The organism is Mycobacterium pinniadriaticum, from assembly GCF_026242045.1.
Classification (GTDB): domain Bacteria; phylum Actinomycetota; class Actinomycetes; order Mycobacteriales; family Mycobacteriaceae; genus Mycobacterium; species Mycobacterium pinniadriaticum.
The window spans coordinates 1-41,960 of record NZ_JAPJDO010000046.1 but is presented as its reverse complement, the minus strand read 5'-3'; the positions used below and the strand labels follow the sequence as shown (position 1 = coordinate 41,960).

Annotated in this window: 37 protein-coding genes, 1 other RNA gene and 2 pseudogenes; 17 read left to right on the top strand and 23 right to left on the bottom strand. The window is 65.1% G+C overall.

The features are described from left to right. The 9 genes and pseudogenes from ORI27_RS29090 to ORI27_RS29050 form a co-directional block, all read right to left on the bottom strand. Positions 1-483 (bottom strand): annotated as a pseudogene (locus ORI27_RS29090) (VOC family protein); the annotation flags it as partial. Positions 484-503: 20 nt separating this feature from the next. Then, a complete protein-coding gene (locus ORI27_RS29085; protein WP_266000610.1) occupies positions 504-1,748 on the bottom strand; it encodes an acetyl-CoA hydrolase/transferase family protein in 1,245 nt (414 codons plus the stop codon). Positions 1,749-1,768: 20 nt separating this feature from the next. After that, entirely contained in the window at positions 1,769-3,010 is a 1,242-nt protein-coding gene (locus tag ORI27_RS29080; protein ID WP_266000609.1) for an alpha/beta hydrolase, read from the bottom strand. Continuing rightward, positions 3,007-3,252 (bottom strand): hypothetical protein, encoded by a 246-nt coding sequence (locus ORI27_RS29075; protein WP_266000608.1) that lies wholly within the window; start codon positions 3,250-3,252, stop codon positions 3,007-3,009. The genes ORI27_RS29080 and ORI27_RS29075 overlap by 4 nt, the downstream gene beginning before the upstream one ends. Then, entirely contained in the window at positions 3,245-3,829 is a 585-nt protein-coding gene (locus tag ORI27_RS29070) for a VOC family protein (RefSeq protein ID WP_266000607.1), read from the bottom strand. Before ORI27_RS29070 ends, ORI27_RS29075 begins: the two co-directional genes overlap by 8 nt. Positions 3,830-3,854: 25 nt before the next feature. Beyond that, positions 3,855-5,525, bottom strand: a complete 1,671-nt coding sequence (locus ORI27_RS29065; protein ID WP_266000606.1) for an AMP-binding protein — start codon at positions 5,523-5,525, stop codon at positions 3,855-3,857. After that, entirely contained in the window at positions 5,522-6,322 is an 801-nt protein-coding gene (locus tag ORI27_RS29060; protein WP_266000605.1) for an MBL fold metallo-hydrolase, read from the bottom strand. Before ORI27_RS29060 ends, ORI27_RS29065 begins: the two co-directional genes overlap by 4 nt. Positions 6,323-6,333: 11 nt before the next feature. Beyond that, a complete protein-coding gene (locus tag ORI27_RS29055) occupies positions 6,334-7,491 on the bottom strand; it encodes an LLM class flavin-dependent oxidoreductase (RefSeq protein ID WP_266000604.1) in 1,158 nt (385 codons plus the stop codon). Positions 7,492-7,493: 2 nt separating this feature from the next. Further along, positions 7,494-8,228, bottom strand: coding sequence for an alpha/beta fold hydrolase (locus ORI27_RS29050; protein WP_266000603.1), 735 nt, complete (start codon positions 8,226-8,228; stop codon positions 7,494-7,496). Between the two features lie 224 nt (positions 8,229-8,452). Here ORI27_RS29050 and ORI27_RS29045 point away from each other — a divergent pair, with 224 nt between their 5' ends. Then, positions 8,453-9,892 (top strand): aldehyde dehydrogenase family protein, encoded by a 1,440-nt coding sequence (locus ORI27_RS29045; RefSeq protein ID WP_266000602.1) that lies wholly within the window; start codon positions 8,453-8,455, stop codon positions 9,890-9,892. Positions 9,893-9,922: 30 nt separating this feature from the next. Beyond that, positions 9,923-11,374 (top strand): aldehyde dehydrogenase family protein, encoded by a 1,452-nt coding sequence (locus ORI27_RS29040; RefSeq protein WP_266000601.1) that lies wholly within the window; start codon positions 9,923-9,925, stop codon positions 11,372-11,374. A 68-nt stretch (positions 11,375-11,442) separates the two neighbouring features. Here the strand turns inward: ORI27_RS29040 and ORI27_RS29035 are convergent, their stop codons facing one another. The 3 genes from ORI27_RS29035 to ORI27_RS29025 form a co-directional block, all read right to left on the bottom strand. Then, positions 11,443-12,477, bottom strand: coding sequence for an amidohydrolase family protein (locus ORI27_RS29035; protein ID WP_266000600.1), 1,035 nt, complete (start codon positions 12,475-12,477; stop codon positions 11,443-11,445). Positions 12,478-12,676: 199 nt separating this feature from the next. Then, positions 12,677-13,093: a DUF6632 domain-containing protein gene (locus tag ORI27_RS29030; RefSeq protein WP_266000599.1), complete on the bottom strand. Its 417-nt coding sequence runs from the start codon at positions 13,091-13,093 to the stop codon at positions 12,677-12,679. 20 nt (positions 13,094-13,113) lie between these two features. After that, positions 13,114-14,673, bottom strand: coding sequence for a B12-binding domain-containing radical SAM protein (locus tag ORI27_RS29025; RefSeq protein WP_266000598.1), 1,560 nt, complete (start codon positions 14,671-14,673; stop codon positions 13,114-13,116). A gap of 238 nt (positions 14,674-14,911) precedes the next feature. Between ORI27_RS29025 and ORI27_RS29020 the strand changes: the two genes are divergently transcribed. The 4 genes from ORI27_RS29020 to ORI27_RS29005 all read left to right on the top strand — a co-directional run bounded on the left by ORI27_RS29020 (position 14,912) and on the right by ORI27_RS29005 (position 18,521). After that, positions 14,912-15,208 (top strand): hypothetical protein, encoded by a 297-nt coding sequence (locus ORI27_RS29020; RefSeq protein ID WP_266000597.1) that lies wholly within the window; start codon positions 14,912-14,914, stop codon positions 15,206-15,208. A gap of 146 nt (positions 15,209-15,354) precedes the next feature. Then, the gene (locus tag ORI27_RS29015; RefSeq protein WP_266000596.1) at positions 15,355-17,019 is read left to right on the top strand and encodes a PEP-utilizing enzyme; all 1,665 of its coding nucleotides are present in this window, start codon (positions 15,355-15,357) and stop codon (positions 17,017-17,019) included. Further along, positions 17,016-17,906, top strand: coding sequence for a DUF7065 domain-containing protein (locus ORI27_RS29010; RefSeq protein ID WP_266000595.1), 891 nt, complete (start codon positions 17,016-17,018; stop codon positions 17,904-17,906). The genes ORI27_RS29015 and ORI27_RS29010 overlap by 4 nt, the downstream gene beginning before the upstream one ends. A gap of 3 nt (positions 17,907-17,909) precedes the next feature. Continuing rightward, entirely contained in the window at positions 17,910-18,521 is a 612-nt protein-coding gene (locus tag ORI27_RS29005; RefSeq protein WP_266000594.1) for a MarR family transcriptional regulator, read from the top strand. Here the strand turns inward: ORI27_RS29005 and ORI27_RS29000 are convergent. Further along, complete coding sequence (locus ORI27_RS29000; protein ID WP_266000593.1) at positions 18,484-19,128, bottom strand: TetR/AcrR family transcriptional regulator; 645 nt, start codon at positions 19,126-19,128, stop codon at positions 18,484-18,486. The two genes, ORI27_RS29005 and ORI27_RS29000, sit on opposite strands and share 38 nt — an antisense overlap. On the opposite strand from ORI27_RS29000, the gene ORI27_RS28995 reads away from it, so the two are divergent. The 5 genes and pseudogenes from ORI27_RS28995 to ORI27_RS28975 all read left to right on the top strand — a co-directional run bounded on the left by ORI27_RS28995 (position 19,122) and on the right by ORI27_RS28975 (position 27,825). Further along, positions 19,122-20,693 carry a putative PEP-binding protein gene (locus ORI27_RS28995; protein ID WP_266000592.1) on the top strand — a complete coding sequence of 524 codons (1,572 nt, stop codon included), beginning with the start codon at positions 19,122-19,124 and terminating at the stop codon, positions 20,691-20,693. The genes ORI27_RS29000 and ORI27_RS28995 overlap by 7 nt on opposite strands. A 114-nt stretch (positions 20,694-20,807) precedes the next feature. Then, positions 20,808-20,933 (top strand): annotated as a pseudogene (locus tag ORI27_RS28990) (hypothetical protein); the annotation flags it as partial. Positions 20,934-21,094: 161 nt separating this feature from the next. Then, a complete protein-coding gene (locus ORI27_RS28985; protein WP_266000591.1) occupies positions 21,095-22,057 on the top strand; it encodes a TIGR03560 family F420-dependent LLM class oxidoreductase in 963 nt (320 codons plus the stop codon). A 514-nt stretch (positions 22,058-22,571) separates the two neighbouring features. Continuing rightward, positions 22,572-26,087 (top strand): beta-propeller fold lactonase family protein, encoded by a 3,516-nt coding sequence (locus ORI27_RS28980; RefSeq protein WP_266000590.1) that lies wholly within the window; start codon positions 22,572-22,574, stop codon positions 26,085-26,087. Between the two features lie 142 nt (positions 26,088-26,229). Next, a complete protein-coding gene (locus ORI27_RS28975; protein ID WP_266000589.1) occupies positions 26,230-27,825 on the top strand; it encodes a methyltransferase domain-containing protein in 1,596 nt (531 codons plus the stop codon). 163 nt (positions 27,826-27,988) lie between these two features. Here ORI27_RS28975 and ssrA read toward each other — a convergent pair. Then, positions 27,989-28,357: a transfer-messenger RNA gene (gene ssrA, locus ORI27_RS28970) on the bottom strand. A gap of 174 nt (positions 28,358-28,531) precedes the next feature. On the opposite strand from ssrA, the gene ORI27_RS28965 reads away from it, so the two are divergent. The 3 genes from ORI27_RS28965 to ORI27_RS28955 are packed head-to-tail and all read left to right on the top strand — an operon-like array spanning position 28,532 to position 31,390. Continuing rightward, positions 28,532-29,122, top strand: a complete 591-nt coding sequence (locus tag ORI27_RS28965) for a TetR family transcriptional regulator (protein WP_266000588.1) — start codon at positions 28,532-28,534, stop codon at positions 29,120-29,122. Between the two features lie 7 nt (positions 29,123-29,129). Further along, positions 29,130-30,212, top strand: a complete 1,083-nt coding sequence (locus tag ORI27_RS28960) for a DUF1214 domain-containing protein (RefSeq protein ID WP_266000587.1) — start codon at positions 29,130-29,132, stop codon at positions 30,210-30,212. Then, complete coding sequence (locus tag ORI27_RS28955) at positions 30,209-31,390, top strand: sulfotransferase family protein (RefSeq protein ID WP_266000586.1); 1,182 nt, start codon at positions 30,209-30,211, stop codon at positions 31,388-31,390. Before ORI27_RS28960 ends, ORI27_RS28955 begins: the two co-directional genes overlap by 4 nt. A gap of 25 nt (positions 31,391-31,415) precedes the next feature. Here the strand turns inward: ORI27_RS28955 and ORI27_RS28950 are convergent, their stop codons facing one another. From ORI27_RS28950 to prfB, 7 genes are read right to left on the bottom strand one after another with little or no spacing between them, the layout of a single operon-like run. After that, positions 31,416-32,261 carry an EamA family transporter gene (locus ORI27_RS28950; protein ID WP_407666461.1) on the bottom strand — a complete coding sequence of 282 codons (846 nt, stop codon included), beginning with the start codon at positions 32,259-32,261 and terminating at the stop codon, positions 31,416-31,418. Beyond that, entirely contained in the window at positions 32,258-32,746 is a 489-nt protein-coding gene (smpB, locus tag ORI27_RS28945) for an SsrA-binding protein SmpB (RefSeq protein WP_266000585.1), read from the bottom strand. Before smpB ends, ORI27_RS28950 begins: the two co-directional genes overlap by 4 nt. Positions 32,747-32,748: 2 nt before the next feature. Continuing rightward, positions 32,749-33,642, bottom strand: coding sequence for a permease-like cell division protein FtsX (gene ftsX, locus ORI27_RS28940; protein WP_266000584.1), 894 nt, complete (start codon positions 33,640-33,642; stop codon positions 32,749-32,751). Next, positions 33,643-34,332, bottom strand: a complete 690-nt coding sequence (ftsE, locus tag ORI27_RS28935; protein ID WP_266000611.1) for a cell division ATP-binding protein FtsE — start codon at positions 34,330-34,332, stop codon at positions 33,643-33,645. A 35-nt stretch (positions 34,333-34,367) separates the two neighbouring features. Beyond that, on the bottom strand, positions 34,368-34,847 hold the full coding sequence (locus ORI27_RS28930) for a hypothetical protein (protein ID WP_266000583.1): 480 nt from the start codon (positions 34,845-34,847) through the stop codon (positions 34,368-34,370). Beyond that, positions 34,844-35,815, bottom strand: a complete 972-nt coding sequence (locus ORI27_RS28925) for a mechanosensitive ion channel family protein (RefSeq protein WP_266000582.1) — start codon at positions 35,813-35,815, stop codon at positions 34,844-34,846. Before ORI27_RS28925 ends, ORI27_RS28930 begins: the two co-directional genes overlap by 4 nt. After that, positions 35,805-36,911, bottom strand: coding sequence for a peptide chain release factor 2 (gene prfB, locus ORI27_RS28920; RefSeq protein ID WP_266000581.1), 1,107 nt, complete (start codon positions 36,909-36,911; stop codon positions 35,805-35,807). The genes ORI27_RS28925 and prfB overlap by 11 nt, the downstream gene beginning before the upstream one ends. A gap of 196 nt (positions 36,912-37,107) precedes the next feature. Here prfB and ORI27_RS28915 point away from each other — a divergent pair, with 196 nt between their 5' ends. Then, positions 37,108-38,475, top strand: coding sequence for an FAD-dependent oxidoreductase (locus tag ORI27_RS28915; RefSeq protein ID WP_266000580.1), 1,368 nt, complete (start codon positions 37,108-37,110; stop codon positions 38,473-38,475). 3 nt (positions 38,476-38,478) lie between these two features. Here the strand turns inward: ORI27_RS28915 and ORI27_RS28910 are convergent, their stop codons facing one another. After that, positions 38,479-39,669 (bottom strand): MFS transporter, encoded by a 1,191-nt coding sequence (locus ORI27_RS28910; RefSeq protein WP_266000579.1) that lies wholly within the window; start codon positions 39,667-39,669, stop codon positions 38,479-38,481. An 81-nt stretch (positions 39,670-39,750) separates the two neighbouring features. Here ORI27_RS28910 and ORI27_RS28905 point away from each other — a divergent pair, with 81 nt between their 5' ends. Next, on the top strand, positions 39,751-40,299 hold the full coding sequence (locus ORI27_RS28905; protein WP_266000578.1) for a TetR/AcrR family transcriptional regulator: 549 nt from the start codon (positions 39,751-39,753) through the stop codon (positions 40,297-40,299). Between the two features lie 219 nt (positions 40,300-40,518). Here the strand turns inward: ORI27_RS28905 and ORI27_RS28900 are convergent, their stop codons facing one another. Then, positions 40,519-40,842, bottom strand: a complete 324-nt coding sequence (locus tag ORI27_RS28900) for a hypothetical protein (protein WP_266000577.1) — start codon at positions 40,840-40,842, stop codon at positions 40,519-40,521. 218 nt (positions 40,843-41,060) lie between these two features. On the opposite strand from ORI27_RS28900, the gene hisN reads away from it, so the two are divergent. Continuing rightward, positions 41,061-41,855, top strand: coding sequence for a histidinol-phosphatase (hisN, locus tag ORI27_RS28895; protein ID WP_266000576.1), 795 nt, complete (start codon positions 41,061-41,063; stop codon positions 41,853-41,855). Positions 41,856-41,960: the final 105 nt, after the last annotated feature.

Genomic DNA, 41,960 nt, shown 5'->3' with positions numbered 1-41,960 from the left:
GGCCTGCACATCGGGCACATAGGTGACGAAATGACCCAGCCCCTGCTCACCGGTGACGAACCCCGAGATCGGCCGCCCCGGCCGGTAGGCCGGCGCATAGGTCAGCTGTGGGCCGTAGGACACCTCCATGCGCACCCGCGAGTGCGGATCGGTGAAGTGCACGAACCCCAGCACCCGGCGCACCGCGGCCTCCTCGGGCGTGCCCGCGATGACCGCGACCCCCGCGGCATCGAGCTGACCGGCGATCACATCCATCGCCGCAGCATCACGCACCTGCCAGCCCACAAATGACACATCCTCGGGCTCATCACCAGCCGGATGCACGATGAACCGATGATGCCGCTCATCCATGCGCAAGTACAGATGGTGACCATCACTATCGGCAGCCACCTCAAGGCCCAACACCTGCTGGGCATACCCCGACCACGCATCGAGATCCTTCGCACCAACCCCGATATACGACAACTCATCAACCTTCTGCATGGTGCCCGCTCCTTGACTGTTCATGTCCGCACCGGTCGGCACATCGCCTCGCCGAGCGCCCTTCTGTGCTGCGGCGCCGCAACCTCGATGAGCGCCTCAGCTCGCTGCCGTATCGTCTTGCCCGCCAGCCGGGCGACGCCGTGTTCGGTGACGACGACGTCGACCATCGCACGGGGAATGGTCACTGCCGCATTCGAGCCCAGAAGCGGCACGATCCTTGAATGCGAACCGTCCCTGGTCGTCGAAGGCAACGCGACGATTCGCATTCCACCAACGGAAACCGTTGCAGCCTCCACGAAATCGAGTGAGCCGCCGATACCCGAGACTTGCCGGCCACCAACGACTTCGCTGTTCACCTGGCCAGACAAGTCGATCTCTATCGCCGAGTTCACCGAAACCAACCGCTCGTGTCTGGCGAGCAGCCGTGGCGAATGCGCCACGCTGGACGGGAATACACCCACAACCGAATTCTCGTGGGCGAAGCGCAGCAACTTCTGTGTACCCATGAGGTCGGGAGATTCGATCGCCGGGCGCCGATCATCGAGAAGACCGCACTCGAAGAGATCGACCATCGCGTCGGTGCCCATGCCGACGAACCGCAGCCCGTCGACGCGTTCATCAACCAGAACACCAACGATTGCTTCGGGTACCGCACCGATGCCCAGCTGGAGCACCGGACGATTCGGTAGGAGCGCCACGACGTGTCGAGCGATCACCGTATTGACGTGATCAGCTAGCGAGGCGCTGTACATCGGTGTCGGAGTCGTCGAGGCCACCAGTGCGTCGAAAGCTGAGGCGTGGACGCTGGTTTGACCACAGGTCCGCGGCAGTGTTTCGTCGACCTCACCGATGCACAACCTGGCCGACTTGATCGCCGTGCTGGCGTAGCCAGCCGAAGGCCCGAGGCTGCACCACCCATCGGAGTCCGGTGGAGTGACTCGCACAATCGCGGCGTCGACGTCCCACGCCGCGATCAGCTTCTCCAGCTGAGATGCCCGCACCGGCAAGTAGTCGACGAGACCCTCTTCCACCAGATCGCGGCAGCCCCCGGTGACATGCCAGGTGCTCAGATTCAGTTCGCCCGAACGGACAGCCTCGTACACCCCGCCGTCGTCGAGCAGCAGTCCGGTGCACAACAGCCACCCCCGACCCGAACTGCGTTGCGCCACTTCACGGAGCAACGATGTCGGTCCGCCGCATTGTGCGCCGGCGATGATGCGGCCTTCGGCCGGGATCCTGTCGAGAACGTCGACGAGCGAGGTCACTGTTTGTTGACTCCCGCCGATCAGGTCTGCGGAAATCGCTGCCGCAGCCACCCCACGATGGCCTCGCCCGCGACCGCCCCGCCGGGCGGCCCATCGGGGGTCGGCGAACCGCCGAAGTGGGTGCCGATGATGCGTTGGTGGGTCTTGTCGGAGGCCCCGATCGCACCGAACATCTCGCGGGCGACCGACGGGAAAGTGGCTTGGTCGCCGGTGTATTCGATGAACAGGCTCGGAATGGTCACTCCGGGCGCGCATGTCACGAACCGGGCGTTGGAAGACAGCCCCGACCACGTAGACAGCCACGCATCGGCGGTAGTGAGCCGGCCGAAGCCGGTGATCCCGAAGTTGATGAGATCCGGGCGCCGGCCGTGGATGGACCCGTAGGGTCGGTTTGACGGATCGAGGGACAAATCCACTGTCCGCGGGTCGGCATCGGTGCGATACACGGTAATGACCTTCGACATGAGACTCGCGCGGCGGTCGAAAACCCGCTTGCTGTCCTTGAACCGCTCCTTGGCGTCCATCCGCTCGGCGATCAGGAAGCGGGCGTGGGCGTCGATGCGTGCGATTCGGGCCCGCTGCGCCTCCCGGTAGCCTGCCAGGAAGTCCGGCGCGTACTCGGAGCTGGTCGGCGGCTCACGAAAGCCGTTGGCCTCACTGAAGATATCTAGATCAGGCACCGTCGACAACGGGTCGGCTTCGTCGGCCACCGCCCCGTCGATGCAGCCCAGCAGCAGCTCGCCCTGACCAGGGTGGGGGGCGAGGAAGATCACCCCGTCCGGCACCGGGATGGTTGCTTCGCCCAGAGGAATCGGCTTGCCGCCGGGGGTGAGCCGGATGCGGTCCTCGGGTGCTCGGCTGGCCTGCTGGGTGTAGAACGCATACAGCGTCGCTCCCCCGGAGGGTCCGCAGGCGATGATGTGCTCGAAACCACGGTCGCGCAGGTGGGCGAAGCCCGCGGCGGCGTCCAGGACTGCTTCCTCGTGAATGAGGGTCAAGTCATTGTTGACACTCCGTGAGCCCTGCGCCCACACAGCGAAGCCAGCCTCGAGCAGAATCGGGATCAGGTGGTGGCGCGACAAGTCCTGACGGGGGTGCATCAAGGTGACCGCGGTCGTGGCACCAGCCACGGTGTAGAGAATGCCCGGGGCCGATGCGGCGTCGGCGGTCTTGACGGTGGTGACCGTCGTGGTGACACCGTCGGGCATCGGCCCGGGCTCCATCCGTGGCCGATAACCCAGACGCTTGGTGGGCGCACTCACGAGGCGACGATGCGCAGTGCGTGCTTGTCGAACTGCACGACGCGCGCATGCTCGAGAGCACCAATGCAGCTGTACCAGACGGCATGTCGGACGCCTGTGCCCACCCGGTCGATGGTGATCGCGTCGGGGAACCGCAGTTCGACATAGGTGCCGACATGGCGGGTGTCGAGCTCGCTGTCGCCGACTGCACGCGTCCAGATCTGCTCGGTCTCGGGAATGGCGGGGAAAAACACACTAGGCATTGGGGACTCCCAGTTTCTCCGAGATCAGCGCGGCCTTGCGTTCCCACACCTTGGCCAGCGTCGGATCAGGTTGTTTGGTGACGTCGATGAGCGCCTGGATGCTCAGTTCGGTGTCGACGGTGTCGGCTTCCTGCAGGGGCCGCAGCGGCCGGGTGATCTCGATGGCGTAGTCGTTGGGATCCCACACATAGATCGACTCGATGAGCTCGTGCTTGATGCGGAACCGCAGCGGATAGCCGCCCTCCTCGAGGCGGCGCTGATAGCCGTCGAGTTCTTCCTCAGTGTCGACCGCCAGGGCCAGGTGGCGCGACCTGTTGATGCGGTCGGGGACGTTGGGGTCGCGGTACTCCGGCATCCCGAAGTAGTAGAAGAACGCGATGGTGCCACGCGCGCCGATGTCGAAGAAGAAGTGCGCGAAGTCCGGCATCGGCTGATCACCCCAACCCGGCGCCAGGATGCAGTGCTTGAGCGGAAAGCCCAGCACATCGCGATAGAAATGAACGGTTTCTTCCAGCTTCCAAGTCGGGTACGCGACGTGATCGACACCTCGCATCCCGCCCGGGAGTTTCTCAATCATGTCAGTTCCTCACTTTCGTCGTCGCTTAGGTGGATTCGACCCTGCTGCGTAGAACATCCTTTTGGACTTTGCCCACCCCTGTCTTCGGCAGCTGCTCGACGAGCACGAGATGCTCGGGCCACTTGAACTTGGCTACATCGCGTTTGTCGAGATCCTCGACGAGGCGCTTGCGCAGTTCCTCGGGATCGACGCCGGGATCCTCGGGCACCACGACTACGCAAATGCGTTCGCCGAGCGCCGCGTCGGGCAGTCCGATCGCCGCCACCTCCCGCACCTCGGGGTGACTGTGCAGGAGCAACTCCAGTTCGGCGGCCATCACTTTTTCGCCGCCCCGGCTGATCTGGTCCTTGAGCCGGCCGTCGATGACATAGCAGCGGCGGCCGGCGATCGTCTCGACGTGCCCGAGATCACCGCTGCGCAGAAAGCCGTCGGAGGTGAACGCCGTCGCCGAGTGCTCATCGGACAGGTATGAGCGGATGACGCTCGGGCCGCGGAACGTCAACTCGCCGACCTCACCGTCCGGCACCGGGTCTTCACTACCGGGCTGCCGCACGACCACCTCATCGTGTTTGCCGATCGTGGAACCGGCTGTGTACCGGCGAATTTCGGGTGGGTCGTCCGGCAGCGCGGACAGGTGCACCCCCTCACCCATTCCGAAGCTGCCGATGGCCGTCGCACCCAGCATCTGCTCGGCCTGCGCGGACATCTCCGGACGAACGAACACCCACATGAAGTGCTTGATCGAGCTGAAGTCACAGTCCACCCGTGCGCTGTACTCCATCAAGGGCTTGAACGCCGCCATATTGAAATGCATCCATGACACGCGGTAGCGCTCGATGAGGCCCACCAACAGCTCAGCGTCGACCGATCGTCCGAGAGCCACAGTGCCACCGGCGAAATGCGTCGGCACCAACACCGTACCCAGCCCTGCGTGATGCATGACCGGAAGGAAGTGCAGGGTAACGGTGTGCTCGTCCCAGCCGAAGTTGCGTGACCAGCGGGCGGCCACCGAAAGGTAGGTGTTGTGCGTATGCGGGATCACCTTCGGCACGCCGGTGGTCCCGCCCGACAGCTGGAACAGGGCGACGTCGTCCGGGCGCAGCCGGCGCTGGATGTCATCCACCGCTCGGCGGGCACGTTCAGGGTCGGCGTCGGCGACCAGCTCATCGAGCGACCGTGCGCCGGCTGACGAATCACCCCGTGCCACAACGCGCACTGTGATGTCCGGGCACCGCTCCTGCAACTCCGCGCTCAGCGCCGCAAGGTCGTAGGTGCGGTAGTCAGCCTGGAAGATGTGCGCCCGCGCCCGCGTCGCCTTCGCGATCTGCGTGACCTCGTGCAGTCGGTGATTGGGAATGCTGCAAACCGGGACAAGTCCTGCCTTGAGGGCACCGTAGAGGGCGATCACGCTCTCTAGCTCGTTGCCCATCTGGAAGATCACCGGGTCGCGGGGCTGGAGTCCGGCGTCGATAAGGCCGAGCGCCAGCGCATCCGAACGCCGGTCGAGTTCGGCGTAGGTCAGGGCGCCCTCGACAGTGGCGACCGCCAGCGCTGTCGGACGGTGCGCCACGTGACCGCGAAACACATCGACGATGGTTCGGTCACCCCATTCGCCCGCTGCCCGATATAGATCAGCCTCTACGCCGTAGGCGTTTACGGCTCGCTCGACGTCCGCCCGCACCGTGGCACGGCTCATGAATACACCCACTTTCGTTGCCGTTCGCCGACGAGCAACCGGCCGAACTGCAGATCACTGAAGTGCGCGGCACCGACTGTGACATCCGTGCCCTCGTACTCGCGTGCGAGAGCTGTCGCGGTCCGGCGCGCAAGCGCGGGGTCGACATCACCGATCGTGTCCCACTCCTCGTCGACCAGCTCCGCCGGACAGTGCACAACATCACCGAGCAGCACACCACGCTCATCACCATCGGAGAGAACGACGATCGACGACCCCGGCGTATGTCCCGGAGCTTCGACAACGTCGAACCCCGGCGCCAACGTGACATTCCCACTCCAGCACTCCATCACTGGCGCCATCACCGCAAGCTTCTCGGGAGCGCCCATCGCGCCCCCGTTGGTGAAGTAGTCCCAGTCGGCCGCGTGGCAACGATACGTCGCGTTGGGAAACATGAGCTGGTCCCCGACGGCACCCCACCCCACGTGGTCGAGATGCAGGTGCGTGAACACCACATCGGTAACCTCCTCGGCGGAGGTGCCCGATACCCGCAAGTTCTTCAACATCTTTCCGCCGGGCATCGTCGCCTTCTTGCCGATGCGGTCGTCCGGACCGACACCCGCATCCACCAGGATGACTCGACCATGCGAGCGCACCAGGTAACCACCGAGCGTCAGCCGAAGAAAGCCCTGTTCATCGAGCAGTGAGGCATGACTGGACCAGTCGACGGCCGAGGTGGTCTCGTACGCATCGGTCGGCAACAGACGCACGACACTGTCGACCACCGGCGTGACGGAAATGCTTCCTAGCTTGATCATGGGCAATCCCGCTACGCGTCCTTTTTACTCTTCCGGTCGCGCAACTTCGGCATGACGTCGGTGGTCATACGCCGGATGTTGTTGCGAACCAACTCGTCGCTCAGCGCCCCCAGGTGGATGTAGGCCACGAGATGCTCGAAGCCCAGCCTGTCATGGGCATCCTCCAGCATCCCGATCACCGTTTCGGGACTTCCGACGATAGCCGTGTAATTGGACTTCAGGGTGTTGAAGTCGGTTTTCTTGTCCAGGTCGCCGCGCAGTGACAGCACCCGCTCCAGGGTCTGCTCCTCCATGTAGTTGGGCGGGAAGAGTCGGTGCAGCGGGTTGGGGAACAGGTTGTTGAAGTACAGGTCGGCATTGGGCCAGAACTCGTCTTCGGCCTGAGCGTCGCTATCGGCGACATAGACTGCCGGGGCCCATGCCAGCCGGCTCGACGCGTCAGGAACACCGAATTTATCTGAGGCGCTTCGATATTCGCCGAAGATCTTCTCCACACTGCTGATCGGCGAAAACACCTGCGCGTAGGTGTAGGCACGCTCGGCGGCCCACACCACCGTTTCGCCGCTGCCCGTCGAGGGCGCCCACACCTCCGGGTGAGGCCGCTGAAACGGCCGCGGCCAGGTGTTGACATAGCGATAGTTGAAGAAGTCACCCTCGAAGCTGAACGGGCCGTCCTGTGACCAGGCCTGCACGATCACGTCGTGGGCTTCCCGGAACCGGTCCCGGGACTCGGCGGGATTCATACCCAAGCTGTGGTACTCGGCGCCGATACCGCGCACGAAGCCGCTGATCATCCGCCCACCACTGATCACGTCAAGCATCGCGATCTCTTCGGCTACCCGTAAGGGATTCTGCCGCAATGAGATCGCGTTGCCCAGAATGCCGATCTTCGTCGGCATTCCCATGGTGCGCTGCACCAGCATCGCGGCGACGATGTTCGGCGAGGGCATCAGCCCGTAAGAGGTCTGATGGTGTTCATTGACGGTGATCCCGTCAAAACCCATCTCGGCGGCGTAGACCAGCTGATCGATGTAGGTGTTGTACAGTTCGTGGCCGCGGACCGGGTCGTAGTTGCGGTTCGGATAGCTCACCCAGTCCGACTGGTATTTGTCTTTGAACCCGTCTTCCAGATGCGGATAGGGCATGAAGTGGAAGGCGTAGAACTTCATTGTCAGTGCTCCTCGGTGGTCAAGAAACGCTTGATTGCGGCAGCTAGGCCCGACGGGTCATCGCTGAACGGATCGTGCCCGGCGTCGGCCAGCACCTCCACTCGCGCGTCCGGGATGGTGTCGGCGATCAGTTGTGCGTGGGTCGCGGGGACCACCCGGTCCTTTTCCCCCCAGAGCACCAGGGTCGGCGACGTGATCGCGGACGCACGCAGGTTCAGCGACAGGTCGCAGAGATACGGATTCCAGCCATACTTCGCCAACGCCGCAACGTTGCGTCGGTCCTCGACCGATCCCCAATTCGTCGGCGCAGTCGCCCGGTTGGCGTACACCAAGTCGAGCACGGTGTCGCGAGGACGATCGAAGATGTCCTCGCGTGGTTCACCTTTGATGCGGAAGCCGAGCGCATCGACGAGGACCAGTTTTTGCGGCTGCGCCAACATTGCCAGTTCGATCGCCAGCCACCCCCCAAACGAGTGCCCGATGACCGGGGTGCCCAGCAGGCCGGCGTCGGCTAACGCGACCTTCAGGACCGATGCCAGGTCCAGCACCCGCCGCGCCTGACTCGGCACGACGAAATCACCGAAGCCCGGCAGTTGCAGCAGGTGGACGCGAAAGGACGAAGCGAGTTCATCGAGCGCCGGCGTCCAGTACGGCCCCACAAAACTCGGCAGGACCACTACATCGGGCCCTGTGCCCTCGACCCGTACTTCGAGCGTTCCCGCTAGGGCTGCAGTCACAACGCATCGTCCTTTCCAGCAAGCACTTCGACGTGTATGGTGATATTACTACGCCAACGTCGAGAAAACTGCAAGCGCGCTGGCGGAGCGAATAGAAATAGTTGACTCAGTCGTCGCCCTGGGGTTAGTTGAGTGAGTGAGAGCTCGCCCGTCTCGGTGCACGGGTCAACCCGCAGGCAGGCGCTGCGCCAGCGCTTCCGTTGCACTCGAGGAGGATTCGCCAGATGGGCTTTGACGCGCACATGACAATCGGCGGCAAGCCGGTCACCGCCGCGGACTGGGTCGACGTCCCCAACCCGGCACACGTGAGCAGGACGGTCGGGCGCTTCCCCGCCGGTACCGCCCAGCACGCCGACATGGCTGTGGAGGCCGCCTCCGCCGCCTTCCCCGATTGGCGGGCAACGCCGGTGGCCGAGCGGGCTGCACTGCTGACCAAGGCGGGCGCCCTGCTCGCCGAAGCACCCAGCGAGTGGATCAGCCTGCTGACCGCCGAGAACGGCAAGCTGCTGAGCGAATCCGCCATCGACTTCGGGGTCGGCGGGCAGAACATCTGTACATACGGGTCGCACCCGGAGTGGGCGGCGGGCCGGCAGATCAACGACGAGCACGGCCGGCTCGTCGTACGCAGGCAGCCCCTTGGCGTCTGCGTCGGTATCGTTCCGTGGAACTTCCCGCTCATCGTCGCGAGTCTCAAGATCGCACCAGCGCTGTTGGCGGGCAACACGATGATCGTCAAAGTCCCCGAATTCGGACCACTGGCGACGCTGCAAGGCTTGGGTGAGATGGCCGCCCTGCTGCCCCCGGGCGTCCTGAACATCGTGTCCGGGTTCGGTCCCGAGGTGGGTCGCGCGCTGGTCACTCATCCGAAGGTGCGCAAGGTCGCCTTCACCGGCAGCACCGAGACCGGCCGCCAAGTGATGGCCGACGCAGCCGGCCATCTGGCCCGCCTGTCGCTCGAACTCGGCGGCAACGACGCGGCGGTCCTACTCGACGACGTCGACTTGTCCGAGGGGGCGGTCGAGCGGCTGGTCACCGGCGCCTTCATGCACACCGGCCAGATCTGCATCGACATCAAGCGGATCTATGTGCACGACAGTCGCTATGACGAGCTGGTCGAGAAGCTGCGGTCCGCCGTCGACCAGATCGTGGTGGGCGACGGCACTCGCCCTGACGTGACCATGGGACCGATCAACAACTCTCGCCAGTACGACAAAGTCACCAAGCTACTGGCCGAGACCAAGGCAGCCGCCAACGTCGTACAGCTCGGCTCTTACGCCGACGGGACCGACGTCGAGGACGGGTACTTCATGCTCCCGCACCTAGTGCTCGATCCCAGCGACGACATGACGGTCGTTGCCACCGAGCAGATGTCACCGATCGTGCCGATCATGAAGTTCTCCTCCGACGACGAGGCGGTCGCCCGTGCCAACGGCACCGAATTCGGGCTTGCCTCGTCGGTGTGGTCGGCGGACGAAGACCGCGCATTCGCCCTTGCCGACCGGATGGAAGCCGGAATGACGTTCGTCAACGCACACAGCATCTTCGCGCTGCACCCCAACGGACCGGTTGGCGGCGCCAAGCAGAGCGGCTGCGGCTATGAAATGTCCGCCGAGGCTCTCGACAGCTACACCCAACTGCATTCGATCACCAACGCCCATATCTGACAGTCGAATCGGACACATAAGGAGAGCCGGGTGCCCATCGAACCGACGATGACCATCGGTGGCAAACCAGCCACCAGCGACGACTGGATCGATGTCCGCAATCCCGCGGATCTGACGACAGTCGTCGGCCGTTATCCCAACGGATCGGCCACACACGCGGCGACCGCGGTCGCGGCCGCTGTCGAGGCCTTCCCAGCATGGCGGGACACACCTGCGGCCGAACGAGGCGCCTTGTTGATGCAGGCTGCTGGTGTGGTCACCGAGCGTGCCAACGACCTGATCCCGGTGCTGACCGCCGAGAACGGCAAGACGCTGATGGAGTCGTTCCTCGACTTCCAGATCGGAGCCATGTCGCTGGGATACTACGCGCCTCATCCGGAGTGGCTGGCCGAGAAGATACTCGACAACGGGACCCGCCGCCTGCGAGTACAGCGGCAGCCCATCGGTGTCTGCGCGGCCATCATCCCGTGGAACTTCCCGATCGCTCTGTCATGCGCCAAAATCGGCCCTGGGCTGATGGCCGGCAACACGTTGGTCGTCAAGGTGCCCGAATTCGCGCCGCTGGCCACCCTGGAGTGCCTGGCCGCGGTCGCCGCCATCTTCCCCCCCGGTGTGCTCAACATCGTGTCCGGACTGGGAGCCGAGGTGGGATCGGCGCTCGTCAAGGACAAGCGAGTGCGAAAGGTGGCGTTCGTGGGCAGTTCGGAGACTGGCAAGGCGGTGATGGCCGACGCCGCCGGGCACCTGGCCGGCGTCACGCTCGAACTCGGCGGCAACGACGCCGCACTCATCCTCGACGATGCCGAACTTGACGCGACGGCCATCAACCGCATCATCAACGGCGCGTTCACCGACGCCGGGCAAGTCTGTTTCGCCATCAAACGGCTCTACGTCCACGAATCGCGCTACGACGAACTTGTCGACAAGCTCACGGACGCCGCCGCCCGGATTGTGGTGGGTGACGGATCCCGGCCCGAGGTCATGATGGGTCCGCTGACCAACGAGCGCCAGTACATCAAGGTCAGCGAATTACTCACTGCGACCAAGGATGCCGGTCTCGATGTGGTCGAGTTGGGCTCCTACGCGGAGGGTACCGATCCCGCGGGGGGGTATTTCATGCTCCCCCATCTGGTGCTGAACCCGCCCGACGCGGCTGCCGTGGTCACGTGCGAACAGATGGGCCCCATCCTGCCGATCATGAAGTGCTCCGATGTCGAGGAAGCGGTCCGCCGCGCCAATGACAGCCCCTACGGACTCGCGAGTTCGGTGTGGTCACGTGACGTCGAAAAGGCCATCGCCATCGGCTCGCAAATCGAAGCCGGTACCACCTGGGTCAACAGCCACAACATGGCAAGCATGGAGGTGGACGGGCCGTTCGGGGGATACAAGGAGAGCGGTGTCGGACAGGAGTTCGGCGGCGAGCTCGGTCTGTCTCCTTACACCCAGTACAAGACGATCACCGACAATTACCACGGGGCCTGAGCCGGCTGCTGTGGACCGGTTTGCCTCGTTTCTTGAAAGGGTCTGCGGGATCGGGTATTTCAGTCCGCTCAGGTTGGCAACCCGAAGAGCTGCTCAGCGTTGCGGTGCGCGACATTGTGCCTCTCCTCCTCGGTGATCGGCAGATTTTCAACAAATTTTCGGGTGCCGTCCAGAGTTAGATACGGGTAGTCGACTGCCCAGATCAATCGGTCGAGGCCTATGACAGAGCGGATGAACTCGAAGTGCGGTTCGTAGAACATGCCACTCGGTGTGACCCAGACGTGATTGCGGTAGGTCTCCGTGATGGTGGTTGAGAGACCAGTGACGGTCGGTGGTAGAACGTCATCGAGCCTTTGCAGATAGAACGGAACCATTTCACCCCAGTGGCCACTGATGACCTGCAGGCTGGTGAATCGCTCGAAAGCGCCTGAAAGAATCAGTCGCAGAACGTGAATCCCGGCTTCATTGTGCCAACCCCAGGCGCCGAGCGAGAACTGTGCAGTTACCTCTGGACGAAGACCTGCATAGTAGACCTCCTGAACTTGAGGCAGCGGGTAAAACGGGTGAAGGTACAGGGGCACCTGCAGGTCGTTCAACTTCTGAAGTACGCGTTCATACTTTGCGTCATCGAGGAACGTGTGACCCGGACGTCCGGCTAGCAGAACACCCTTCAGCCCGAGGTCGGTTACCGCGCGGTCGAGTTCGTCGACCGCTGCCGCAGGGTCTTGCCAGGGCAGCATGGCGAAACCACCCAAACGGGTCGGATGCGCCCTGGTGGCCTCAGCCAGACGGTCATTGGCAGCGCGGGTGAGGGTGACAGCCTCGTCAGTCGGGACCAATTGCCCGGGACTGCTATACGAGACGATCTGCATATCGATGTCGTGTTCATCCATATTCTTGATCCGGCCCTCACTCAAATCGCTTGCGAGGGAGATGGCTTCGTCCAGCTGGACCAGGCCAGGCCGATCGCTAGGCCTTGGATAAGCAACAGCAGTCGGCGAGGACTGCAGTCCGATATAGGGCGCTTCCTGGCGTACGATGCGCTGCGCAGATTGCGCGATCGCGGCGTCGACAGCGTGCTCCTCGATGCAGATCAGTTTCATCAGCTCCCTTTCTCGGCCACACCGCAACATCCGCTGCCACACGAGTGTTCAACGTTTGTGATGAATATACAACATTAGCGTCGAATCGCAAGAGGGCACCCTGCTGGCCAATGCCGAGTCAGCAGACGAACGTGCCCGTTCGGGTGATCGCGGTGGACTTCCTGGACAAGGTCACCGGCAGCGACGGCGAACAAAGCGCCTAGGTTGTTCCCGGCCTCGCCGGCTGGTGTGCGGACTGCTTCACACCCGCCGACACCATCAGCACCGACAGCACGACAGCGACCAGGAGCAGGGCCGGGACGTCCCCCAGCAGATGACCCATGTGGTGTCCGGGGCCGAACGCCTGCACAGCCATGATCACCGCGTGCGCCACGCTGGACCAGACGGTGAACCAGATCAGGCTGGCGTTGGCCTGCGGGTCGCGCGCCGCGTTGATCAGAAATACACCGAGCGTCGCGTACACGCCGACGATCATCATGAAGTACTGCGATTCATACGGCGCGCCGTGATGCCAAGCCCACCCCGACGGCCAAATCACCGCCAGGGGGTAGACCAGCACCATGATCGCGCCGAACACGACGAGCGCGATCTGGAGAAGTTTGTAAGCGGACGGCATCGGTGCCTCCAATCAAGAACTCAGAACGTATTGACCAGCGTTCGGCGTTCGGACATTTCCCGCGACATCGTGTAATGGTGGTAGTGCGTCGCGCATTTGACGACGCAGACGAACAGCACGCCCGGGTCTGGCCGACTCCGCAGGATCGTCGTCATCCGACGTCGGTAGATCCGCCGCAGTTTCGGGTCGGGAACGTTCTTCATCAGCAACGCGAAGAGGCCGAGCGCCCGCGCACCGTCGAACAACTGCGCCCGCAACCTGCGCCACAGATGTTCGCGCAGATACGCGTTACGCGCCCGGCCGAAGTCGAATTCCCTTTCCAGATAGAGGCTTTCGAGCCGGTCGAAGTAGAAATCGGGATCGTAGAGATCGCGCATGAGGTCGATGTAGCCGTCCCGTAGCTCGTCACGACTCATATTCAGCGGAATCACGTTGGTACCGAAGGACTGCTCATCTTTCAGATCCAGGCGGCCCTCGTTTCGCAGGCGCGCGTGCAACGGCGTCTTGGGAATGGCCGAGAGCATGCCGACCATCGCGTGCATGATGTCGGTCTGGGCGATGAAGTCGGCTTGTTCCTTGAAGATCCGGGCGTCGTCGTTGTCGAAGCCGACGATCATGCCGCACCAGACTTCGAGTCCGGCGTCTTGCACCTTGCGGACCCGATCGACGATCGTCCCGCCCTTGCGCACGTTCTGATATTTCTTAGCTTCCTTCAGCGAGTCCTCGTTCGGGCTCTCGATGCCGATGAAGACCACGGTGACGTTGGCGGCGACCATCAACGCCATCAGCTCCTCGTCTTCGGCGAGGTTCAGCGATGCCTCGGTGAAGAACTGGAAGGGGTAGCCCTCTTTGGCTTGCCACGCGGCGACATCCTGCAGCAGCACCTTCACTGCGGCCTTGTTGCCGATCAGGTTGTCGTCGACGATGAACGCGATGAACAGGTTCTCCCTGCGCATCGCCTCCAGCTCGGCGATCACCTGCTCACTCGTCTTGAGCCGGGGCTTGCGGCCGAAGGTGACGATGATGTCGCAGAACTCGCACTGGAACGGGCAGCCGCGGCTGAACTGGATGCTGCCGAACACGTAGTTCTTGGTCTTCAGCAGGTCGTAGCGGGGCACCGGAACCTGGGTCATGTCGGTCCGCTCGGCCTGCTCGTAGCGGTACTGATGCTGGCCGCGAGCCCAGTCGTCGAGGAACTGCGGCCAGGTCGTCTCGGCTTCGCCGACGAAGATCGCGTCGGCGAGGCCGTCGAAGTAGTCCTCCTGCACGCTCACCCAGGGCCCGCCGACGACGACGAAGGTGCCTCGCGCTTTGAGTTCGGTGAGGATTTCGCGCATGCGCTGGCGCTGAACGATCATGCCGGTGAGCCCCACGATGTCCGCCTGGGCGACTTTGCCGAAGTCGATGTCCTCGACGTTCTCATCGATCAACGTCACGTGATGCTCGTCGGGGGTCAACGCGGCGAGCAGAGGCAGGCAGGCGGTCGGAACGTTGCACTTCTTGCCCAGCAGCGGAAGGGCGTGTTCCAGGCCCCAGTAGGACACTTCGAACCGAGGATTTATCAGGACAATGTTTGCCACAGTCGTCTGCTCCGAATCGGACTCGTCGACGTATAGGCGGCGCTGCTTGCCACTGGCAGCCTAACAACCTGACCTGGCCGAATGAGTCATTCGCACATAGTTGGGGGCGGGACTCGCAACGAGTTCCTACCCACCTGACGGTAACGCTTCGTCCTCGGTTCGATCACGACCTTCGGTCATCGCTGCCGGATTGGTACAGACGGTGGTGTGATGGACAACCGAGTTGGGAGGTTGTGGCATGGACGCGGTCGGAGCGCTGAGTTTTCTGCTCATCGCGATTGCCGCCCTGGCCGCCCTATGCGGCTACGTCGCGGGCGCTGTGCGGGAGCGGAACCGTCGACGAGCCGGTCGATACTTCGCGATCGGCGTCGCCGCCGGGTTCCTGGGCGCCTCAGTGATGCGCTACCGGCTCGGCCGAAGCGCGTTGGGAACCGTCGCGCGGCGTTTCGTCCTGCCGCAGCGATTGGACAATCCGATCGCCTTAGCGGCGCTGCAACTGCGACGGAGCCTGAGCAGGGTCGGTATCACCCGATAACCGGCAGCCGGTGCCGAATTGCTCTCCCCGGCTTCCCGGCCGTCGCCCAAATTCGTGTCATAGGAGATTGACATCAATTCTGGGCAGTCGATAGTCTGCCCTCGACATCGCACGAGGCGGTGACATTCAGCGACGAGGGTGTGTTCGTGACCTTTGACTCCGCTCCCGATTCCGAAGATCCGATGCACATGCACGCGCGGGACCCTGACGTGCGATGGACGATCGCGAACGTCGGCGAAGCGCTCATCGGCGTTCATCCGCCCCTCACCGTCACCTATGCGATGGACGGTGCGGAGATATCCGGCTTGATGATGTGGCGCGACAACGGCGTCGTGTCGGCGGACGAAGTTCGGCTCGACAACGATCCCGACCAGCGGATGACGGCGGTGTTCTTCGGGCGTTTCTGCCTCAACCTCAAAAAGACCGCGGACATCGTAACTCGGCTTCCGGGCGTGGATGTCGAACGAATGGAGGAGGGCCTCACCGGCGAGGCCAAGGCCGGCGCTTCGGCCGCTGAAAAGCAACCTCGACCCGGCCTCAAGGACATTCCGGCCTACGCGCGCCTCCTCGTGGTCGGTGCATCGGCGACCCCGCGGCTTCGGCGCAGACTCCAAGCACTCGAACCGTGGTGGCGCAATGCGGTTGGCGGCCGACGCGAGCTCGGCGCGGCGCAGCGGTTGTTCCGGGAGAGCTACGACAAGTATGTCGACGTCTTACGCTTCGGTCTCCATGCGAGCATGCTTGGTCCGCGGATCTTCAGCGAGGTCGTCAACCTAGCCGAGGCCAAGGGCATGACCGGCTTGGAGAACGAGCTCTTCACCGGGCTTGGCATGCCCGAAGAGAAGGTCGCAGAGGACCTTTGGGAAGCCTCACGCGGCCGCCTGCCGGTATCGGCGATCATCGACCGACACGGCTATCAGGCGCCGAGACAATTCGACTTCATCGCCGACTCATGGCGAACCCGGGCCGACATCATCGACCCGCTGATCGAGGCCCTAGCGCGGGTCCCGGAAGACCAGAATCCACACGCTAAGCACGTCACGCAGGTGGCCGCGCGGCAGCGGGCCGAACAACGCCTCCGTGCAGCATCGAACTACGTCGAGCGCATCAAACTGCGGGTGATGCTCCCGCTGGCCGCGCATTTCCTGCGTCAGCGAGAAGCGCAGAAAGTGGGCTGCCTGATGGCACTCGACGGCGCCCGCGCGGCGAGCCGCGAGATCGCCGGCCACCTCGTCGCCCAAGGGTCCCTCAGCGATCCATCCGACATCGCATTTCTCACCCTTGCCGAAGCCTGCAGTGACGGTCTTCCATCCGATATCAAAGACCTCGTTGGGTCTCGTCGGGCGAAGTACGAGCAGTACCTGACACTCGACCTTCCCGAATCCTGGGTCGGACCGCCCGTTCCGATCTCCAACGCTGAGTCGACGGAGCGCGCGTCGGCGGATCGGGTCTCGGGTTTTCCGGTGACACCCGGGGTCGTCGAGGGGCGCGCGGTGGTGGTGACCGACCCCGACGACGCATTCGACGTCGAGCCCGGTGACATCCTGGTCTGCCGCTCGACCGATCCGAGCTGGACTCCGGTGATGATGATCGCCGGGGCGCTCGTCATCGACGTCGGCGGCCCGATGAGCCACGGCGCGATCGTGGCTCGCGAACTCGGCGTCCCGTGCGTGACCAACACCAAGTCCGGAACCCGACAGATCCAGACCGGCAACAGAGTTCGGGTTGACGGGACCTCTGGAGAGGTCACGGTGATCGGCGCGAGCCACCATGAAGTTCCCATCCCGGCACAGCAGGAGGATGAAGCGTGATCACCGAGGCGGACGACCTCTACCATGAGCCTGACGACGACCCCTACTGGAATGAAAGCACGTGGTTCTCTATTTCAATGCCGGACAAGGGTATTGAGGGCTATATCTACAACTGGCACCGGCCGAATATGGGCCTGTGTTGCGTCGGACCCACCTTCTGGGACACCGAAACGACCACGATCGAGGACGCCCTGCACCACGATGTGCACTGGATTCAGCACATTCCAGAGGGCGAATTCATGGACGCGCACTACCCGGGTGGGCTGACCATCGAACGCGTCGTGCCCGGCCGCAGTTTCCGCTTCACCTACGACTTTCACGGCTGTGCATTCGACTTGACCTATACCGCCTTCAGCGACGCCCATCAGTTCGGTAACCACTTCGAACAGCCGGGACGCATGACGGGAACCCTCCTGCTGAACGGCGAGGATCTGGCGGTCGACTGCTGGGCGATGCGCGACAGATCCTGGGGCCACCGGGATCTCGGTGTCGACACTCCCTCGGGCGACTACCTGTGGGGCATCGCGTCCGAGGACGAGGCCTTCCACGTCATGTCGATCTGGGACGGCCAGCAGAACAGGGTCATCACGGGCTACCTGTTGCGCGACGGCGAGATGGTGGACCTGGTATCAGGACGTACTTGGACCGAGGGACGCCGGCGCAGCCTGCAGGCCGATCGGATCTTCATCGAGGCCGAAGACGCCAAGGGCCGCAAACTCGTTGCCGAGGGCCAGAACCGCAACACCATGATCTGGACGATGTACCCGCGCATGGTGTGCGCCCTGGGTCAGACCGAGTGGAACACCGACAGCGTGGCCATGTGGGGCGAACAGCAGCAGTTCTGGTCATCGACGGTCGCCCGAGACCTGCTCCGCAAGGAGCGCTGAAGCGTGCCCGACTCCGCGGACCTGGTACTGCATCACCTCATCGTCAGAGGACGTGCCACCTCAGATCAGCTCGCCGAGGCGACCGCGCAGCCGCCCGGCACTGTGGAGAGCGCGCTACGGACTCTCGTCGAACGTGAGTTGGTAGCCGAGAAAGGCGGCAGACTGCCCGGTTTCGTCCCCACGCCGACAGGCCGTGAGAACGCCGCAGCCAGACTGCACGCTTCGGGCCTGCGCAAGCCCGAGGCGGGCGCGTGGTATGACACCGAATTCGGCACGCTCAACGGCGAATTCAAGGCACTGTGCTCGGCCTGGCAGCTGCGCGAGGTCGACGGCCGGCAGGAGATCAACGACCACAGCGACGCCCTCTACGACCAACGGATTCTCGACCGTTTCAGTGAGTTTCACCTGCGCGCGATCGCTGCCCTGGACACCGTCGGCCATCCACGCCTCACTCGTTACGGAAACCGTCTGGTCGCCGCGGAGGCCGCGGTACGCGCGGGCGACACCCGGCGTTTCACCGCGCCCCTCGCGGAGAGCTACCACGACATCTGGATGGAGCTACATCAGGATCTACTGCTCAGCTGTCAGCGGACCCGTACGGAGGCCGATGCCTGAGCGGGGCGTTGCCGTCGCGAATCGCCTCCTGGACCAACCGGATGACCCAGGAGATGCCCGCGATGGCGACCGGCGGCTCCAGCTGCCACTCCACGACCAGCTGCTCGTAGGACACGACATTCCACAACACGTCGAAGATGGCCGCGGCGACGGTACGGTCCTCATCCGACCAATCCGGCCTCGCTTCGGTCAACGCCGCCAGGAGCGCCACGCGTTGACGGCTCTTCCCCGCTTCCACGGTAGCGTCGGGCGGAGTTCGCGGCTCCAACGGAAACTGCGAGACGTATTGCAGCACTCGCATGGCCACCTGGTCGAACTCGTCCAGGGACAAGCCGGCGAGTTCGATATCGGCCTCGTTGGCGAGACGGGCGAGCACCGCATCCCGCAGATCCTTCTCGGTGGCGAAATGCCGATACACCGTGCGCTCGGCGATACCCGCGGTATCGGCCACCGCCCGGATGGTCAGTGCCCGCCAATTCCAGATCGGAAAGCCGTGCAGGAGTTGAGCACCGGCGGTGACGATGCGTTCCCGAGTTCGGGCGACCTGCTCGCGCCGCACAGCACTGTCATACCGCCGGCGGTTCGGCGCGGAGTCTGCCGATGACACCAGTCGACTATAACCACGGCGCGCCCGGAAGCCCCGCTCACGGGGCCGCTGCTCGGATCCGCGCACTCGTCGAACGCGTCGCCACGGATAAGACTTTCAACCGAGCGGCAGCGGTCGCGAGCGCACTCGTCAGTGACATCGACGCCTTGATACACCGACAGATCGACACCCACGGTTCCGAAGCAATCGCCGAAGGCGTCCCGGCATCACCCGGTGCGGCCACCGGGCGGCTTGTGGTCACCGCGGAAGCCGCACTCGATGCTGCCGACGAGGGCGACTCCGTCATCCTGATCCGCGACGAAACCGGACCCGAGGACGTCCTCGGGATGCGCGTAGCGGACGGCATCGTGACCACCAGGGGCGGAACCGCGAGCCACGCCGCCGTGATCGCCCGGGGATGGGGAATCCCCGCGATCGTCGGCATGGGCGAGCTGACCGTGCACGCCGACGGCATCAGCATCTCAGGACGCACGGTACCCACGGGCACCGTCATCTCGGTCGACGGCACATCCGGTCAGCTGTACATCGGGTCGGCCCTCGCCGCGCCCGCCATGGATTGCCCTGAACTCGACACCCTACTCGCCTGGGCGGATGAGATCCGGGGTGGGCGAATCCAGCTGCGAGTCAACGCCGATGACGCTACGTCGGCGACCGAAGCGCGAGCCCGCGGGGCCGAGGGCGTCGGCCTATGCCGAAGCGAGCACATGTTTTTCGCCGACGACCGGCTGCCACTGATCCGCCGGCTACTGCTGACTGGATCAGGCGAACCGGACTCCACCGTCGTCGGGCAGCTCGAGGATGCGCAACAGCAGGATTTCGAGGCACTACTCACCGCGATGGACGGCCTACCGGTGTGCGTGCGTCTGCTCGATCCGCCCGCGCACGAGTTCCTCAGCGACACCGACCTTGACGCGCACGGCCGGCAACGAGAAACCAACCCCATGATGGGCGTTCGAGGAATACGGCTCGCCGTCGCCAAGCCGTGGATTTATCCCATGCAACTTCACGCCCTCACGCGCGCGGTTGACCGCTTGCGCCGCCGCGGCCTTCATCCCCGGGTCGAGGTGATGATCCCGCTGGTCATGAATGCCGCTGAACTACGGGCCGCCCGGTCATGGGTGAAGGAAGGTGCCGACTTCGCGATCGGCACGATGATCGAAACACCGCGTGCCGCCATCATGGCCGAGACACTCGCCTTCGAAGGCGATTTCGTCTCGTTCGGCACCAACGATCTGACCCAGTTGACCCTCGGACTATCCCGCGATGACGCGGAGTCGGAGCTTCTGCCTTCCTACTTCGACCGCGGCCTGCTCGTCGACAATCCGTTCATCCACCTCGACGAAGAGGGCGTCGGGTTCCTCATCCACCATGCGGTAGCGAACGCACGAAAAGCCAAACCTGAGATCAAGATCGGAGTGTGCGGAGAACACGCTGGTGACCCGCGATCAGCGGGCTTCCTCATCGACAGCGGGGTGGACTACCTGAGCTGTTCGCCGTACCGGCTGCCGGCATTACGCCTGACCGTCGCACAACACCTGCTCGGACAACGACGCGAACCTGCGTGACGACAACGATACCCGGCCTTGCCGTGATCGCCGGGTGTGCGGTCGAATTCGCTGCGACGGTGCGGACCCTGCCTGGTGCGCCTTAATCGAGGGACCACGGGGGCTGTGGCCTTCGGTCCTTCACTTCCGGCCCGGGTGATCCGAACCTCCTCGATGCAGATCCCCGGCGGCATCTATGCCCCGTTCCTGCACCCGTGGTCGGCCTACAACGTCATGTTGATGCACACTGTGCTCCCCTGACGATCGCGCAGCCACCCCACCCTCCTGGCCGAGACTTCGACCGGCCGGTCCAGACCGATTAAAACTGTTCACGGAGTAATGAATTCAAAACTGGGCACGAGGCCCGGAATCGATGTCATCGCGTCTGTGAGACGAAGCCCCGATAGGGCATTCTGGAGCGCATGGAGCTGATGGTGTTCGCCACACCTCGATCGAAATCGGCTGATTACGAACAGTACTTGCGTTTGGCACAGGGAGCCGAGAAGTGCGGCTACGCGGGCTTCGTCCGAGGTGATCACTACTGGGGCGAGGAACCGCCCGGTTCCACCGACGCCTGGACGACCTTGGCGGGGCTTGCCCGTGAGACGGTCCGTATCCGGCTCGGAGTGCTGGTGACAGCCGCGACTTTCCGCCACCCGGGGCCATTGGCCGTCCAAATCGCCCAGGTCGACCAGATGAGCGGGGGCCGAGTCGATTTCGGCCTGGGCGCAGGCTGGTATGGGCCCGAGCACCGCGCCTACGGCATCCCCTTTCCCCCGGCCAAGGACCGCTTCGATCGACTCGAGGAGTCGTTGGCGGTGATCACCGGCCTGTGGCGAACGCGGATTGGTGATCGGTTCAGCTACCACGGCAGACATTTTCGCCTCGAGAACTGCCCCGCGCTACCCAAACCCAGCCAGCCCGAGGGTCCACCGATCGTCATCGGCGGCGCCGGCGCCAAGCGCACCCCACAGCTGGCCGCCCGCTACGCCAGCGAATTCAGCAACCTCCCGGCCACGACAAACACAGCAGACCTGTTCACCGCGCCCCCCACTGGAGTCGCGGTGGCTGCCGCCCAGTTTGAGCGTGTCCGCCAAGCGTGTCGGGCGATCGATCGCGAACCCGGTCAGCTGAAGTTCTCGCACACCATGACTCTGTGTTGTGGGCGCACCGAGGCCGAGGTCGCCGCACGCGCCGAGGCGACCCAGCGCAGCGTCGAGGAGCTACGCGCCGGTGGTGGCGCGGGCTCGCCCTCTGAATTGGTCGACAGCATTGGCAGCTACGCCGAAACCGGTGTCAGCAGAATCTATCTGATGATGCGCGATATCGACGACCTCGGCCATCTCGAGCTCGTGGCCTGCGAAGTGATGCCGCAACTGAACTGACTTAGGACGACTTACCGATGGTCGTGTCTTGATCAGGTGTCCATGGACACCTTCAGGCCGCGGTCACCAGCTCTGTCGAGGCGGCGGCGCCCACCGCGACCATCCTCGGTCCTGCCTTACAGGGCTTCGCATCTCCCGCGTCTCCCGCGCATAGTCCGGCGCCAACCGAGCATCGGCCCGGCCACGCACTGTCACGTATGCGGCCTCACCACAAACCCGAGACGCTACTGCGCGATCAGACCGAAGCCTCCGGTCAAGGCTATGTTCGCGGTCGGGTCAACGCGCACCGGCGCAATGAGATTCGGACGCGAACACGCCCGGAATCTCGGGGTGAGATGTGACCCGCAAGTCAACCGTTGTCAAAAGTCAAGGTTAACTGCTGCCAAAAGGTAGCGGTATAGCACGTCGGGATGCTCCATCAGCTACGTGATATCGGAAAGGATCGGTGCCATCAGTGCCCGGAGATTCACTCCGATTCTTAGTCAATAAGTGCCGACGCGACCCAGAGGACATCATGTGGACAACTGAAACCAGTTCAGATCGGGACAGTGCCGGTCTCACGCTGGCAGGCGATGGGGGATACGGAAAGTTCGTAGGGCGTGTCGGCGGCCTTGCCGTAGCCCTGGGCATCGGGGCGGCGATCGCCAGTTTTCCCGGCCTAGCCAACGCTGATGCGACGGGCTCCAGCGCCCCGGGCGCCAAGGCATCGGGCTCGGACGCTTCGTCCTCGGGAGCCGCCGACAAGGCTTCGTCGTCGGCCCCCGACACCGGTGCGTCAGTGCCCGCCACGAAGGTGAGCAGTTCCGGCGGTTCCACCGCTTCGTCGAGCGATGATGCCGACGCCAGTGACAACTCGTCGGCACCGAAGATGAAGGTGAGCTCGTCCGGGGGCGCGATCACCTCGAGTTCATCGGCGCGCAACGCGACCGGCTCCACCAAGGCGAGCAGCTCGAGGGGTGAGACGTCGGATCCCTCCGACAACAACGGTTCCGGCCACGCCGATGCGACGGTGAAGACGACGGGCGCTCACCACGCCCCTGGCAAGGTCACCACGGCCTCCGATTCCGCGGGCGCCGAGCGCACGTCGATCTCCATCCAGCGCGCCGTGGCAGCGGCCGGAAGGGCCCAGACCAACTCCTCGGCCTCGATCGCGGCCTCCGCCGCCGCTTCGGAGCAGGTGGCGGCGGCCGATCAGACGGTCGCGCCGGCGGCCGCCGCGACAGCTGCTGACACCTCATCCGCTGGATTCCACCCGGTGCAGCAGCTCATCTCCACGGTGCTCAGTGCATTCGGGATCTCCCCGACGGCCAACGGGCAACCGGCCGCGCCCCTGCAGCTGGGAATCATGGCGACCGTGCTGACCTGGGTCCGCGAAGAGATCCAGCGCACCTTCAACAACAACGCCCCGGTCATCAACTACGACCCCGACACGACGAGCCTCACCGACGACGGCACGGTAGTGGGCAACATCGGCGCCTCCGACGCCGACGGGGACAGTCTGAAGTACTCGGTCGCAGAGCAACCGGCCAACGCCACCATCTCGATCGATGACAACGGCGACTTCATCCTCACCCCGACCACCGACGACCTGGTTGCCACAACCGTCGATGTCACGGTGACGGTGCGCGACACTGGATTCCACTTCCACGGACTGGATTCGCTGCTGAACCCATTCTCCGCGCATGAGACCACGGTCACCATCTCCGTGGAGATCCCTGCGCTCGAAGACCGCGGCGATGTGTACTCGATCACCGACTATGACACCACCGACGGCATCATCACTGCCGAGCTGAACACCCTCGCCCCGGCCGACGAGCCGGTCACCTTCGCCCTGGGCACCGCTCCCAGCTACGGCGACGTGACCGTCGACTGGACGACCGGGGATGTGCAATACACACCGTGGGCGACGTCGCGGCTGGCTGTTGCGATGCCGGGCGGGATCGACGACGGCGACGATCTGGACACCTTCACCGTCGTGGCGACCGTCAACGGCCAGGCGCAGGAAGTGTCGGTCAGCGTTCCGGTGCTGCCGGCCTACGGCACGCAGCTGAGCGCCATCTCGGTCGGACCCGACCCGGTCGCCGTTGTCGTCGATGACAACGAAAGTGCCCTGTGGGTGCTCAACAACGACGGCACCAACAGCACCATCACAGCCTACGACGCGGACACCTATGCGCAGCTCAGCACGAGTGGGTTCGCTGTGGGTGCGGACTCAGTCGCCATGATCCTGGATCCCAACAGCGACCTGATCTATGTCGTCAGCCGGGGCGACAAGCAGGTGTGGGTCATCGATCCCGAGCAGACGCTGCTCGGCGCCACAGACGTCACCGCAGATCCCGATGTTGCCGCCAACGACGGGGTCCCCTCTCCAGCGGTGGTCGCCATGGTCAACGTCGGCAACAACCCCACCGGCATCGCGATCTCCTCCGACGGCAGCAAGGTCTACGTCACCAATACCGATGACAACACCGTCACCGTCATCGACACCACCGACCCGAACTACGCCACGTCCACCATCACCACCGGCAGCCAGCCGCACGGCATCACCATCTCCCCGGACGACAGCACGATCTACGTCGCCAACTACGGCGACAGCACCATCACCGCCTACAACGTCGTCAATGACGTGTGGGAGACGTTCAACTCTGACCCGAACCCGGACGGTGTCGCGATCTCCCCGGACGGCACGTATCTGTACGTGACCACCCAGGGCGGTAGCACCCCAGCACTCGACATCTTCACGGTGGGCAACTTCAACGGCTACTCTTCGCAGCTCGTCGGTGCCGGCCCAAGCGCGATCGCGGTCGGCTCCGACGGCACTGTCTACCTCACCAACAGCGACGCCCAGCAGATCACCGCCTATGACCCGCTGGATCTCACCTACACGGCCATCTCGGTCGGCACGAATCCGGTGAACCTAGCTCTCGACGAGGACAACGGCATCGTCTATGTGGCCAATATGGACAGCGGCACGTTGTCGGCGGTCTCGATGACGGCCCAGCCACCCGTCAAACCCGATGACGCCACGGACACCAAGGGATTCGATTTCGAGAACCAAACCAGCAACAGCGTGGTATTCCTCGGCTACTACGATCCCACAACCGGCAGCATCAACCCGACCGACGACTACGTCAAGGTGGGCCCGGTGGTCGGAACGATCTACCAGCCCGGTGAGACGCAGCACTGGAATATCTATGTCAAGGGACACGGCGACAACACCCACGTCTACCCCGTCTTCCAGTCCACCGACGAGTTCCCGGGCGCTCCGGCAAGCACGTGGACGGTCGACTTCAAGTACAACCCGTCCAACAACACCAAGTACGTGGGATGTTCGGTGGACAACGGGAACGGGACCTGCAACCACGTCGACCTGTCGAAGGGCAGCAGCACGATCAAGCTGTGGGACGCAGCCAACACGATCATCTACATCACCCCCGACAATGTCGACTACCAGTCGGTGATCGTGAACAATCTGTGCGCCGACGGCGCGGACGCCAAGTGCAAGTTCACAGCGACGAATTTCCAAGGTGGCGTCTACTACTCGGACTCCGAGTTTGTCGGGACCACTGTCGTCAACAACACGCTCACTCCGCTCGAGTACGACACCAGTCAGACCTACACCTACAGTGAGACCGATAGCCTGACGCTCGGCACCAAGGTCAGCGGTGGCATCAAAGACGTGGTCAACGTCGAGGTCTCGGCCACGTATGGCTATGCCACCACCGAAGCGGAGTCGTACACCTCGCTGATCAAGGTGTTCATCCAGCCGGGCTACACGGGTTATGTCTGCGCGGCGACACCGGTTGCGCGTGCCACCGGTGACTTCACCATCACGCAGGGCAACACCACCTACTACGCGACCAGTACGACGTGGGACAGCCCGGACCAGACGGAGGTCAACGGCGCCTCCCGGGTCCCCGTCTGGAACGTCAAGGAGGTGGCGACGGGCACCGCTCCGAGCTGCTCGGGCGGATCCGCGTCCTCCTCTTCCGCGGGCTCGGGTGGCGGTGGCACTGGGAGCGCCGCCTGACCGCCAACTCCGCTGACAATGGCGACAACCTGCTGGCCCGCCACCCCGGTGGTGGGCCAGCAGGCGTTGGCATCCGTACCCGTGCTTGCCGAATATCCTTGGCGCCGATGACCCTTGGCACCGATGACAGGAACGACCCGCAGTGACACAGATACACCTCCCGACGACGCAGCCTGCCGCACGGGCCGGGGTCGGAGACATAGCCGCGCGCTATGACGCGGCGCCCTATTTGAATGCGTCGTATCCGAAGACCCAACCGGCCCGGCTGGCCGCCATCGCCACGATGCTCGGGCTGAGGCCACCGCCGGTGCCCAGCGCTCGGGTTCTGGAGTTGGGCTGTGCTTGTGGGGGCAACATAATCCCGCTGGCCGCCCGCTATCCGGACATGCGGTGTGTCGGGGTCGACCTGTCCGGCGTGCAGATCGCCCGCGGACAAGTGCGGCTGCAGCAAGCCGGGCTGACCAATGTCGAACTGCACCAACAGGACATCACCGAGATAGGCGCCGAGTACGGGCAGTTCGACTACATCATCTGCCACGGTGTGTACAGCTGGGTACCGGAACATGTCCGGGAGGCGGTCCTGCGCGTCATCTCCGCGCTGCTGGCCTATGACGGCGTCGCCGTTGTCAGCTACAACGTTCTGCCCGGCTGGCATGCCAAACTCGCCGTCCGGGAGAGCCTGCTGGCGCATACCGCCGACCTCGCCGATCCAGCGGAGATTGTTGCGGAGGCTCGACGGCTGATGTCGCTGCTCAAAGAGTCTGGGCAGCAGACCCCGTATGGGCTCGCCCTGCGCTTCGAGGCCGAACTCATGGAGGTCGCTCCCGACGACTACATCCTGCACGACCTGCTGGAGCCGGACAACGAGCCGTGTACCGTCACCGAGTTCGTCCAAGCAGCTCGGCGGCACGGCCTCGGCTACCTCGCCGAGAGCGACATCCACACGATGCTGAACGAGTTCTACGGCGCAGCAATGGCGCAGACGCTGCGCGAACTGTCCGGCGGGCTGCTGCTGCAGACGGAGCGATACATCGACATCGTCACCGGCCGCACGTTACGGCAGTCTGTACTGGTCAAACAGGATCAGGTCCGCACCGCCAATTATTCGCTGGGCCCGGAGTGCCTTGCGGATCTGCACCTGTCCGGACGCTACGAGCTGGATCCCGAACGTGACGCCGACGGCGCCTTCGTGTTCCGCACTCCGGCGGGCCGTACCGTCACCTCGACCAGTGCCTCGGTCGCCGCTGCACTTCAGACGCTCTCGCAGCGCTATCCCGCGACTGCCGGGCCCGCCGAGCTGATGGCCGCAGCCGCCGCTGGACCTGAGCCCGCGGTCACCGAAGATGTGCTGCTGGACGTCCTCTTTCGGATGCTCAGCAACAACATGATCGACATCTTCAGCGAGCCGATCCGAGTGGGGACACCGGATGCGGAGCTGCCGGCGGCGCCGGCCCTGACGCGGCTGGATGCACAGTCAGGTGCGTCACTGACCACCAATCTGCGGCACGAACCGGTCGGCATCGAACCGATAGACCGACTCCTGCTGGCGCAGCTGGATGGTTCGCATGACCGGGCGGCCTTGTGCGAAGTGGTTCTGAGCGCGGTCCGCAGCGGCTCCATCGCAATCCAGCGGGGGGAGCAAGCCGTGGTTGACGAAGATGAGCGTCGCCGCGGGGCGATGGCTACGGTCGCGATGATCCTGAGGGCATTGGCATCGCGGGCGCTGCTCGAACCCTAGGCTGTCGATGCGTTCGGGGCGGAAGGGCAGGATGCGACAAGGGCGGCCTATCGGCGCGGTTCGGCGCAGCCGGCTCCGGTGAACCTGATTCCGTCGGCCCTGACGACGGAAAACCCCGGCCGATGGCCGGGGTTTTCCGTCACCGATGACATGCTTCATCACTTTGTGGAGCTGCCGGGAATTGAACCCGGGTCCTACGGCATTCCCTCAAGGCTTCTCCGTGCGCAGTCCGCTGTGCCTCTACTTGGATCTCCCGGTCTCGCGGACCCGCCGGGATGACGATCCCAGTCGCTGTTAGATGTCCCGCCGAGTCCCGCGACCGGACTCGACGGTTGATCCCTCTAGCTGATGCCGGACACCGGGTCGAGGGCACTCCCGGGCCGACAGACTAGCTATCGCTTAGGCAGCGAGAGCGTAGTCGCGCTGATGAGAATCGGCGCTTAATTGGTTGCAACGACGCTTACGGTGGTCTCTTGCCTGCACCGGCACGCTTCCCTTGATTCGATGCGCGAAGTCGAAACCGTTCAGCCCCTCGCACCCCGGCCGAGGTTCGGCCGGACAATCAATGGTACGCGAGGTACAACCGCGAATTGAAGCGCATTAATCCCCCGCGTCGAGATCGACGTTGTGTCGCGATCTACTCGTACTTTCGCGGCGGTTCGTCGGTTTGGGCGTGAGAAAATGAGACTCTGTCTACAGTGAGACGGTGTCTGAAAGTCTGCGCGTCCGGAAACGGCAGCGCACCCGTGAGCGCATCGCTACCGCGGCGGCACAGCTGGTCATGCACAACGGCCTCAGCGCGACCACCGCCGACAAGATCGCCGAGGCCGCCGACGTGGCCCGTGCGACCTTCTTCCGGTACTTCGAGTCCAAGGAGTACGCCGTCGCCGAGGGGTTCACCTCGACCTGGATCGCCGCGATCACCGACGCGCTGCACCGTCAACCGCCCGAGCTCTCCGTGAACGACGCACTGACCGCGGCCTTCCGCGAGCTCGCGCCCGGCTTCGAACTCATCGAGCACAACGTCGCCGAAATCGAGCGGCAGACCCGCGACTCGCTGAGCCTGCGCGCCTGGACGCTGCTGTGCTACCTGAACTTCGAGACCGCCATCGCCGAAGCCATCGCCCCCCGACTGCCCGACCTGACCGTCGACGATCCGCGCCCGCGGCTGATCGGCGCCCTGGCAATGGCCTCGGTCCGGATCTCCATCGACGACTGGTTACAAGACGGCGGATCGCTGTCCGATCGGATCTCCTGCGCGGTCAATTCCATGGCCCCGCGCCCAATCGAGGAATGAGGAGCGCATGAGTGGCGAAAAGTCACTAGAGGCATGGGGATTCGTCCGCAAGGTGCTCGATGACCTGACCGGTCAGATCACCGCGGACGCCCGCAACGAACGGGAACTGCTCGAGGGACTGCGCGTGCTGAACCGGGTGACGGCCCTGTGCACCGAACTGTCGGTGGACGTCGACCCCGACCATCCGCACTTCGTCGACATGTGCACCCCGTTCCGCTTCGTCGGCGGACCCAACCCGCACGGCTCCTACCCGTTGGCCATGATCAGCGGTGACCGGGCCTATCGGGTGACCGGCACCCGCGGCACGTCGACCTATCTGGGCCTGCAGGTTCTGGCCGGCACCGGGATGAACCCGCGCCGGATGAGCAATTACCTGTCCGACCGCGACCTGCATCTCGATGAGGCCGGCCGGTTCAACGTCGTCTTCGCCGCCAGCCAACCGGCCGACGACGCGTTGGCCGGAGCCCAGTGGGTGCAGATCCCCGACGACGCCACCTCGATCGTGGTGCGCGACTACATCGCCGACCCGGCCACCGAAATCCCCGTGCAGCTCGATATCGCCCTTCTGGGCCAAGCGCCGCCTCCCGCACCGCTGACCGACGAGGCGCTGGCCGCACAATTGACCGCGATGGGCTGGACGATCGTCAAACTCACCACCCTGCACCGCACCGTGCGGCCCGACCTGCTGGACACCCCCAACATCCTGATCACGTCGGGTGCGGAGAATCTGGGCGGCGAGAACACCACACCGGACAACCTCTACATGCTGGGCATGTTCGACCTCGAACCCCACCAGAGCCTGCAATTGGAGTTCCGCCCACCCGAAACCCGGTACTGGTCGGTCACTTTGGAAAGCATCTGGCACGAATGCCTGGAGCCGCTGGTGCGCACCAGTTCGGTGACCAACAAGGGTGTCTCCCCCGATCCCGACGGATACGTCCGCCTGAGGATCGGCGCCGAGGACACCGGCGACGGCTTCTGGCTGGATACCGGCGGACGGCAGCGCGGCTTCATGATCGTGCGCTGGCTGGACAACCCGAACGCCCCCGATGTGACAGTTCGCCTGCTGGAGAAGGAGGTTCAGCGATGACCAGTGCGGTTCAGGCCCGCCTCGATCCGGAGAAGTTGATCGAGCAGGCCTGTGAGCTGGCGGGCAGCGACGACTTCGGCGACGACGACGGCTGGCGCGACAACCTGGACCGGCTGGTCGACGACCTGGTCGCCGAGGCTGACCTGTCGCCGCTGGGCGTGGAGATCGCCGCGGCCGACATCGTCGTGCCGCTGCGCAACCGGCTGCAGATCACCGGTTGGCGTGCAGCGCATCCCGAGGTCGCCGACGAGCGGATCGAGAAGCCGATCGTGATCATGGGACAGCCGCGCACCGGCACCACCATCCTCTACGACCTGCTCACCCTGGATCCCGATCTGCGGGCACCGTTGACCTGGGAGGTCGACCGCCCGTTCCCGGTCCCCCAACCCGACACCTACGACACCGACCCGCGGATCGAGGAGATCCAGAACCAGCTGGAGATGACCGAGCAGCTGATGCCCGGCTTCATGAAATGGCACCCGATGGACGCGCGGTTCGGCCAGGAATGCGTGCGTATCACCGCGGGCACATTCTGCAGCATGATCTACAGCACGCAATACCGGCTGCCCAACTACGCCCACTGGTTGATGTACGAGGCCGACCACAGCGCCGCCTACCGCTATCACCGCAAGTATCTACAGCACCTGCAGTCCGGTGTGCCCGGACAGTGGCTGCTGAAGACCCCGGCCCACCTCTGGCAGCTCGACAAGCTCATCGCCGAGTATCCGGACGCGATTCTGGTTCAGACCCATCGTGATCCGCTGGTGGTGATCTCATCGATCAGCGCACTGATGGCCCACCTGCAGAAACTGGCCAGCGAAGGGGCATCGGTGCGCCGAACCGCCGGGCTGTGCGCCGCCGAGATGCTGTTGGGGCTCGAACGCGGGATGAAGATGATCGACGACGGGGTGATCGCCGCGGATCGCATCATCAACGTACGATTCGCCGACTTCATGCGCGACCCGTTCGCCACCATCAAGACGGTCTACGATCGGATGGGACGCGAGCTCACCCCGGTCGCCGAACAGCGGATGCGCGAACACCTTTCGGCCAACCCGGGCGACGGCGGGGGCAATCGCTACACGTGGGCCGACACCGGGCTGGACGCCGACGAGCTGCGCGAGAAGGTGCGCGCCTACCAGGAGCGCTTCGACGTGCCGAGTGAGACGCTGCGCTGACGCCGGCTTCGCACGGCCGACGCAGCTAGTGCACTGCGATCATTCCCACGGCGACCAGCGCCAGCACCATCCCCACCACCTGCCACCGGGTGACCCGCTCACGCAGCACCACGATGGCCAGCAGCACCGTCGCGGCCGGATACAGCGACATCAGCACACTGGCCAGCGTCAGCAGCGAAGCCTGCAGCGCCAGCAGCATCGCCACATTGGCGCCCGTGTCCAACAACGCGGCGAGCACCGCCATCTGCAGCGGAAATCCACGGGGCGCGTGGAAGTTCCCGCTGAACGCGGCCACCAACAACACGATCGCGGTCGCCGATACCCGCGCGAAGAACAACGGCCAGAGGCGGGCGTCGACCGGAGCCTGGTGGATCAGCACGAAGTTGAGCCCGAAGGCGACCCCCGAACCGACGGTCAGCCACGCCACCGTCGGGGTAAACCGGTGCGGACGCACGTCCTCGTCGGTGGCCTCCCGACTGACCAACACGACGGCGAGCAAGGCCAGCACGATTCCGATCCCGGCGATCACGCCGGGCCGCTCCCCCAGCACGAGTCCCACGCTGACCGGCACACCGGCGACCAGGATCGACGTCAGCGGCGAGACCACCGAGATCGGGCCGGCCCCCAGCGCGGCGTAGAACCACCAGACCCCGAAGGCCTGGCTCACGCCGCACAGCACACCCCAGACCACCGCCGGGGTGGACACCGTGCCGCCGACGATCACCGCCAGGATCCCGAGCAGGACCATCGCCAGCGGGTAGGAGACCAACACCACCCGCAGGGCGGCCACCCGGCGTGACGCGATGCCACCGACGAAATCGCTGACGCCGTAACCGATTGCCGATGCCAGCGCGAGCAGGACCCCGATCAGAGCTTGCCCTTGGCCCGGCGGCCGAGTTCCCGAATCACCTCACGTTGGGCATCACGGCGGGCCAGGTCCTGTCGCTTGTCGTGGGCCTGCTTGCCGCGCGCCAGAGCCAGCTCGACCTTGACCTTGCCGTCGGAGAAGTACAGCGACAGCGGCACCAACGTCAGGTTGCCGTCACGGATCTTGCCGACCAGGGTGTCGATCTGACGACGGTGCAGCAGCAGTTTGCGATTGCGTCGCGGCGCATGATTGGTCCAGGTGCCGTGGTGATACTCCGGGATGTGCAGGTTGCGCAACCAGATCTCGCCGTCGTCGACGGTCGCGAACGCGTCGGCCAGCGACGCGTGGCCTTCCCGCAGGCTCTTGACCTCGGTGCCCTGCAGCACGACGCCGGCCTCGTAGGTGTCGAGGATCGAATAGTTGTGGCGGGCCTTGCGATTGGTGGCGACGATCTTGCGATCGGGTTTCTTCTCCGGGTTTTTGGCCACCGCTACCGCCGTACGTAGAGGCGCAGCGTCACATAGCCGGTGATCCCGGCCATCAACACGCCGACGCCGAACATGATCGGAGAGATATAGAGGATGTCGGCGTAGTCGATCCGGGCGATCAGATTGGCTTGGTAGAACTGGTTGAGCGCGTTCTCCAGGAACGCCGCCCGCACCACGATCAGCCCGACGATGGCGATGACGACACCGATCGTCGCCGCCAGCACCGCTTCCAGCAGGAATGGCAGCTGGGTGTACCACCGCGTCGCGCCCACCATCCGCATGATCCCGATCTCGGTGCGCCGGGTGTAGGCAGCCACTTGGACCATGTTGGCGATCAACAGGATCGCGCCGATCGCCTGCACCACCGCCACCGCGAACGCGGCGCTGGACAGCCCGTCGAGCACCGCGAAGAGCCGGTCGATCAGCTCCTTCTGGTTGAGCACGTTGAGCACACCGGGCTGGCCCTGCATCGCGGCGTCGAAATCCTTGTGCTGCTCCGGGTTGTCCAGCTTGACGATGAACGACGCCGGGAAGGAGTCCTTACTGGCGACGTCCTTGTACTGCGGGAACTTGCGGATCGCGTCGTCGTAGGCGGCGTCGCGGTCCAGGAACCGGACCGACTTCACGTCGTCGCGGGCCTCGATCTTGGCACGCAACGCCTTACACGGGTCGGCGTCGCAGGTCGGGTCGTTGGCCGACACGTCGTTGGTCAGGAACACCTGGGTCTCGACGCGGTCGAGGTAGATGTCGCGGGAGTGGTCGGCCAGGCGCACCACCAGCAGGCCACCGCCGAACAGGCCGATCGAGATCGCCGTGGTCAGGATCATGGCCACCGTCATGGTGACGTTGCGGCGAAGCCCGGTGAAGACCTCGTTGATCAGGAAGCCGAAGCGCACTTAACGATCCATTCCGTAGACACCACGCTGCTCATCGCGCACGAGCCGGCCCAGGGACAGCTCCACCACGCGCTGGCGCATGGAATCGACGATGTGGTGGTCATGGGTGGCCATCAACACTGTGGTGCCCGTGCGGTTGATCCGTTCGAGCAGATCCATGATGTCCTTGCTGGTCTCCGGGTCGAGGTTGCCGGTGGGCTCGTCGGCCAGCAGCACCAGCGGCCGGTTGACGAACGCCCGCGCGATGGCCACCCGCTGCTGCTCACCGCCGGACAGTTCGGCCGGCAGCCGGTTGGCCTTGCCCGACAGACCCACCATCTCCAGCACATCGGGCACGACCCGGTTGATGGTGTCGGGCTTCTTGCCGATCACCTCCAGTGCGAAGGCGACGTTCTCGAACACCGTCTTGCTCTGCAGGAGCCGGAAGTCCTGGAACACGCAGCCGATCACCTGCCGCAGCTTGGGGATCTGCCGGCCGTGCAGTTTGTTGACGTGGAACTTCGACACCTGAAGTTCCCCCGAGGTGGGTGTCTCTTCGGCCAGCAGCAGCCGCATGAACGTCGACTTGCCCGACCCTGACGGGCCGATGAGGAACACGAACTCACCCTTGTCGATCTTGACGCTGACATTGTCGAGGGCTGGTCGAGCCGACGACTTGTACTGCTTACTGACATGGTCAAGGGTGATCATCACGGCACGCCAGTGTAGCCGTCGGGACCGCTCATCTACCGCGTCGGCGCCGCGGGTGTGGCCATCGGCCCCTGCCCGGGCGCCGGTGACGGACTCGTCGTCGGCGTCGAGGTCGTCGGCGTCGTCGTCGGCACGGCCCCGGGACTGGCCGGTGTGGTGGTCGTCGTCGGCGAGGTCGACTCGCCGGGCGAAGTCGGCGAGGTCGTGTCCGTCGGCGAGGTCGTCTCCGTGGGTGACGTCGTCTCGGTCGTCGTCGTCGTTGTCGTCGGCGTTGTCGTGGTACGCCGCACGTCGGTGCGCGGCACCCAGGTGTAGGACGGGTCGGGCACGAACCCCGGCGGCACCACCTGGGTCGCCGGAACCTGCTGTTCGGGCGGCTCATAGTTCTGGTAGACCCAGAACAACGCGACGAACGCCACGATCATCACAGCCGTGGACGTGCGGATGCGACCGCCGGGCAGGTACTTGGGCCAGCCCCGGTCCTCACGCTTCGACTTGCTCGGCACGTTCGTCATCGCTGAGCTTCCCGACTGCGAGCCGCCGCCACGTCGTCGCTGGTTCCCGACGGGGTCATGGCACCCAGCGTGGGGATTCTCTCGGCCGGGGTGTTGATGCCGGCGCTCGCCAGGGCCTCGATCACCATGACACGCAGCCTGCGGCCGACGTCGAACTGCTTGCCGGGCAGGGTCCGGGCCACCATGCGGAGGTTGACCGAGTCGACCTCCAGGCTTTCCACGCCCATCAGCGCCGGTTTGTCGAGCAGCAGTTTGCGCAGATCCTCGTCGAGCATCGCGTCGTTACACACCCTGTGCAGCACGTCGTTGACCCGGTTCAGGTCCGCCGTCGTCGGCACCGGGACGTCGACGACCGCGCGCGCCCAGTCCTTGGACAGGTTCAGGGATCTGACGATGTTCCCGTTGGGGACGGTGTACATCTCCCCTTCCGGTGTTCTCAGCTTGGTCACCCGCAGGGTGACCTCTTCGACGGTGCCCAGCGAATCCTTGGGTGCGCCGACCATACTCAGCTGGACCAGGTCGCCGAAACCGTACTGCCGTTCGGTGATGATGAAGAAGCCGGCCAGCATGTCCTTCACCAGGTTCTGCGCACCGAAGCCCAGCGCCGCGCCCAGCACCGCGGCCGGTGCGGCCAGCGAGCTGACCGGGATCGACAAGACATCACCGATCTCGATGACGACCATCACGAACAGCAGGGCGATCGACACCCAGGACACCACCGACGCCACGGCCTGCTGGTGCTTGGCGCTCTCGGTGCGGACGATCTGGTCGGTCTGTTGGTACTGAGCGTCGATCCGACGGGTGATGCGCCGCGCGAGCCACGAGATGAACCTCGCCCCCAACAGGCCGCCGATCAGCAGCAGGGCGATGCGCACACCCCTGGTCACGATCCACACGCCGTACTGGCCGTGCCAGAAGTCGTTCCAGTGCGCGGCGAAGTCCAGGGCCAGGTAGCTGTTAGTCGTCATCTCGTCGGTTGCGCCAGCGGATCCCCGCCTCCAGGAATCCGTCGATGTCCCCATCCAGTACCGCCGCGGGATTGCCGACCTCGTACTCGGTACGCAGATCCTTGACCATTTGGTAGGGGTGCAGAACGTAGGAGCGCATCTGATTGCCCCAGGAGCTCCCGCCGTCGCCCTTGAGAGCGTCGAGCTCGGCGCGTTCTTCCTGGCGTTTGCGTTCCAGGAGCTTCGCCTGCAGGACGCGCATCGCAGAAACCTTGTTCTGCAGCTGCGACTTTTCGTTCTGGCAGGTCACGACGATACCGGTGGGGATATGGGTCAGTCGAACCGCCGAGTCGGTGGTGTTGACCGACTGGCCGCCGGGTCCGCTGGACCGGTAGACGTCGACCCGGACGTCGGTCTCGGGAATGTCGACATGGTCGGTGGTCTCCACCACGGGCAACACCTCGACGTCGGCGAACGAGGTCTGCCGCCGGTTCTGGTTGTCGAACGGGCTGATCCGCACCAGCCGATGGGTGCCCTGCTCGACCGACAGCGTGCCGTACGCGTAGGGGGCGTGCACCGCGAAGGTGGCGCTCTTGATCCCCGCCTCTTCGGCGTAGGAGGTGTCGAACACCTCTACCCCGTAGTTGTGTTGTTCGGCCCAGCGGATGTACATCCGCATCAGCATCTCGGCCCAGTCGGCGGCGTCGACGCCACCGGCCCCGGAACGGATGGTCACCAGCGCCTCGCGCTCGTCGTACTCGCCGGACAACAGCGTCCGGACCTCCATCTGTTCGACGTCGGCCTGCAGCGCCTTCAGTTCGGCGTCGGCCTCAGCGAGCTCGTCGTCGCCTCCCTCTTCGGCCGCCAGCTCGTAGAGCACCGGCAGGTCGTCGAGACGGGACCGCAGGCCCTCGACGCGGCGCAACTCGCCCTGGGCATGGGAGAGCTCACTGGTGACGCGCTGGGCGTGGCTCTGGTCGTTCCACAGATTCGGGTCGGCGGCTTCGTGTTCGAGCTTCTCGATCTTGGCGCGCAGCCCATCGATGTCGAGCACTCGTTCCACCGTTGTCAAGGTGGAATCAAGGGCGGCGATATCTGACTGACGATCGAGGTCCACGGGTCCTCAGGGTACCGGCGCCGCGACACGTTGTGATCCACGACGGCTGCGCAGCCTTCTGGGGCGGCCTCGCCGGTTGCCCGTCTAACATCACATCTGTAACCAGGATGTGCGCCGCGCAAGCCCATAGCGGTGCTTCTCGACCGCGACGCGACAGCCCATTGCGCGCGGCCGGGTCCGGACAGAAAGCGCGAGAATGCGTCCTTACTATGTCGCGATCGTCGGTGCGGGACCCTCGGGGTACTTCGCGGCGGCATCGCTGCTGAAGTTCGCCGATGGTTCCGCCGCAGCCGGTGGACCGGATGTGCGTGTCGACATGCTCGAGATGTTGCCCACCCCGTGGGGTCTGGTGCGCTCCGGGGTGGCGCCGGACCATCCGAAGATCAAATCGATTTCCAGGACGTTCGAGAAGACCTCGATCGACCCGCGGTTCCGCTTTTTCGGCAACATCACCGTCGGCAAGGACGTGCAGGCCGCCGAGCTGACCGAGCGCTATGACGCGGTGGTCTACGCCGTCGGCGCCCAGTCCGACCGGGCGCTGCGCATCCCCGGCGAAGAGCTGGCCGGCAGCGTGGCCGCCGTCGACTTCGTCGGCTGGTACAACGCGCACCCGCATTTCGAGGAGATGGCGCCCGATATCACCAGTGGCCGCGCGGTCGTGGTCGGTAACGGCAACGTCGCCATCGACGTCGCCCGGATCCTGGTGACCGACCCCGACGTGCTGGCCAACACCGATATCGCCGACCACGCGTTGCAGTCGCTGCACGACCGGGGTGTCGACGAGGTGGTGATCCTGGGCCGGCGCGGTCCGCTGCAGTCCGCGTTCACCACCCTGGAACTGCGCGAACTCGGCGAGCTGGAAGGTGTCGACGTGGTGATCGACCCGGCGGATCTGGCCGGTATCACCGACGAGGATGCCGAGGCGACCGGCAAGATCGCCAAGGCCAACATGAAGGTGCTACGCGACTACGCCGCCCGCGAGCACACCGCAGGGCATCGTCGGATCGTGTTCCGGTTCCAGACCTCCCCAATCGAGATCCACGGCACCGAGCGGGTGGAAGAGATCGTCCTGGGCCGCAACGAACTGATCTCCGACGAGGGCGGGCGCGTCGTCGCCAAGGACACCGGCGAGCGGGAAACGCTACCGGTCCAGCTGGTGGTGCGTGCCGTCGGCTACCGGGGAGTCCCGGTCCCCGGCCTGCCGTTCGACGAGGGCAGCGGCACCATCCCGCACGAGGACGGTCGCGTCTCCGGCAGCCCCAGCGCGTACGTCGTGGGCTGGATCAAGCGTGGCCCCTCCGGAATCATCGGCACCAACAAGAAGGACTCCCAGGACACCGTCGACACCCTGCTCGCCGACCTGGCCGGCGCGCAGCTGGCCGAGGTCGGACCGGACTACCCCGATGAGCTGGTCCGGTGGTTGGTCGACCGGCAACCGCGGCTGGTGACCGACGACCATTGGCGGGCCATCGACGCCTACGAGCGGTCAGCCGGCGAGCCCCACGGCAGGCCGCGGGTGAAGATCGCCAGCGTGGCCGAGCTGCTGCGGATCGGGCACGAGTAACAATCAGACGCCGGCGCTGATCCGCCGCGGCTCGGTCGACAGTCCGCTGACCGGGCCGCCGATGCGGGCGACCAGCGGGGTGGCGGCGGCGACGAGGGCCAGCAGTGCCGCGGTGACGACCACCCCGAACGCGCCGTGCGCGTCGGCGATCACACCGCCGAGCGCGGTGCCCATCGCGCCACCGGCCAGCGCGCCGCTGTTGAGCCAGCCGAACGCCTCGGCGGTGGAGTGTTCGTCGGTCTCCCGGGACACCATCACGTAGAGCGCGGCGAGCGCGGGTGCGAAGCCCAGTCCCGACGCGAACAAGGCGGCAAGCTGCAGCGCGAAACCGTCGACCAGTCCGAACAGGACGGTACCGACGGCGACGACCGTCATCGCCACCACCAGGCCGCGCACGCCCAGGCGACGATGCCCGAACAGGACGCCACCGACCAACGATCCGAGGCTGGCCACCGCGAGCGCCACGCCGGCGGAGAGTTTGTGGTCTCCGTACAGGGCGAGGACGCCGACCTCCAAGGCCATGAACGACGCCACCAGCGCAAGGCTCACGACCATGGCCAGAATCACGGCGCGATTGGCCAGGACTCTGCCGAACGCCGCGGCACTGCGGATGAGCCGCGGTCGGAAGCTGCGCGCGCTGAGCAGGAACCACGCGGTGCCGGCCACCGTGACGGCCGCCGAGAACAGCAGCGGCAGCGCGGTCGATACCGCCGAGGCGAGGAAGGTCGCCGCGACCGGGCCGACGACCCAGATCAGCTCCTGCGCCGTGGTGTCCAGCGCGAACAGCGCGCGGATCCCCTCACCCGGCACCATCTGCGGGTACAGCGTCCGGACTGCCGGTAACAGCGGCGGCACCGAGGCCCCGATGAGGAATCCGAGGCCCATGAGCACCGCCGCGGGGGCGTGCGCGAGCGCCAGCGCCGCCATGCTGATCCCGTTGAGCAGCGCGGCCGACACCAGGGTCGCCATCATGCCGATCCGGCCGAGGAGCCGCGCGGTCATGGGCATGGCCACCGCTTCCCCGATGCTGGTGCAGGCCACGACCGCGCCGGCGATCGCGTAGGAGCCGGTGCGGGCCTGCACGTGTAGCAGGATCGCGAGCGACAGCATGCCCAGCGGCAGCCGCGCAAAAAGCTGTGAGGCGGTCACATTGACCACGCCTGGAACCCGAACGAGCTCCACGTAGGCGCGCACGGTTATCTCTCCCTTGAACTAGTTACTCCCGCCAACTATACCGTCCAGACGGTACAGTTGGGAAACGATTAAACTCGCCCGATGACGACCTCGCGCGACCGCATCCTCGATGCCTACGCCGACGCGTTAGCCGTCGACGGAGAGCGCCACGCCACGCTGGACGCGGTCGCGGCACGCGCCGGGGTGTCCAAGGGCGGCCTGCTGTACCACTTCCCCGCCAAGGACCAGCTCGCCGAAGCGCTGTGTGACCGATTGGCGGCGCTGGCCGCCGACGACGTCGACAAGATGCGCAACGCGCCCGACGGCCCGGCGCGGCACTACATCCGCACGTCGCACTTCGCGAACACCCCGCTGGACCGCACGCTGGTCGCGGTGGCTCGCCTGCAACAGGCCGGCGATCCCAAGGCGCGTGCGGTGATCGAGATGATCTCCGATCAGTGGCTGGGTGTGCTGACCGAAGCGCTCGGCGACCGTGATGTCGCACGCACGATCAAGCTGATCGGTGACGGCCTCTACCACCACGCGCTGTTCGGCGCCCTCGGTGGCCAACCCCGGGCCGAACTCGACGAAGGCCTGCTCGCTGTCATCGACCGCATCATCGACCAGCGCGCTGATGCGCCCCGGGCTTAGCGGGTCTCGATCACGGACACGGGGTTGGTGCCCGCCTCCGAGCGACAACCACCTTCTTCGAACGTTAGCGAGGTCGACGTGAACGCGGAGAAGCTCGAGAGGCCACCGCGCGGGCGTCAATCTCGATGGAACCCAGGCAGTTCCTGGACGGCGCGCGTAGCGGTTGTCGCTCAGAGGCGGGCATAGCGTGTGTCGCTCCCCCGGGAGGGACCGCAGCGGCTACTGAGGACCCACCGGCGCGAAGTTCCACTTGTCCGGATCCTTCGGCGAATACACCACCGGGATGAGCTGGCCCATCGTCGGCCAGCTGTCCACGTCGACCGCCATCCGCTGGTAGACGACGTGTTCGTTGACCGTGGGACCGTTGATGACGCCGCTGATCGTGACGAACTGTTCACCCACGGCGTCCGGGCGCGGACTCACCCCGGTCACCAGCAGCGTGCCCTGCACCACCTCGCCGCGCGGACCGCGGCGCATCAAGCGGGGGGCCAGAACGAGAACCAACGCACCAACGATCAGCAGCAGCACCGCGAATTCCCACATGCGGCCATGGTAGGACTGCTGCCATGAGCGACGCTTGCGGAGCGAATCAACAGCGGACATGCCGGACCCGAGCCTGCGAGGGCATGGCATGAGCGACGCGTGCGGAGCGAATCAACAGCGGACATGCCGGACCCGAGCCTGCGAGGGCATGGCATGAGCGACGCGTGCGGAGCGAATCAACAGCGGACATGCCGGACCCGAGCCTGTGAGGGAGCCGAATGAGCGGCCACGATGTCCACGCAGACCTCTCGGTCGCGTTGGAGCTCGCCAGCCGGGCCGACGCGATCACCCTCGACCGATTCGGCGCACTGGATCTGCGCATCGACACCAAGCCCGACCTGACGCCGGTCACCGACGCCGACGAAGCAGTGGAGACCGACCTGCGGACGTTCCTGGCACGCGAACGCCCCGAGGACGCGGTTCTGGGCGAGGAGTACGGCGGGACGGCCGCATTCCACGGCAGGCAGTGGGTGATCGATCCGATCGACGGCACCAAGAACTTCGTCCGCGGCGTGCCGGTGTGGGCCAGCCTGATCGCGTTGCTCGACGACGGTGTGCCGGTCGTGGGTGTGGTCAGCGCTCCGGCCTTGAACCGGCGCTGGTGGGCCGGCCTCGGGCTGGGCGCTTTCGCCACCGTCGGCGCGGGCCCGGCGCGGCAGCTCGCGGTATCGGGTGTCGCCGATCTGGGCTCGGCCAGCCTGTCGTTCTCCAGCCTGTCCGGGTGGGCCGACCTCGGCCTGCGCGAGCAGTTCATCGAGCTGACCGACGCCGTGTGGCGGGTGCGGGCGTACGGCGACTTCTTCTCCTACTGCCTGGTCGCCGAGGGAGCCGTGGACATCGCCGCCGAACCCGAGGTCAAGCTGTGGGACGTCGCCCCGCTGGACATCCTGGTGCGCGAGGCCGGCGGCACCTTCACCAACCTCGACGGTCACCCCGGTCCGCATGGTGGCCACGCTGTCGCCACCAACGGGCTGTTGCACGACGCGACCCTGGCAAGGCTCGCCGGCCGCTAGGAGGCCGCTGAACAAGGCGGTTCTGGGGCTGAGCTGTGGCACGGGTCGGGGCGTGGATTGGTGGGCGGTCGGCCGGCGAGCGCGGATCGTGGCGGTGGGGGCCTG

Excerpts from the sequence above, each read along its gene's own strand:
- ORI27_RS29035 (WP_266000600.1), bottom strand. The coding sequence starts at position 12,477 with ATGAAACTGATCTGCATCGAGGAGCACGCTGTCGACGCCGCGATCGCG.
- ORI27_RS28930 (WP_266000583.1), bottom strand. The coding sequence starts at position 34,847 with ATGACGAACGTGCCGAGCAAGTCGAAGCGTGAGGACCGGGGCTGGCCC.
- ORI27_RS29020 (WP_266000597.1), top strand. The coding sequence starts at position 14,912 with ATGGACGCGGTCGGAGCGCTGAGTTTTCTGCTCATCGCGATTGCCGCC.
- ORI27_RS28995 (WP_266000592.1), top strand. The coding sequence starts at position 19,122 with ATGACACCAGTCGACTATAACCACGGCGCGCCCGGAAGCCCCGCTCAC.
- ORI27_RS28980 (WP_266000590.1), top strand. The coding sequence starts at position 22,572 with ATGTGGACAACTGAAACCAGTTCAGATCGGGACAGTGCCGGTCTCACG.
- ORI27_RS29075 (WP_266000608.1), bottom strand. The coding sequence starts at position 3,252 with ATGCCTAGTGTGTTTTTCCCCGCCATTCCCGAGACCGAGCAGATCTGG.
- ORI27_RS29060 (WP_266000605.1), bottom strand. The coding sequence starts at position 6,322 with ATGATCAAGCTAGGAAGCATTTCCGTCACGCCGGTGGTCGACAGTGTC.
- ORI27_RS28985 (WP_266000591.1), top strand. The coding sequence starts at position 21,095 with ATGGAGCTGATGGTGTTCGCCACACCTCGATCGAAATCGGCTGATTAC.
- ftsE (WP_266000611.1), bottom strand. The coding sequence starts at position 34,332 with ATGATCACCCTTGACCATGTCAGTAAGCAGTACAAGTCGTCGGCTCGA.
- ORI27_RS29030 (WP_266000599.1), bottom strand. The coding sequence starts at position 13,093 with ATGCCGTCCGCTTACAAACTTCTCCAGATCGCGCTCGTCGTGTTCGGC.
- ORI27_RS28925 (WP_266000582.1), bottom strand. The coding sequence starts at position 35,815 with ATGACGACTAACAGCTACCTGGCCCTGGACTTCGCCGCGCACTGGAAC.
- ORI27_RS28905 (WP_266000578.1), top strand. The coding sequence starts at position 39,751 with ATGACGACCTCGCGCGACCGCATCCTCGATGCCTACGCCGACGCGTTA.
- ORI27_RS29055 (WP_266000604.1), bottom strand. The coding sequence starts at position 7,491 with ATGAAGTTCTACGCCTTCCACTTCATGCCCTATCCGCATCTGGAAGAC.
- hisN (WP_266000576.1), top strand. The coding sequence starts at position 41,061 with ATGAGCGGCCACGATGTCCACGCAGACCTCTCGGTCGCGTTGGAGCTC.
- ORI27_RS28915 (WP_266000580.1), top strand. The coding sequence starts at position 37,108 with ATGCGTCCTTACTATGTCGCGATCGTCGGTGCGGGACCCTCGGGGTAC.
- ORI27_RS28900 (WP_266000577.1), bottom strand. The coding sequence starts at position 40,842 with ATGTGGGAATTCGCGGTGCTGCTGCTGATCGTTGGTGCGTTGGTTCTC.
- ORI27_RS29070 (WP_266000607.1), bottom strand. The coding sequence starts at position 3,829 with ATGATTGAGAAACTCCCGGGCGGGATGCGAGGTGTCGATCACGTCGCG.
- ORI27_RS28955 (WP_266000586.1), top strand. The coding sequence starts at position 30,209 with ATGACCAGTGCGGTTCAGGCCCGCCTCGATCCGGAGAAGTTGATCGAG.
- ORI27_RS29045 (WP_266000602.1), top strand. The coding sequence starts at position 8,453 with ATGGGCTTTGACGCGCACATGACAATCGGCGGCAAGCCGGTCACCGCC.
- ORI27_RS28960 (WP_266000587.1), top strand. The coding sequence starts at position 29,130 with ATGAGTGGCGAAAAGTCACTAGAGGCATGGGGATTCGTCCGCAAGGTG.
- ORI27_RS29065 (WP_266000606.1), bottom strand. The coding sequence starts at position 5,525 with ATGAGCCGTGCCACGGTGCGGGCGGACGTCGAGCGAGCCGTAAACGCC.